The following is a 56,762-nucleotide window of genomic DNA, read 5'->3' as shown; positions in this document are numbered from 1 at the left end:
TTTAAGAAATGTTCTTTTAAGAGATGATGTGTTAGTAACAGCAATTTGTGATATTGATCAGACTCGGATAGATCTTTCTTTAGAAGCAATCAATAAAGCAGGGAAAACTAAACCAAAAGTATTTGGTAAAAATGAGTATGACTACAGAAATTTGCTAAACCTAGAGGATGTAGATGCTGTAATTATATCTACTCCCTGGTTATGGCATACCAGGATGGCCAAAGATTCAATGACAGCAGGTAAATACACGGGCCTAGAAGTCTCTGCAGCAAATACTCTTGAAGAATGTTGGGATTTGGTAAATACGCATGAAGCTACCGGTGCACATCTTATGATTTTAGAAAACGTTAATTATAGACGTGATGTTATGGCGGTTTTAAATATGGTTAGGCAAAATGTGTTTGGAGAATTAGTACATTTTAGATGTGGATATCAGCATGATTTGAGATTTGTGAAATTAAATGATGGAAAAACAGCATATGGAAAAGGAGTAGAGTTTGGTGAAAAAGGTATTTCTGAATCAAAATGGAGAACACAACATTCAGTGGCAAGAAACGCAGATGTATATCCTACTCATGGTGTTGGACCAATGGCTACAATGTGTAATATTAATAGAGGAAATCGTTTTTCATCAATTACATCTAATGCAACCAAAGGCATAGGTTTACACAATTATATTGTAAAAAATGGAGGAGAAAACCACCCAAATGCAAAAGTTAAGTTTAAACAAGGAGATGTTATTACTTCAACTATTGAGACTACAATGGGAGAAACCATTATAGTTACTCATGATTGTAATTTACCTCGCCCTTATTCATTAGGATTTAGAGTACAGGGAGCCAATGGACTATGGGAGGTTGATGGGAACAGAATATACATAGAAGGAAAATCTGAATCACATAAATGGGATCAGGCAGACGAATGGCTGGCGAAATATGACCACCCTTTATGGGAAAAATATGGAGAACATGCTATGGGTGCAGGTCATGGTGGGATGGATTTTTTTGTGATTAATGCCTTTGTGCAATCCGCAAAACAAAATATAGCACCGCCATTAGATGTTTATGATGCAGCTGCATGGAGTGCAATTACACCATTATCAGAAGTTTCTATAGAGAATAATGGAGAACCGCAGGATTTTCCGGATTTTACAAGAGGATTGTGGCTCAAAAGAAAACCTTACAACTGGATTAAAGACACCTATTAATTTTGGTAGAGATTATGGAGTTGATTTACTATAAAACATACAATATTTAAAAGCAATTTTGAAAAAAATAAATATAATATCTCCAGGAAGAACGTGCCTGTTTGGAGATCATCAGGATTATCTCGGATTACCTGTTATTGCATGTGCGATAGATAAATATATCAAATTAAATGCTATTGAAAACACAACTGCTCTTTTCAAGATAAAATTACCTGATATTGCAGAAGAAAGAGATATTCTAATACATGAAAAGTTTGAGCAGATTGAGCACAGGGATTATTTTGCTTCATCTCTTAGAGTACTTCGACGATACGGGTGTATTCCCAATAAAGGTTATGATGTAAAAATACAAGGAGATTTACCGCTTAATGCTGGAGTTTCTAGTTCTTCTGCACTAATCGTAGCATGGGTAAGGTTTTTGTTGGAAGCATTCGGTGCAAACCAGGAAGTAACCCCAATATTGGTTTCTAGAATAGCGTATGAGGCCGAAGTTCTGGAGCATAATGAACCCGGAGGATTAATGGATCAGTACTCGATTGGCTTGGGTGGAGTTTTGTTTATTGATACCAGTGAGAAAGCATCGTATGAAAGGATACAGAATACTGTACCGGGATTAATCGTGGGAGAATCCGGAGTAAAAAAAGAAACAATCGGGACACTGGGGGATCGGAAAGAAAAAGCATTAAAAGCAATAGAATATGTGACACTTAAAAAACCTGATTTCGGTATAAAATCTACTTTGCTGGAAGAGTATGATAAATATGAAAAATATATTCCATCTGATTTGAAGCCATATTTCTTTGCTGCACTAAAAAATCATTCTATAACGCTTGAAGCTTTAAAAGAATTTAAAAAGGAAGATCCTGATATGAAGTATTTAGGGAATTTGATGAATCAACATCATCTTATTCTAAAAGATATTCTTAAAATAACTGTTCCTGTAATAGATAAAATGGTAGATAGAGCAATCAAAGCTGGAGCTTATGGAGTTAAAATTGTTGGATCAGGAGGAGGAGGCAGTATTGTGGCTATAGCTCCAAAAGATAAGGAGCAGGAAGTTGTAGAAGCTATTAAACGAGAAGGTAAAGCAGCTTATATTGTAAATGTTGACTCTGGAGCAAGAGTTGTTTAAAGCAAGGAGAAATTATGCATGAAAATTTAATCATTTTGGCAGGAGGTGCATCTTCGCGAATGAAGAAAGCAATAAAAACAGGATTGAGTACCGACTTAACAGCGCAAGCTAATACGCGATCAAAATCTCTTATTAGTATAGGTGCAACAGGGAGACCTGTGATGGATTATCTTTTGTATAATGCTAAACAGGCAGGGTATAAATATATATTCATTGTTATTGGAGAAAAAGAAAACCTCATAAAAGAGTTTTATGGAGATAATTCTGGTGGAAATAATTTTCACGGCCTCACTATTAATTATGCAATACAATATATCCCAAAAGATAGAGAGAAACCTTTTGGAACAGCAGATGCTCTTCATCAGGCAATCACACAATATCCAGAACTAAATAGTGAAACTTATACCGTTTGTAATAGTGATAATTTGTATTCTGAAACTGCTTTAAAAGCTTTACGCACTACTGATCATGCAAATGCTTTTGTGAGTTATGATAGAGATGCGTTGCAGTTTAGTTTGCAACGGATAGCTCGATTTGCCCTGGTATCTTTGGATGAAGAAGGGTTTTTGAAAAATATAATAGAAAAACCATCAGTCGAAGATAGTGTACTCTATAAAGATAGATTTGGTAAACTTCGGGTTAGTATGAATATTTTCAAATTTGATGGAGCAACGTTTAAGGAGTATGTAGAGAATTGCCCTATTAATGAAAAACGAAAAGAAAAAGAACTCCCTACAGCTCTATTAAATATGGTAAAGGAACATCCAACATCAGTTATTGGGATACCAGTATCAGAACATGTGCCGGATCTAACATCAAAAGAGGATATTGCTATCCTTAAAGAGTATGTTGAGGAACACTATGTCAATATGGATTGGAACCGATAAGACGTTTCGTATAATCTTTAAAAAAAAGGTTGATCATAAAAGTTTACCTTATCTAGATGAATCTTTTGATGTTTAATATTCTTTGTATGTTTGTCTAAAATTTTGTTAAAATTGATTCTTATTCCTGATTAGAACACATATGAAAGCCATCTACTCGTTTGTTGTATTAGGATGTTTTATGTCTACTTTATATTCTATGCAAGAAATAAAAGCAGAACAGAATACCTTTAAAGATTCATTACAAAATAAAACATTAAGAGAATTGGCAACTGCATTTTGGAATGTGAAAGATCTTGATTCTATATATAAAATTAATCTTGCTAAAGTATACCTTTCTAAAGCTAAAAAACTTGACAATGAATTGAGGATTGCAGATGGATATCAAATGTTTATGTATCTGTGTAAAGGACAGTTCGAAACCTATTTAAAATATTCTGATTCTATCATTGATGTTACCAAAGATTTAAAGAAAAGTCATTATCCTGGAACCGGCTATATCTTCAAAGGAGGAGTGTTACGAGATATGGAAAGATATAATGAAGCATTAGAATCCTTGTTGAAAGCCAAAGAAATTGCTGAAAGTAACAATGATGAAATTCAAGTTATGATTGCAGAGAGGATAATAGCTGAATTAAAAACTATTTTAGGTAAAAACCAAGAGGCTTTAAAAATATATCAAAAACACTTTTCGGTGTTATCCAAAAAAGATAGCATCAAGAAAAACGGCCAGAATTATATCTCTACAGCTTATTTATTAGGGAGTTCATATAATAGAATTCAAGAATATGATTCTGCTCATTATTATATAAATATTGGTATCAAATATAGTCTTGCTAGTTATTATCATCATTTTTACCCTGAACTTGTATTTACTTCCGGGGTCAATAATTACCATAGAAAAAAATATAAATCGGCTATTGATAGTTTACAGAAAACATTGAGGTTGTTAGATAACAACGTAGATAATATTAATGTAAGAATGTCCTACCTGTATTTAGGAAAAAGCTATAGACAATTAAATGAAAATACTAAGGCAATACAATATTTAAAAAAACTAGATTCGGTAACGAATGATTCTAACTATAGATTGGAATTTAGAGAGGCGTTTGAATTACTAAAAGAATATTATACAGAAAAAGGAGATAAGGATGAATCGGTTAAACTTCTAGAAAAGTGGATTCACTATGAAAAAAAGAGACAGGAAAAATACAAAAAATTAGATCAGGAAATTGTTGAAAAGTTTGATGTCCCGGGATTGATCAAAGAAAAGGAGTTGCTGCTTAGTCAAACTATTGATAGTAATAAAGCTTCAATGTTCAGAATAATAATAATTGGATGTTTGGTCTTAGTTTTGATTAGTGTATTATATTTTTTTCTATACAAATCGAAAAAAAATAAATTAGAGGAGGAATTGGATGAGCAATTAGAAAAAGTAAAGGTGTTGGAAAGTAATACAAAGAAACCTTCCAGTTCTACAAGCCTTGAGCTTTCTGAAGAATTAAAACTCGATATTTTGCGAAAATTAAACAGTTTTGAAAAGGGTCTGCTATACTTAAAAAACGATATAACCTTGGTTAAGGCTTCTAAAAAACTTAAAACCAATTCTACCTATTTATCTAAAGTGATTAACTTGGAAAAACAAAAAAACTTCACCAATTATATCAATGATTTAAGAATAGGGTATTGTATAGAGCAAATTAAAGCCAACAAAAAATTTCGACAATATGCGATTAGTTCTATGGCAAAAGAAGTTGGTTTTAACAATATCCAATCCTTTGCAAAGGCTTTTTCTAAAGAAGTAGGCTGCAATCCGGCAGAATATATTAAAAAGTATGATAATGATATGGTTTGAACCAGTTTAAGAGAAGGAGCGATTGGTATAAATTTATAAATTCTTACCATTAAAGCCAGATAATTTTGAACAGTTAATAGTCTTTATTCCTAATTTTCTTATAATATTAAACTTATAAATTTAATTTTTAATGAAAACAAGAAAATGAAAAAAGTGAAATTAAAAAAAAAATTAGGGTGACAGCTTTCTAGTCTAGAAAACTATTAATTCAAGGTAGATACATGATAGAAGAGGAAATTCAATCAAAATTATCTCCCTGTAGTATTGTTAATATTAGTTGAAAAACGGGATTAGAATGTTAAAATTTGATTTTTGTAAACTTTAACGTAAAACTATAGAAATGAAAAAAGTGAAATTAAAAAAAATTAGGATTACAAAACTAACCAATGTAGAAAAACTATCAGTCAAAGGAGGATATAGTGGGGATTGTTTACCATCTCATTATCCTCCTTGTCACGTGGAAACTGGTGATGATGATTGTAGAGATTCGAAGGGATTAGACCTTTTAAGGTAGGTGGATTTTGAATTTTATCATAGATACTATTTTATTTGATGATAAAATATTGATAAACAAAAGCCCAAACTACAGATCATAGTTTGGGCTTTTTTATTAGAGAGTTTTAACTAATTAATCTCTAAGAATACTTCTTGAAATTACAATTTTTTGTATTTCGCTGGTACCTTCATATATCTGTGTGATTTTTGCATCTCTCATTAATCGCTCTACATGATATTCTTTAACAAAACCATTACCCCCATGAATTTGTACAGCTTCTATACTAACATCCATTGCAGCTTGAGACGCAGCTAGTTTTGCCATAGCTCCTGATAAGTCATAGTTTTCATGGTTGTCTTTGTCCATTGCTGCTTTATAAACTAACATACGGGCAGCTTCAATCTGTACATGCATGTCGGCAAGTTTAAAAGCAATTGCCTGATGATTCATGATTTCTGTACCAAAAGCTTTACGAACCTTAGCATATTCTTTTGCTAATTCATATGCTCCAGCTGCAATTCCTAGTGCTTGAGCAGCGATTCCTATACGACCTCCGGCCAATGTTTTCATAGCAAACTTAAACCCAAAACCATCTTCGCCAATTCGGTTTTCCTTAGGAACTTTTACGTCATTAAATATAAGAGAATGTGTGTCACTTCCTCGTATCCCTAATTTATCTTCTTTTGGTCCAACTTCAAACCCTTCCCATCCTTTTTCAACAATAAAAGCATTGATGCCTTTATGCTTTTTTTCTCTATCTGTTTGAGCAATAACCAAATAATAATCAGCAGAATTACCATTGGTAATCCAGTTTTTTGTTCCGTTTAGAATATAGTGATCTCCTTTATCAATGGCGGTTGTTTTTTGAGAAGTAGCATCACTACCAGCTTCAGGTTCAGAGAGACAAAAAGCGCCTATTGATTCTCCTGTAGTAAGCTTGGTTAAATATTTTTCTTTTTGCTCAGCATTTCCAAAAGTGTCAAGGCCCCAACATACCAAAGAATTGTTTACAGATACAATTACAGAACAAGAAGCATCTACTTTGGATAATTCTTCCATTGCCAAAACATAAGAAATAGTGTCCATTCCGCCGCCACCATACTCTGGAGAAGCCATCATTCCTAAAAATCCAAGTTCCCCCATTCTTCTTACTTGTTCTTTAGGGAATTCTTGTTTGTTATCACGTTCGATTACACCGGGTAATAGCTCTGTTTTAGCAAAATCACGAGCTGCGTCGCGTATCATTAACTGCTCTTCGGATAATTTGAAGTCCATAATTTTCTTTATAATTTACTGTGCGTGCATAACACGAAATTTTCACTTTCAATGAAAATAAATCGAGATAATCACGATTTTGTTATTAATACCACAAATATAAGCTATAATATGATAGTTTTACTGTTTTTTTGATTTTTTGAGATAATCATTTTTTAGGATAAAGTTTAAAAGATTTTTATAAGGGATGTAAAAATACCATGGATTATTTTTTTTGAAGTAAAAAAACTGCTGTTTAATTACCATAATTTTATTTTTATTTAAGCTTTTGCATGTTTAGTTTTTTATATTTGTGAAGTCGCATTTTGACTATAATTCGATTTATTGTAATATCTGGTAATATGGCTCAACTCTAACCTCCGTAATGGAGGATTATTTAATTAAAAAGATAGGATAAAATGAGTATGTTGTTTTTTAAAATGGTTTTTAAAAAAACAATTGGTTATTCAATAAATTGAAATTTTAAGAATGAAAGAGTTATTAAATAAATACGAGAATAAAACACCCGAGATAGTTTTTAATTGGAAAGATGCAGAAACTGAAGCAGAAGGGTGGACAGTTATAAATTCATTGAGAGGTGGTGCCGCCGGTGGAGGAACCAGAATGCGCAAAGGATTAGATATGAATGAGGTTCTTTCTTTGGCAAAAACAATGGAGGTCAAATTTACAGTGTCTGGCCCTGCAATTGGAGGAGCCAAGTCAGGTATTAATTTTGATCCAGATGATCCCCGCAAAAAAGGAGTTCTTAAACGATGGTATAAAGCTGTATCCCCTTTATTAAAGAGTTATTATGGTACAGGAGGAGATCTTAATGTGGATGAAATCCATGAAGTTATACCTATTACCGAAGAATGTGGAGTTTGGCACCCTCAAGAAGGAGTATTTAATGGTCATTTTCAGCCAACCGAAGCTGATAAAATAAATAGAATAGGACAACTGCGCCAGGGCGTTATTAAAGTATTAGAAAATACTATGTTTTCTCCCGATGTTACCAAAAAATATACTGTGGCAGATATGATTACAGGATATGGAGTTGCAGAAGCTGTACGACATTACTATACTATTTATGGCGGTGAAGTAAAAGGGAAAAAAGCAGTAGTACAAGGTTTTGGTAATGTAGGATCTGCAGCAGCATATTATCTTTCTGAGATGGGAGCAAAGATTGTAGGGATAATTGATCATGCCGGAGGACTCATAAACGAAGATGGTTTCTCATTTGAAGAAATAAAACAATTGTATTTAAATAAAAGAGGGAATAAACTGTATAGTGAACAACGTATTCCTTTTGATGAAATGAATGAGAAAATATGGTCTTTACAAACCGAAATATTTGCTCCTTGTGCAGCATCTAGATTGATTACTAAAGATCAAATTACCAAAATGATTGATTCTGGTTTAGAAGTTATTTCATGTGGAGCCAATGTACCTTTTGCAGATAGCGAAATATTTTTTGGCCCAATAATGGAATATACCGATGAACGAGTAAGTCTGATTCCGGATTTTATTTCTAATTGCGGAATGGCAAGAGTCTTTGCTTATTTTATGGAGCGAAAAGTACAGATGACTGATGAAGCTATTTTTAAAGATACTTCAGAAACCATAAAGAAAGCGATTCAGGATACTTATAACGAAAAACAAACAGAAACTAATATCAGTAAAACAGCGTTTGAGATAGCTCTCAGACAGCTGATATAATATTAATTGTATTAAGCGAGTAAAACTATGTTCAAGTATTTTTTAGGGAGCAGTCCGAAATGGTTTAAAACCGTAATGATCGGATTTTTGATTTTTAATGTATTTTCTTATTTCCTTTTAGGGCCAACGGTAACCGCGTGGTTGTTTATTGGGGAGTTTATTTTCACCCTTGCAATGGCACTTAAATGCTACCCGTTGCAATCAGGAGGTCTATTGGCGATAGAAATCTTGGCATTAAATCTCACAACACCAAAAAAAGCATATCATGAAGTGGATCAGAACTTGGAGGTAGTTTTACTATTAGTTTTTATGGTTGCAGGGATTTATTTTATGAAGCCCTTGCTAATGTATATTTTTAGTAAAGTATTTACTAAAATAAAATCTAAGATGGTATTGTCGCTATTGTTTGTATTTCTGGCGGCAATACTTTCTGCATTTTTGGATGCCTTAACAGTAACGGCTGTTTTAATAAGTGTTACTGTAGGGTTTTATGGAGTATATCACAAAATTCATTCTGGGTCAGGAGATTTTGATGAGAGTGGGGTTTTGGATAGAAAAGAATTAAGTGGAGAAACCTTAGAACAGTTTAGAAGTTTCTTAAGAAGTTTGGTGATGCACGGGGTAGTAGGAACAGCATTGGGAGGTGTATGTACCTTGGTGGGAGAACCACAAAACTTACTTATCGGAGAACGAATGGGATGGGATTTTATACAATTCTTTTTAAAAATGGCACCAATTACAATACCTGTTCTGGGAGCAGGGTTGCTTACAACAATAGTTTTAGAAAGTACAAAGTCATTCGGTTTTGGAGCAAAATTACCAGAAGTTGCCAGAAGGATTATAGAAAGCTATACAGAAGATGAAGATGCAAACAGATCTGATAAATCTAAATATGGATTAATCGTTCAAGCAGTATCCGCAGTACTTTTGATTATTGGTTTAGCATTGCATCTGGCACCAGTTGGTCTTATAGGATTAGCATTAATTATTGTTCAGACTGCTTTTATGGGAATTACAGAAGAACATCAATTAGGAAAAGCTTTTGAAGAAGCACTCCCGTTTACAGGTTTGATTGTGGTTTTCTTTGTTATAGTAGCAATGATCCATGATCAACATCTTTTTACACCAATTATTGATTGGGCATTATCCTTAGATCCGAGTCAACAACCTTCTATGTTTTATATGGCTAATGGAGTCTTATCAATGATTAGTGATAACGTTTTTGTCGCAACAGTATATATAGGAGAAGTAGAACAAGCGTTTAATAATGGAGCAATATCACGAGAACAGTTCGAAAAATTAGCAATTGCAATTAATACAGGAACAAATTTACCTAGTGTTGCAACACCTAATGGTCAAGCTGCGTTTTTATTTTTACTAACCTCTTCCTTAGCACCGTTAATTGGATTGTCATATACTAAAATGGTAAAGATGGCTTTTCCATATACAATAGTACTCGGAGGTATTGGTTTATTAGGAGTTATATATATATTATAAGAATAAAGAATATACTTAACCTACAGAAATAACGTTAGTATACTAACACTAAATTAACAAAATCAAAATGACGTATTTACCAATGTTTGGTGCTTTAGCCCAGAATACCCCAGAAATTGATCCGCAAGTAGAAGAGAGTACATTGTCCATTATGGACCTTTTACTTAGTGGTGGAACAGGAGCAATCGTAATCATATCGATTCTTTTTGTATTACTGTTTATCGCAGTTTATATTTATTTTGAAAGAATTTTTGCAATTAAAGCAGCTTCAAAATATGATGAAAGCTTTATGGATAAGATTAGAGATAGCGTAGTGAGTGGTAAAATTGAAGCCGCAAAAATTTTATGTGCACAGACGAATAATCCTATAGCAAGATTGACCGAAAAGGGAATTTCTAGAATAGGTCATTCATTAGAAGATATTAATAAAGCAATCGAAAACGCTGGTAGACTTGAAGTATATAAATTAGAAAAAAATGTTAGTATTCTTGCTACAGTGGCAGGAGCTGCTCCTATGATTGGTTTTCTAGGAACAGTAATAGGTATGATTATTGCATTCCATAATCTGGCATCAAGTTCAGGAACAGCAGATATGGGTGTTTTGGCCGAAGGTATTTATACGGCAATGACAACAACTGTTGGTGGATTAGTCGTTGGGATTGTAGCCTATATAGGATATAATCATTTGGTGGTTCGTACAGATAAAGTGATCCACAGTATGGAAGCTAATGCTGTAGATTTCTTAGACTTGTTAAACGAACCTGCGTAGTATGAATTTAAGAGGAAGAAATAAAGTTAGTCCGGAGTTTAGTATGTCTTCTATGACAGATATTGTGTTTCTGTTATTAGTTTTCTTTTTACTAACCTCTCCTGCGATAACTCCAGAAGCTTTGGATTTAATATTACCAAAAGCTAAAGGAAAGAGTTCTAATGTTCAGAATATATCGGTAAGTATTACTAATAAATTGCAATACTATATCGATGAAGAGCGTATTAGTCAAAGTAGTTTAGAATCTACATTATTATCGCGATTACAAGGAAAAAATGAACCTACTATTATTCTAAGAGCAGAAGAAGGAGTTCCTATAGAAAAGGCAGTTAGTGTAATGGATATTGCAAATAGAAATAAGTTTAAAGTAATATTAGCCGTTAGGCCCGAATAAAAATGATAAAGCTAGATACAAGACATAAAAAGAAATCCTTTGTGCTTACCATACTGGTACATATAGCGATTATCTTTTTATTGTTTTATCTAAGCTTAAATTATATGGAGCCTGAAGAAGAAAGTGGTATTGCTGTAAACTTTGGAACCACGGCAACCGGTTCGGGTAAAATTCAACCCAACGAACCTATTAAATCATCACCAAAGCAAACGACTCCCGAAACTACGTCGTCAACTCCAGAACTACAAGAGGAATCTCCTCAAATAAAAGATAAAGTGGTAACTCAGGAACTTGAAGATGCCCCGGTAATAGAAAAAAAACCAAAAAAGAAGCCCAAAAAGAAAACAGAGAAGCCTAAAGAAAAACCTAAACCTTCAGATCAGAAACCTTCAGAAAATACAACAAAAGAGAAACCGGTTAAAAAGGTAGAAGAAAAAAAACCAGATCCAAAACCGGATAAATCTACTCTTGATATCCTAAATAGTTTTTCTAATGGTCCTAAGAATGACGGTAAGGCAAAAGGAGGAGAAGGAGATGATAGATCACCAGGGGATAAAGGAAGCCCGGATGGAGATCCTAATGCGAAATCATACTACGGAACCGGAAAAGGATTAGATGGAGATGGTAACTATCGATTAGGCGGTAGAAAGGCTCTTAATAAAGAAAAATTTGTTCAAGATTGTAATGAGTCGGGTATTGTTGTGGTAAAAATAGAAGTTAACCAAAGCGGAAAAGTGATTAGAGCTACCCCAGGGATTAAAGGAACTACCAATAGTGCTTCATGTTTAATGGGGCCAGCAAAAAGAGCAGCTTTGGCTACACGATTTAATAGCGACTCTAAAGCTCCGGCAAAACAAGTAGGGACAATTATTTATCAGTTTAAACTTTCTGAATAATACAAAGAATGAACTATAGGGAAACCCTCGATTGGATGTTTACCCAATTACCAATGTATCAACGCCAGGGAGCTAGTGCATACAAAGTAGATCTTCATAATACGATACAATTAGCAACATATCTAGAAAATCCCGAAACCAAATTTAAGAGCATACATGTGGCCGGAACCAACGGTAAAGGTTCTACCAGTCATATGCTGGCTTCAATACTACAGGAAGCAGGATATAAAGTAGGATTATATACTTCACCACATCTAAAAGATTTTAGAGAACGTATCCGAATTAATGGAGCTACCATTTCTGAAGAATATGTGATTGATTTTATTTCAAAACATCAATCCTATCTAGAATCGAATCAACTTTCTTTTTTTGAAATGACCGTAGGAATGGCATTTCAGTATTTTGCAGAAAATCAGGTAGACATTGCTGTGATAGAAGTGGGACTTGGAGGGAGATTAGATTCTACGAATATTATTACTCCAGAAATTTCTGTAATTACAAATATTGGATTAGATCATACTCGTTTTCTGGGAGATACTTTAACTGCAATAGCTTCAGAAAAAGCAGGGATCATTAAAGAGGGTGTGCCAGTCGTTATTGGAAGAAATGAAGAAGAGACTTCAAAAGTTTTTATAGAGGTTGCTAAAGCATCCGGTAGTCCTCTGTATTTTGCTGAAGATTGTAACTGTATAGTATATCCATCTGATCTAAAAGGAAGTTATCAAAGAGAAAATATAAGGACCGTTTTGCAAACCATAGATTTGATCAAATCAAATGGATGGAATATATCTGAAAATGATATTAAAAAAGGGCTTCTGGATGTTGTAAAGAATACCCATTTGTTAGGGAGGTGGCAAATATTACAAAAAAAACCTAAAGTGATATGTGATACTGCGCATAACGAGGATGGGTTAAAAATGGTGATGAAGCAGTTGATTGAGGAAGAATGTGATCATCTTCATGTGGTATTAGGAGTGGTTGATGATAAAGATTTAGATACTATTTTACCGTTATTTCCTGTGCAGGCCAGATATTATTTTTCCCGACCTGATATTGTAAGAGGGCTTGATGAGAAAAAATTAAAAAAAGAAGCTTTAAAATTTAATTTAATAGGTGAAGATTATAACTCGGTGAAAGAAGCGTATGAAGCTGCTTTACAGAAGGCTACAGATAATGATGTTGTTTATGTAGGAGGAAGCACATTTGTTGTTGCAGAAATAATTTAAATTTTCTTTAAAATTCTTTTGGTAGACTATAAAACTGTCTTATATTTGCATCCGCAATCGCAAGATAGCGGGCGCTTAGCTCAGTTGGTTCAGAGCACTTGGTTTACACCCAAGGGGTCAGGGGTTCGAATCCCTTAGCGCCCACCAAAAAGGAATCTTCATTTTTATAATGTTGATTCCTTTTTTATTTCTTACAAATTATTTGATAAAAATAATCGTCTTAAATATTGTGTTTATGCAAATATTCTTGCTAATCTGAATAGGAAAAATTCTATATTTTGGATCCTTTAGAAGGAACTAAAAGTTTCTGCAGTACTGATTATTTATGATAACAATAGATGTGAAATAGTAATAGGAGGAGGTAGAAAAACGAGTTTGTATTTAGCTATTTAATCCAAATATTTTAATGAACGTTTTTTAAATATTGAAATAAATAAAATAATTTTCTCATTTTTAAAACTATCTCTAATTTTTTGAAAAGCTATTCGCATTTGAGATTCAACGGTCTTCACAGATACATCTAATTTTTCAGCAATTTCTTTATACTTCACCCCATCTCTTTTATTTAACAATAAAATCTGTTTGCAACGTGGAGGAAGCTCTTCAATAACTGCTAAAATCTTTTTTATCCTTAACTGCCGCTCAGTAGGATCACTGTGTTCGATTTGGTTTTTTAAAACACTTAGTTTTAATTCATCCATTACCTTATTTCTTATTTGATCTTTACGATGTTGATCAATATACAATCTGTAGCAAACTGTGAAAAGGTAATTTTTTAAAGAAGACTCTTCAGCTAAAATTTCTCGTTTATTCCATAAAATAATAAAAGAATTCTGAACAATATCCTTAGCTCTTTCTGTGTCGTATGTTAAAGTTGTTACATAAGCTAATAAAGGCTTATACAATTCATTGAAAATTAATTTAAATGCATCTTCATCATTTTTCTTAATTTTTAGAACCAAATTACTATCATTCATGCTAAATTCAACGTTATTCCTGAAATGTGAATTACAAATATGCAAAAAAAAAAAAGAATTTTCTTTTAAGGGTTTTTGGTAGACCATACGTTTAATCAATAAAGAATAGTAGTTAGTGTTGAAAAAAAAGCAGAAACTTGAAAAAATTAATTGAAAAATATTTGACCAATACAATTAGCTCATCCGAAATGATGGATTTATCCGATTGGTTAAGAAAAGATGAAAATAAAGAAACTTTTAAAGCACATATACTGCAATATTATGATTTAAATTATGCGTTACAAGATGTAGATGTTGAAAGTGAATATATGACATTGATGAAATCCATTAGTAAACAAAAGAATAGTTATAAAAAGTGGTATAAGTGGGCTGCTATTTTTGTTGGTGTGATTGGACTTAGTAGTTTGTATGTCTTAAGTACCCATAATAAGGTGGTTACTGAGGATAATGAGATTACTTTAAAATTAGAAAATGGGGATGTTAAAATTATTCGAGAGAATAACAATGAAAGAATAATAAATGAGGAAGGAACAATAGTAGGTGTATATCACGATGATAAACTCGAATATAAGAATACTAAAGTAAATGATAAAGAGCTTGTATATAATGAGCTATCTATCCCTTATGGTAAAAAACTGCAACTTGTTTTATCCGATGGGACCATGGTTCATTTAAATGCTGGCAGTACATTAAAATATCCAGTGAAGTTTTTAAAAGGCAAAGATCGAAAAGTATTTTTAAGCGGTGAAGCATATTTTGTAATAGCAACAGATAAACTACATCCCTTTATTGTAAATACCCAAGATGTAAATATTCAAGCTTTGGGGACTAAATTTAATGTTAATTCTTACAGAGAAGATAATGAAATGAATACTGTTTTGGTAGAAGGATCAGTTGGACTTTATAAAGTAGATGAGAAATTTGATACAAATACTTCTACTGTATTACAGCCAGGTTATAAATTTACTTGGGATAAATCTGAAGAGAGTATTAATGTAAAAGAGGTTGATGTTAGTGAGTACACAGCTTGGACTAAAGGAGAGTTGTTATTTAAAATGAAACCATTTTCTGAAATTATTAAAATATTAGAAAGAAATTATGATGTCGTTATTACAAATAATTATAGCTCCTTAAATGAAAAACGTTTTTTAGCAAAATTTGATACAGAAACTATAGAACAAATACTAATATCTTTTCAGAGTAGTGAAGATTTTTCTTTTACAATTGAAAAAAATAGAATAACAATAAATAGACGATAAATTTATTAACCAATAAACCAATAAACCAAATTAATGCCTATGATATAAACTTTTAATATAATTTATAGAATAAAAAACGTATTGCAAAAAAAATCGAGAAATAGTGAGATATTTCCCGATTCTAGAATACGATTTAATCGATATGAATCATTTCGACATGAATCTTTATTATTAACTAAATCATCACAAAAATATGAAAAAATTCTTTACCTCAGGGGCATGTTTATATACCCCCCCTAAATTGAATTTAAAAATGAAACTAACACTGTTATTAACATTCATTTCTCTCTTTAAAATTCAGGCAGAATCATATTCTCAAAATACTAAGATTACTATTAATTTAGAATCTGTAAAAGTTATACAGGTATTAGAGACTATAGAATCGTTATCTGAGTTTAAATTTTTGGCAAATGAAAATGTGATAGACCAAAATCGTTTGGTTTCAATAAAAATGAAAAATAAACGAATCTATAAAATATTGGATCAATTATTTGATAGCCAAGGAGTGACATATAAAGTTATAGATCGACAAATTATTTTAGTCAAAAATAAACTAAACAATAAGGCCGTTAAAAAGTTAATCCCAGAACCAGTTAAGGAAACAAAACAAGAAAAAGAAGTCAATGGTACTGTAAAAGACCAACTTGGAGTTCCATTAACGGGTGTAAATATAATTATATCAGGTACAACTAGAGGGGTACAAACAGATTTTGATGGAAGATATACTATAAAAGCTTCAATAGGAGATGTATTAGATTTTTCATTTATAGGAATGAAAACAGTTTCAATTGCAGTAGGAAACTCATCAACTATTGATGTCGTTATGGAAGATGACACTGCAAGTTTAGAAGAAGTAGTAGTAACTGCTTTAGGAATTAAAAGGGAGGCTAAAAAATTAGGATACTCAATACAAACGGTAGAAGGCGAAGAATTAACAAAAGTTAGAAATGTTAATGTAGTTAATAATCTTGCTGGTAGAGTAACTGGAGTTCAGGTTAATCAAAATGGAACAGGTATAGGAGGATCTGCGTCGGTTACCGTTAGAGGTGTTACTTCATTAGTGCCAGGGCAAAATTCGGCATTGATTGTTGTAGATGGTGTTATTTTGGATGGAGGTAGTTTAGGAGAAGGAAGTTTTTCTGGAGGCCTGGATTATGGAAACGCATTATCCGATATAAATTCTGATGATGTTGAAAGTATTAACATTTTGAAAGGAGGGAATGCCACTGCTCTTTATGGATACAGAGGTGCCGCAGGGGTTATTGTAATTACAACAAAGAAAGGTAAAGCAGGCAGAGTTAAAGTTGACTTATCTTCTTCGGTGACTTTTGATAATGTATTAGTTGCTCCTAAACTACAGAATAGCTATGGACAAGGTCGTTTTGATGCTGCTACAGGGCAGTTGGTTCATGATATTACCAGACCTGGTAGTTGGGGACCTGCACTAGATGGTAGTCAGCAAACACGATTTGATGGTGTAGGTACAGCTCCTTACAGTGGTAATCCTGGTGATTTTAAAGATTTTTATGGAACAGGTTTAACCATGATAAATTCTGTAGGCTTATCTGGAGGGTCTGAAATTATAGATTATAGATTGTCTTATTCTAATTTATTTAATAAGCCTGTTTTATCAGGTAGTGATTATAAACGTCAATCTTTGTCATTAAATACAAATACCAATGTGACAGATAAATTAAAAGTACAAGCTAAAATTGCGTATGTAAAAAATACAGCAATTAATAGAGCTGATATAACAGATGGACAGGCAAATACAGTTCGAAGCTTGATTTTAAAACCTAGAAACATTTCTAATGCAGATTTAGAAGCCAATTATGTTAATCCTGATGGTACACCAAATAATTTTGGAGGATCTTCATTTACAATGAATCCTTACTATGCAATCAACACTAAGTTGAATGAAGATACCAAAAACAGATATACAGGATTAATAAGTGCAACATATAAACTTACCGATGATTTATCTGCTACTGCTAGATATTCTCAGGATCAAAGTAATTATGCAGCTTCTATATTCAAAGGCCGAGGGGTTTTTGATAATGCACCTTCAGGGCAATTAGTAGAAATCACACAGCAAACTACCACATCAAATTATGATTTCTTATTATCATATAATGGTTATTTAACAGAAAAAATATCTGTAAGCTCAACTTTAGGATACAGTGGTTTTGAGAACAGAGCAAAATCTACAACTGTGCAAGCATCAGATTTATTAGATCCTTCACTTTTTTCAGTAAATAATTTTGGAACTAAAGGAGCTAGTACAAGATTAAGTAATCTTAAATCTCAATCTTTATTTGGTTCGGTCCAATTTGGATTTAATGATTTTGCATTTGTTGAAGTAACAGGAAGAAATGATTGGAGTTCTACATTACCAGTGGATAGTTTTTCATTTTTTTACCCCTCTGTAGGAACGAGTTTTCTATTGCATGATATTTTTGGTATTGATAGTGATAAAGTTAATCTTATAAAACTTAGAGCAAGTTGGGCAAAAACTGGAAATGCAACACTGCCTTACAGATTGGCTCCAGTGTACAATGTATCTTCTGCTCCGTATAATGGGCTTACATTATTCTATTTTGGAGACCCTAATTTAACACAGGGACAAGCAGAGGAAGGAGCTGCTCCAGGAACCGTAATACCTAATAAAGATCTAAAAGCCGAATTATCATCAGAATATGAGTTGGGTATGGATGTTAAACTATTTAATAATCGATTAGGATTAGATGTTACATACTATAATAAGGAGACAAAAAACCAGATATTATCAATCTCATTACCCTCTACTACAGGAGCGCAGAGCAAAATAATTAATGCAGGTTTGGTTTCTAATAAAGGAGTAGAGATCGCTTTAACAGCAACCCCTATAAAATTGACAAATTTTGAATGGAATACAGCTTTTAATTTTAGTAAAAATGAAAATAGAATAGAAAAGCTTGTAGATGAACTACCCACTGCTATTATAGCAAGACAATTTAATGATGTTATACAATTAACTGCCACCGAAGGGAATGTGTATGGAGATTTGGTTGGTCCATCATTTTCTCGGGATGATCAGGGACGTGTGATTTATGATAGTGATGGTTTGCCAGTTGTTGGAGAAAATAAAATCATAGGAAATGTTACTCCAGATTTCTTACTAGGAATTAATAATTCATTTTCATATAAAAACATAGAACTTGGATTTTTGATTGATATTAAATCAGGAGGAGATGTTTTCTCATTTACTGATTTTGTAGCCAGTACAAATGGTAACGATATTAGAACCTTAGAAGGAAGAGAATTTTATACAGGAGGTAATGGTATTATGGTACCAACTGATGCCGTTGTAGATGGCACATTATCTCCAAGTGTTGCTGCTAGGGGAGTTGATCCGGCAACATATTATCAAAGATTAGGTAATATCTCTGAAAACTGGATTTCTGATGGTAGTTATGTTAAACTAAGACAAGTATCGTTAACGTATAATTTCCCTTCTAGTATTTTAGACAGATTTTCGATTGCAAATATGTCTATAAGCTATATTGGTAGAAACTTAGCAATTCTTCATAAGAATACACAAAATTTTGATCCAGAAGTTGGTTTTAATACCTCTATCCAAGGAATTGAAATTTATGATTTCCCTTCTACTTCTAGCCATGGTGTAAAGTTAAACTTGTCATTTTAATACTAAATAATTTAAAATATTATGAAAAATATTAATAATAAAAATTATTCAAACATTAAAAGACAATTTTTCACTATTGTATTAATGTTTGGTTTCTTAACGTCTTCATGTACTAAAGACTTTGAAGAAATAAATATCAACCCTAATTTACCCGAAGAGAGTGGAGCAGATAACATTATGGGAGGAGTGCAATATTTTACTTTTGCAGAGCCTAGATTTGTAGCATGGAGAGGTAATTTATTATATTCATCACAATTTTCTCATCAATTCTCAACAAGTGTTGCAGGAAGCTGGTGGGCTGGTGGTGATATATATGATAATGATCAAGGTTGGACCAATGCTGTATTTGATAAATCATTTACAAAGAGTAGTTTGAATCTACGTAATTTATTAATCAAATTTGGCGAATTAGAGGATACCAATGGTCAAGCTGTGACTAAAATTATGATGTCTCTTTTTTATCAAAAAATGACTGATATATTTGGGAATGTCCCTTATGCCGAGGTTATACTACCAGAGTTCGAGGTAAAGCCACCAAAATATGACACACAAAAAGTTATTTATAGAAGCATTTTAGAAGATTTAAAGGCACAAATGGATGTTATAGGAAACTCAACAACAACTATTAGTGGCGATACAGGGGATTTTATATATGGAGGAGATCCTCAAAAGTGGAAAACTTTGGCAAATACAGTGCGATTGCGCATGGCATTACGAAGTAGAGATGCATTTACAGCAGATGGTGATGGTGCTTTTATTGATAGTGTCATAGCAGATTGTTTATTAAATCCTCTAATAAATGAAACTAATGAGGCTACACTAATTAGATCTCGTGACCCTTTGGTTAATGGTAATCTAGACGGTGGTTTTGAAGATGTTTTTTGGGGATTTGGAACTGGTGAAGGAGGTAATGGAGTTACAGGCTCTAAATGGATTTTAACAGATAGACTTGTAAATCTTATGCAAGATAATAATGATCCAAGATTACCAGAAATTGCAACAGAAGCAGAAAACGGAGGGTATGTCGGGGGTATGCCTAATGTAAGAGTTTCCCCAGCCTGGGAGGATATGTCTAAACCTGGACCAAAAATAGTAGGAACATCTTTTTCTGATATTAGTGATCAAGTACCTGTAATGGTATTAACAGCAGCGGAGTCCTATTTTTTACAAGCAGAAGCTGCATTGTTAGGGTATGGAGGAGATGCTAATAGTTTATACCAAAGCGGGATATTGGCTAATATTAATTTTTGGGGAGGTCAAAATGCTGGTGATTTTATAACAAATGAAGCCATTGCTACATTAAGCGGCCCTACTCAAGATCAGCTTAATCAGGTTTATAACCAAAGATGGTTAGCATCTTTAACAAACGGATATGAAAGTTGGGCATTGGTAAGAAGAGTAGATTTAATACCACAAATAACCGATAATGTTAATTTTTGGGTAAGCCAACCTAATAATGGTAGCGTTCCTAGAAGATTACGATACTCTAGTACAGAATCAACCTCTAATAGTGTTAATGTACAAGAAGCAATTAATGCTCAAGGTCCTGATGTAATGTCTACAGCTCTTTGGTGGGATGTAAATTAATTCACTATTTGTAATAGAGTATAAATGAATGCCAGATTAAGTTTTTAAGAATGGCTATTTTTCAGAATTAATTTCAGAAAATAGAAAAGTGTTTTTTGTAGCCATGATTATTGCAAATTTTGTATAAGAATAATGATATAAAAAATTACGATATACATGCAATAAACTTAGTCTGGTAATTCATGCTTTTAATGAATATAGAAAGGATTATCGTTTTCACTATTTAATCACCAAACCACAGAAATTTGAAGTAAAATGCAATACTAGTTATGAAAAATATTAAAAAAATTATATTAATTTTTGTTTTTATAGCATCATGTTTCCACACTAACGCTCAAGCTGAACTGTCAGAAAAATATGATTTAGTGCCTTGGCCAAAAACAATTAAAGAGAACGGTCAAAAATTTATCATTAAAGAAGATTTTACGATTGCAATAAATAAAGATGATATTAATTCTAAAATAGTTAACGCAACAACAAAGTTTCTAAGAAGATTATCTGGTAGAACAGGAGTATTCATTGAAGAAGGGTTTGCGACAACAACTTCTGAAATAAAGACTCCATCTTTATTTATAGATTATAAAAGAGAAGGTAAATTAGAATTAAATGAAGACGAATCGTATGAACTTTCAATATTAAATAACCAAGTAACCTTAACAGCTATAACAGATATAGGTGTAATAAGAGGATTGGAAACCTTATTACAGCTTAATGCTCACACTAAAACCAAATATTTTTTTCATGGAGTTGATATTAAAGATGCTCCCAGATTTCCCTGGAGAGGTTTAATGATAGATGTCGCTAGGCATTACGAACCACTAGAGGTGTTAAAAAATAATTTAGATGCCATGGCTGCTGTGAAAATGAATGTTTTTCATTGGCATTTAACCGAAGATCAAGGGTTTAGAGTAGAGGTGAAATCAAGGCCTAAATTTCATCAATTGGCATCAGATGGACAATACTATACTCATGAGCAAATAAAAGAATTAGTAGAATATGCATCCAATTTAGGAATTAGAGTTGTCCCCGAATTTGATATACCAGGCCATGCAACTTCTTGGTTAGTAGCATATCCAGAAATGGCAAGTAAGGATACCACCTATAAAATAGAAAGACATGCAGGTATTTTTAACCCTACTTTGGATCCTACAAAAGAAGTTACCTACGAAATTATTACTGACGTGTTTTCAGAAATTGCTCCACTTTTTCCTGATAAGTATTTTCATATTGGAGGTGATGAAAATGAAGGTAAACATTGGGATGAAAACGATAAAATTCAAGAATTTAAGAAGAAAAATAATATAAAAGATAACCATGAGTTACAAGCGTATTTTAATATTAAAATTCAAAAAATATTAAAAGAACAAGGAAAAATCATGATGGGATGGGATGAAATTTTGCAACCAACCTTACCTAAAGATGTTGTTATACATTCCTGGAGAGGCAAAGAAGCAATGTTAAAGGCAGCCAAACAAGGCTATAAAACGGTGTTATCCAAAGGGTATTATATAGATTTACTAAAATCTATTAGACATCATTATGCAAATGAACCAATTTCAAAAGATCATGGTTTAACAGAAGAACAACTAAAAAATATTTTGGGAGGAGAAGCAACAATGTGGGGAGAATTAGTTACCCCTGTTTCTATAGATTCTAGAATTTGGCCTAGAACAGCTGCAATTGCAGAAAAACTATGGTCATCTAGTGAGGTTAATGATGCGGATAATATGCTTAAAAGATTAGAGAATGTTAATTATAGATTAGAAGAATTAGGTATTTCTCATATCAGAAATAGAAATGTGATTTTAAGGAACATTAGTAATAATCAAGATTTAAAATCATTGATTAATCTCACAAAAATTTGTGAACCATTAAAAGCATACCAAAGAAATAAAGGAGGAATCCAGTATAAATCGTATTCACCATTTACGCAATTTGTCGATGCATGTAATACAGATGCTATTGATGCTATACTATTTAATAAAAGTGTAAAAAAATATTTAAAATCTAGCAGAGATGTTGATAAAAAGGAGGTTGTATCGATGCTTGACAAATGGATGACAAATCATATTGATTTCAGTGAAATAAATAATAATCCAACCTTAGCAAAATTAGAACCTCTATCTTCAAAATTAGCAGAACTATCATCTATTCTAAAAAAAGGAATAGCAAGAGGAAGTATAAACAAAACTGAGCATCAAAAATCAATAGGCATTATTGATTTTCTTAGTAAACCAATTGCTGACACAGAACTAGTAATAATACTAGCAATTAAAAAACTAATCTCAAGTTTAGAAATTAAAAATGTAAAACCTTAACATATTGAAAAATACTATAATTTTCGCGGTAATGTTTTTTGGAGTCATGGTTTTTTGCTCATGTAATAAAGAGAAACCTATTGATAATGGTAACGATTTTACTAAAGAATATGAGTTTACAAAAGGTATAGAAGGTCCGGCAGTAGATAGTAAAGGGAATCTATATGCAGTCAATTTTAAAGAAGAAGGCACAATAGGTATTGTTAATAGTAAAGGAGAAAGTTCCTTATTTGTAAAATTACCAACGGGTAGTGTTGGGAACGGAATTCGTTTTGATGCATCTGATAATATGTATATAGCAGATTATACAAATCATAACATACTGTTTTTGAAAAATGGATCAAAAGAAGTTGTTGTTTTTGCTCATGACTCTACAATGAACCAACCAAATGATATTGCTATTTCTTCTAATAGAACATTGTATGCAAGTGATCCTAACTGGAAAAATGGAACAGGTAATTTGTGGATGACTTCTAATCGAAAGCTTGTTTTGGTAGAAAAAAATATGGGAACAACTAATGGTATAGAAGTTAGTCCCGATGGGAAGAAATTGTATGTTAATGAATCTATACAACGAAACATTTGGGTTTATGATATAATGGATAACGGCCAACCCGTTAATAAAAGAATATTCAAAACATTCAAAGATTTTGGCTTAGATGGTATGAGATGTGACGCTAAAGGGAATTTATATGTGTGTAGATATGATAAAGGAACTGTATTAGTATTATCACCTGAAGGTAAAGAACTAAGAGAAGTACAGCTAAAAGGAAAAAAACCAACTAATATTGCTTTTGGAGGGAAAAATAATACTCAATGTTTTGTAACTATGGCAGATAGAGGATGTTTTGAGACATTCTTTTCTCAAAAATGATCATGGTTTTTTTATAATATAGATCAGTATGGCATATTCTATTATTAAAAAAAAGAGCTACTTGTTTTTCTTAACTATTCAATTACTTACCAATTGTAGCTCAAGTGATGGTGTTATAGGTATAAATGCAAATGATCTTGTTGAGTTAAATACAATCTCGTCAGGTGTGCAGATGGCGTATCCAAGAGGATCTACAAAATCTCAATATGGATTCTATGCATATGTTCCTTCTCAATATAATATCGCCAATACAGAAAAATACCCTTTATTGATCCACTTACATGGAGGTGGAGCAAGAGGAGATAGCTCTGTAAACCCAAATGATTTAAATTCTATTTTATTTGATGGCCTTCCGTCATTAATACATAAAAATCAATGGAATCCCAAACATCCTATGATTGTTGTATCGCCCCAATCTCCATCTATTTGGAATACGGAAAACTTGCACAATTTTATTACCTTTTTGATTGATAACCTAAAGATAGATACGCAACGAATATATATGACAGGGTTTAGTATGGGAGGGAAAGGTTGTTATGATTATGTTTCTTCAAAAGGCAATAAATCATATGTAGCGGCCATAATTCCTATCGCAGGATGGGGAGATGTGTCAACAGGAAATCAATTTACTAATATTCCTGTTTGGGCATTTCATGGGGATGCAGATAGGATTATTTCACATGATAAATCGATTTCAATGGTTAATGCAATTAATGCAGAAAACCCAACAACAAAAGCCAAGATAACCATATACTCTGGTATCGGTCATGACTCTTGGTCGAGAACTTATGATAATACAGGGAAAGGTAGTGGAAACAGCGCTTATGACCCCTTTGATATCAGTATTTATGAGTGGATGTATTTATACAAAAAGACTGATTTATAAATGACATTTCTAATAAAGAATTATAACCTATGCAGGGTTAGTTATTTATGGATTGCTTTTTTTGACACCAAGAAGAATTCTAAAGTGAATAAGCTAAAAATGATCAAGCCATAAAATAGTAATGAAGAGTTAAATAGATTTATTGACACGTTGATGATCAATAAGGATTTGTATATTGTTAGGTATAAAGAAAAATACCTACTACCTATACATAGAAATAGTTAGTCTATGATTCGAAAAGTATACAAGGATTATGCTTTTTATCATTTTAGTCAAAACAAATAGTATATTTTCAGATGGCAAAATCATTACTCTTTATACCAGATATTTCGGGTTTCACGCACTTTGTTCAGAATACCGAGGTAGAACATAGTCAACATGTGATTTCTGAGTTGTTAGAGGTTTTAATTAATGCCAATACACAAGATTTGAAATTAGCGGAAGTAGAAGGGGATGCATTGTTTTTTTATAAAGAAAATGAAATCCCATCACAAGAAAAGTTACTGGCGCAGGTTGAAACAATGTTTACAGCGTTTTATAGCCATCTTAAGCTTTTAGAGAAAAATCGTGTTTGTCCTTGTAATGCATGTGCTACAGCACCTAATTTACAATTAAAAATAGTAGTGCATTGTGGGGAATTACAATTTATTACGGTTCAAGAAAAGCGCAAGCCTTTTGGTCAGGTAGTTATTGAGGCTCATAGGTTACTTAAAAATTCTATTGTAAGTGATAACTATGCTTTATTAAGTGGTGAAGTATCAAAAACTATTGGACTTCCTGTTAATTATAAGAGTAAATTATATCATTTTAGAGAGAGTAAAGATACTTATGATACTAAGGAGATTATTTACTTGTTTTCTGAAATAAATAAAAATAAGTTAAAACTTACTCCTTTTGCTATTCCAGAAGTGGTAGATTTTCAATGTTCTCCATCCATAGTTTTAAAGAGAGAGTTTCAAATTCCTGCGGCACAATTATTAGAATATATTACTAATTATAGTTATAGGCATTATTGGGCAAAGGGAGTTGATAAATTCGAGTACAACCCAGGAGAAGTTACTCGATTAGGTACCGAACATGTCTGTGTAATTGATGGAAAACGACTCAATTTTACAACAGTGACCAAAAAAGCAAGCCTTGATGAGATTGTGTATGGAGAACGTACTACGGATGTTCCTTTACATGCATTGTATCAGTTTTTTATTATAAAACCATTACCCGATAATGAATGCTTGCTTACTGTAGAGATCTATCCTAAGGCGAAATCAATAGTACATAAGCTTATGTTGTTTCTTTTGATAAAAAAAGCCATTAAAAAGTCTATGAACGCATCTTTGGATAATCTTAAAGCATTTGTAAGAAACGATGCTATGGCTTAGTTAGAGAAGATCCAGAATTCGTTCTAGCTTCATGCCTCGTGATCCTTTGATCAGAATAACATCTTTTTGATTTTTTAGACTCCAACTAGTCTCAAGATCTTCATAAGATTTAAATTTTCGAACATTCGGGTTAGTGCATTTAGTGGCAAAAAAATGACTCCCGATTAAATATATTTCGTCTGTTTCTGTATCACTTATCTGATCAGCTATTTTTTGATGCTCTAGAGATGTATCATCACCCAGTTCAAACATATCTCCTAAAAAGACAATTTTTGTATCGTATTGCAATTGAACCAAATTATTGATGGCGGCTTCCATGCTCGTTGGATTTGCATTATAAGCGTCCAAGATAATTGTATGGTTTCCTTTTTTAATGATTTGCGAACGATTATTTGTAGGGGTGTAGGATTCTATTGCGCCTTTGATTTTATCTATGCTAATTTTGAAATAGGATCCAATAGCTATGGCCGCAGCAATATTTGTGAAGTTGTACTGACCTATTAGATTGCTGTGTATAGTATCGTCTAGAAAAGAGATAATTACATTAGGATTGGTATCTGTCAATTTAATAATAGCATCACTGGTATTGGATTGTGAAAAACTATATGTCTTTATTTTGGAAGAGGCATTTACTAGTTTTTTATCCTCAAGATTAAGAAAAACTAGTTTATCATGTTTTTTTAAGTAATCATAAAGTTCTGTTTTTCCTTTTAGAACACCTTCAATGCTTCCAAAACCTTCTAGGTGAGCTTTGCCAATATTTGTGATATAACCATAATCTGGAGTAGCAATAGAGCATAAAAATGCTATTTCTCCCAAGTGATTGGCTCCCATTTCTACAATTCCTATTTGAGTTTCCTTTGTCATTGATAAAAGCGTAAGAGGAACGCCTATATGATTATTTAGATTGCCTCTAGTGGCTGTTGTCTTAAAAGAAGACGAGAGAACACTGTTGATTAGTTCTTTTGTAGTAGTTTTTCCATTACTTCCTGTTAAAGCAATGATAGGAATATTTAGGTATTGGCGATGAAACGAAGCTAAGCCTTGTAGTGTTTTTAGAACATCATCTACAAGAATATGATTTTCTGTAGTTTTAAATGCTACTTCATCAATTATTGCGTACGCTGCTCCATGCTCCAGGGCTTTTTGCGCATATGTGTTTCCATTAAAATTCTCTCCTTTTAAAGCAAAAAAGATGACATTATGCTCAATTTTTCGAGTATCTGTACATACGCCACTGCTAGCTAAGAATAATTGATGTATTTGGGTGATGGTCATTAACTAAATGATATTAAAAAGCCCTGACAAATATGTACAGGGCTTTTGTATTTATAACGAACTTTAATTAAATTCTAAACTATTATCCTTTTGGCTTCTGGTGTCTTGGTGTTTTTTTCTTTCTGGCTTTAGTACCAACACGAGACATTGCATTTCTGAAACCAATATAATCTGTGGCCATATCTTGAGGCATAAATCTTCTTTGTGCCGGATCTAACCAATAAGCTCTATCTTTCCAAGAACCACCTTTGTATACACGTACTTCATCATCAACGATAGTAGTTCTCTTGCTAGATTCATCATATCTTCTGTCCATTTGTGTGCTATCTTCTGCATCAGGACCTACATAGTGAATAGGTGCGTTATACATTCTTCGGTTAGGAGTTGCTTGATCTTGAAACCCTTCATAGTATCTAGAAGAACTCTTATCACCATCTCTATAGTTCCTGTTGTCACTATCGGTAAAATTAGTTCTCATGTATGTTTCGTTTTCATCAATAGGAACTTGTAAAATTCCACCAGGTAATACTCGAGCTATAATTTTTCCATTACTAAGTGTATCATATACTATAGAATCTGTCATAACAATTTTTACAGTTCCATCAGGGTTGATAGCGTTTTTGGTATATACGTTCCCTCTATAGTAGTTAAAATCATTATATTCATCATCCACGATAGGTCTGTATACATCAGCTACCCATTCTGCAACATTTCCTGCCATATCATATAAACCATAATCGTTAGGGTTATAAGATTTCACAGGAGCAGTGATATCTGCGCCATCATCACTCCATCCAGCGATTCCACCATAGTCACCATCACCTTGTTTAAAGTTAGCTAATTGATCTCCACGAGTTCTTCTTTTTCCAGAACGTGTGTATTTTCCAGTCCATGGGTATTTTTTTCTACCTCTATAGATGTTATAACTTCTAATTTCTACTAAACCTAAAGCAGCATATTCCCATTCAGCTTCGGTCGGAAGTCTGTACTTGGGTAAAAGTAATCCGTCTTTACGTTGTATATATAGACCTGTAGAGTCATTTGTTTTTTCGTATTTTTCTGATGCTCTACCACCTCTGATGGCTTCATCATTACCTCCATAAGTTTGAGTAGGAGCGTTTAAGTATGTGTCTGTATCAAAAGTACTTTCTGCAGAAACATCTTCAAAAGGAGCATTCTTTTTAATTACATCTTCTTCTTCAAGAATTCTTTCATTAACGCGGTTAGTCCTCCAATTACTGAATTCTATTGCCTGAATCCAATTTACCCCTACAACAGGATAATTAGCATACGCAGGGTGGCGTAAGTAATTATTGGTCATCATTTCATTAAAACCAAGTCGATTTCTCCATACTAAAGTATCCGGAAGAGCTCCATAATAGATGTTTCTATATTTTGGTTCTGTTGGAGGATATACCCCTTTTAACCAATCAAGGTATTCCAAATACATCACATTAGTAACTTCGGTTTCATCCATGTAAAAGGACTGAACGTGTTGTTGAGTTGGAGTGTTGTTCCAGTCGTGCATTACATCATCTTGTACACGTCCCATAGTAAATGTACCTCCTTCAATAAATACTAGACCAGGACCAGTCTCTTGCTCTTTGTAATTTGTCTGTACCTGAAATCCACCATCTTTGGAATTGTATTTCCAACCTGTGGCTCTAGAACTGCTCCCATAATCGTTCTTAGAACAACTAAACAGTAAAACACTAATGGAAAGTGCCATTAGCGACTTAAAAATAAACGCGTTTTTCATAATCTTAAGTTCGTTTAAGTAGAAATTAGGGCTTGCAATATAAATAATAAACGTTAAAATTACCCTAATTTTTTCAAAATATTATCAATTCACATTTTTTTATGAATTTATAACGACTCTGGTTTAACGCAATATTCATGAGTTTATTATTTGTGATGTAATAAAAACAAGAATTTTAAAATATTAAAAAAACATTGCGCTCATTTTTTTTTGTAAAAAACATAATTCTTAACAAAACGTTAAATAATGTAATTATTTAACATTATTTTCACTTCTTGTGGTGAGCAAACTTATAAAGAGATAAAATTGCTAACCATTTGAAATTTAAAAACTTACAGGGAGTTCGAGAGCTTGTATTTGGGATGTTTTGATGAAAATTAATCACGGAAAATAAAATGAAATATAAGATATCCTTAAAATCAACGTTTATAAATCATCAACTTAAAAAAATTAAGAACTCACTATTCTTACTAACTAAATAACTATATATTTGTCAAACTCAATTTTTAAAGGATATGAAAAGATTATTAACCCTTAGCCTATTGTGTGTTACAGTTTTTACTTTTAAGACTCAGGCTCAGGAACAAAACAGAGCAATAACAACTGCTACTCCCTTTTTATTAATAGCTGCAGATGCAAGAGCTGCTGGTTTAGCAGATCAGGGGGTTGCTACATCTCCAGATGCATTTTCACAACAATGGAACCCGGCTAAATATGCATTTATAAAAAATAAGCAAGGAGTTGGGGTTAACTATACTCCTTACTTAAGTAATCTGGTTAATGACATATTCTTGGGGAATGTAAATTATTATAATCGTCTTACTGAAGGAAGTGCTGTAGCAGCGAGTTTTAGATATTTTAGCTTAGGGGATATAGAATTTAGACAAGGGCCTAATGATGAGCCGAATGTTCAAAAACCAAATGAATTAACGCTTGATGTTTCATATGCATTAAAACTTAGTGAAAGGTTCTCTATGGCGGTAGCAGGTCGTTACTTACGTTCAGATCTTAGATTACAAGGTCTGGGAGCAGATGCTAGTGCAGCAGGAAGTGTTGGTGTAGATATCGCTGGTTTTTATAGAAGTGATGAAATTGCTTTTAATTCTTTTAATGGTAGATGGAGAGCAGGAGCTACAATTTCTAATATAGGACCAAAAATAAAATATGATGATGCAGGTCAAGAAAACTTTATACCTACTAATTTTAGATTAGGAGCTGCATTTGATTTTATCCTTAATGAAGATAATCGAATTACACCCTCGATAGAGTTTAGTAAATTGCTTGTGCCTACTCCTTTAGATCCGGATGCTAATGGTGACGGTGATATTACAGCAGAGGAACAGCAGGCTGCAAACGACGAGTATAATGATAAAAGTGAATTTGGAGCTATCTTTTCTTCTTGGGGAGATGCACCAGATGGATTTAGTGAAGAATTAAAAGAAATTACCTGGTCACTGGGAGCAGAATATATGTATCGTGATGTATTTGCCTTTAGAGCTGGATACTTCAATGAATCTGAAGAAAAAGGAGCACGTAAATTCTTATCACTGGGTGCCGGTTTTAGATATAATATCGTAAACTTAGATATATCATATTTATTTTCTACTTCTTCTGTTAGAAGTCCACTTGAAGGAACATTACGTTTTGGTCTTTCCTTTAATTTTGGAGACGAATATTACGACTAGAAAATATCGTATAATAATATAAAAAAGTATCGAGCCGAAGGGTTTGATACTTTTTTTGTTTATAGTACATTGTAATGCTTCTATTTGTAGTTGAAATTAAATGAATACGATGTGCATTATGAAGTATTGAAGAAAATTGTATGGGTCTAAACAATACGATATGAAGAGGTGTTAGAAAATAATATAATATACACATGAAAGAAATAGAGATAAAATCTGTCTTACAGGTATATGATTCATTTGATGAATTGCCAGAAGATGTTCAGAGGTTGATGCAGCAATCGATTGCAATAAGAGATAAGGCATATGCCCCATATTCTGAGTTTTTGGTAGGTGCAGCACTTTTATTAGAGAATGGAGAGGTGGTTTTAGGAAATAACCAGGAAAATGCTTGTTATCCATCAGGATTGTGTGCAGAACGTACAGCCATATACTATGCTGGGGCTAATTTTCCAGGAGTTCCTGTTGTTACCATGGCGCTTTCTGCCAAATCTTTAAAATATCAGTTACTAACTCCAACACCTCCTTGCGGCGCCTGCAGACAAGCAATAGCAGAATATGAGGTAAAACAAAATATGCCAATAGCTATTTATTTTATGGGAGAAACAGGAAAAGTAGTTAAGTCATCTTCTTTATCTAATATATTGCCGCTTATTTTTGATAATTCATATTTATAACGTTTTCGTTGATTTTATCAGCAAACTCCTTTCCCCTTAATTTCGAATATGTTATTTTTGTTTTTCGTTCTCTTAAAAAATAAGAGAAAAAAATAAATAATGACTAGTTTTGTAGCTAGTTTTTTTAGACATACACATCAGTACAACTAAATGAAAAAGATAACCAAAGATGTTTACCTAAATTGGTACGAAGAAATGCTTTTCTGGAGAAAATTCGAGGATAAGTTAGCTCAAGTTTATATTCAACAAAAAGTAAGAGGTTTTTTACACTTATACAATGGTCAGGAAGCAATTTTGGCGGGAGCTTTACATGCGATGGATCTTACCAAAGATAAAATGATTACGGCATATCGTAATCACGTCCAGCCAATTGGTATGGGGGTTGATCCAAAACGAGTAATGGCAGAGTTGTATGGTAAAGCTACTGGTACTTCTCAAGGTTTAGGAGGATCGATGCATATTTTCTCAAAAGAGCATCGATTTTATGGAGGACACGGGATTGTTGGAGGACAAATACCTTTGGGAGCAGGTTTAGCATTTGCAGATAAATACCATAAAAGAGATGCAGTAACACTTACGTTTTTTGGTGATGGAGCTGCTCGTCAGGGATCATTACATGAAACGTTTAACCTGGCAATGTTATGGAAATTACCTGTAGTATTTTGTGTAGAGAATAATGGGTATGCTATGGGGACGTCTGTAGAAAGAACAGCAAATCATACAGATATTTGGAAATTAGGACAAGGATATGAAATGCCTTCTGGTCCGGTAGATGCGATGAATCCTATAAAAGTAGCAGAGGCTATGGATGAGGCTATTACCAGAGCAAGAACAGGTGGTGGGCCAACATTTTTGGAACTGAAAACATACCGATATAGAGGTCATTCTATGAGTGATGCTCAAAAATATCGTACCAAGGAAGAAGTAGCAGAATATCAAAAAATAGATCCAATAACTCAGATTTTGGATATTATAAAAGAGAAAAAGCATGCTACAGATGAAGAAATTGCAACAATAAACAAACGAGTAAAGGATAGAGTTGCAGAATGTCAAAAGTTTGCTGAAGAATCACCATTCCCTGAGAAGAATGTGATGTATGATGTTGTATACGAACAGGATAATTACCCATTTTTATCACACAAACCACAATAAATTATGGCTACAGTAATTAATATGCCGCGATTGAGCGACACCATGGAAGAAGGAGTGGTTGCGAAGTGGCTTGTTAAAAAAGGAGATAAAATTAGCGAAGGAGATATCCTTGCTGAAATAGAAACAGATAAAGCGACAATGGAGTTTGAATCTTTTTATGAAGGAACATTACTTCATGTAGGGATTGAAGAAGGAGAGACAGCTCCAGTAGATCAATTGCTTGCTATTATCGGAGAAGAAAATGAAGATATTTCTGATTTATTAAACGGAAATACTACACCAAATGCAGAACCGGTAAAAGAAGAAAAACCAGCTCCCGTATCTAATCAAACTACTACAATCCCAGATGGTGTAGAGATTATCACTATGCCTCGTCTTAGTGATACAATGGAAGAAGGAACCGTAGCTACCTGGTTGAAAAAAGTAGGAGATACTGTTGAAGAAGGAGATATCCTTGCCGAAATAGAGACGGATAAAGCTACTATGGAGTTTGAATCATTCTATAACGGAACCTTATTACATATTGGTATAGAAGAAGGACAAACTGCTCCGGTAGATGTTTTACTGGCAATAATTGGCCCTGCAGGAACAGATGTATCTGGACTTAAAGATGGTGTTCCAGCAACAGCTACTCCGGCAAAAGATACTACGCCCGCAAAAGAAGAGAAAATAGAAACAACAGTTGCAAATTCTGGAGGAAGTGGTTCATCAGGAGGACGAATATTTGCTTCTCCGTTGGCAAAGAAGATTGCAGCTGATAAAGGAATTGACCTTTCTTTGGTAAAAGGAACAGGTGAAAACGGACGTGTTGTTAAGAAAGATGTAGAATCATTTACACCTTCTTCAGCAGCTGGTACTAGTACTTCGCAACCAGTTAAAGAAACAACTTCTGCTCCCGTAGCACAAACGTTTACTCCAGCAGGAGAAGAAAGTTTCGAAGAAGTGAAAAATTCACAAATGCGTAAAGCTATTGCTAAAAGTCTTTCGGCTTCTAAATTTAACGCACCGCATTACTATCTTACTATCGAGGTAAACATGGAAAATGCAATGGCCTCACGTAAGAAGATTAATGAATTACCAGATATCAAAGTGTCTTTTAATGATATGGTGGTTAAGGCATGTGCAATGGCACTTCGTAAACACCCACAGGTTAATACACAGTGGACAGACGTAGCAACTAGATATGCTAAACATATTAGTGTAGGGGTCGCTGTAGCGGTACCAGATGGATTGGTAGTTCCTGTTTTGCCTTTTACAGATCATATGTCTCTTACTCAAATAGGAACGAAGGTTAAGGATTTAGCAGGTAGAGCCCGTAATAAAAAATTAACTCCGCAAGAAATGAGCGGTAGTACATTTACGGTATCTAATCTAGGTATGTTTGGAATTCAGGAATTTACCTCTATTATTAACCAACCTAATTCATCTATACTTTCGGTTGGTGCTATTGTAGAAAAACCAGTTGTTAAAGACGGTCAGATTGTAGTTGGTAATACAATGAAAGTGACCTTAGCTTGTGACCACAGAACTGTAGATGGAGCAACAGGAGCTCAGTTTTTACAAACATTAAAACAGTATCTAGAAAATCCGGTTACTATGCTTGCGTAGATGACCATCATTATAATATTCATATTCAATCCTGCTTCTAATGAAGCGGGATTTTTTATCTTTATCCAAAACATATTTTTATGACAAAGAACATATTGATCATCCTGATTTCGGTTTTATTTATCAATTGCAAGCAAGGAACAATTGCTCAACCTCAAGCTAAGACAACAGAAAATACTTCTGTAGAAAAGACTAAAGTTTCTGATGTTAAGAATATTGTGGATTTTTTAGCTAGCGATGAATTAGAAGGAAGAGATACTGGAAGCGAAGGCCTAGAAAAAGCTGCAAAATTTATTGAAGAAGAGTTTAAAAAAAATAAAATAGCACCTTATTTTGAAACCTATAGAGACGCTTTTGATGCAAAAGGAACAGCAACATATAATGTTGTTGGATTTCTTAAAGGTACAGATGATGAGCTATCAAAAGAATTTATCATATTAGGAGCGCATTTTGATCATATAGGTAAAGGAAAAGAAGTTAATGGAGATGTAATTGCTAATGGCGCTAATGATAATGCAGCAGGAAGCAGTGCGGTAATTTCTTTGTCTAAACAATTTGCTCAATTAAAAAATAACAAGCGTAGTATTCTTTTTGTGCTGTTTGGTGCAGAAGAAAGAGGATTACTAGGATCGGCGCATCTCGCAGAAGTATTAAAAGAAAAGAATATTAATGTGTATGCCATGGTTAATTTTGAAATGATAGGAGTGCCATTAAATGATAAACCCTATAAAGCCTATATTACAGGGTATGAAATATCCAATATGGCTCAAAAAATGAATGAATATGCAGGTTCGGAATTGATAGGATATTTACCAAAAGCCAAAGAATTTCAACTGTTTAGAAGAAGCGATAATTATCCGTTTTATGAACAATTTAAGGTGCCTTGCCAGACTATTTCTACTTTTGATTTTACAAACTATGACTATTACCATCATGTAGATGATGAAGCATCCGAAATGAATTTTGAATTTATGGCAGAACTCATTAACAGTTGTGTTCCTGTAATTACAAAGATGGCAAATACATCAGATAAAGAAATTAAGTTAAATTAATAAAAAGAGATTGTCTGAAAAGTAAAAAATCTTATGATTTTTTATAGGGCTTGATTTTACAGAAGAATGAAAAATATCATCATAACAGGTGCAAGTAGAGGGATAGGGTATGAAATGGCAAAGCTATTTGCTGATGAAGGTCATCAGGTTTTGGCATTATCAAGAAATGAAAAGCCTATCGATGCCCTACAACATAAAAATATACATACATTTTCTTTTGATATCTGTAATCCGCAGGATCTTAAAAAGATGAGTAACTACATCTCTTCTTCTTGGAAACAAGTAGATGTCTTGATCAATAACGCTGGTAAATTATTAAATAAACCTTTTAGCGAAATTTCTACTCAGGATTTTGAAGAAGTATATAAGGTAAATGTTTTTGGAGTAGCCGAAATTACGCGTTTGACTTTACCATATATGAAATCAGGAAGCCATGTGGTTACAGTAAGTAGCATGGGAGGTATACAGGGAAGTATGAAGTTTCCTGGATTGGCAGCGTATAGTTCTAGTAAAGGTGCGGTAATTACCTTAAGCGAGTTATTGGCAGAAGAATATAAAGAAAGTGGTATTGCTTTTAATGTTCTTGCTCTTGGAGCAGTGCAAACCGAAATGCTGGAAGAAGCATTCCCGGGATATCAAGCACCTTTGACTGCAATAGAAATGGCAAAATACATAAAAGAATTCTCCTTAAACGGAAATAAATTTTATAACGGAAAAGCTCTTCAGGTGTCTAGTAGTACACCATAACTTAATAAGGTCGTCTTACAGGTTTAAAAACCTGTAAGACCAGTTTTATTATGTAACAACAATCATTTAGAAGTATATTTGGGATCATTTCTATAAGGTGTCAAAGGAATCCTTATTCCTTTATTAATTTTTGAGACCCTTTGTCGTTTCGAACTCTATTTTATGTGTTTTAAAAACTTCGTTATCAATAGTAATGATAGACGTTTTAATCAATGTTATAATAGTATCAGTCTGGTGTTCAAGAACAACTCGTGTTATTACTTTTTTTACAGAATCTGAAACAGTTTCAAATGGAGTGATAAAATTAATATGTTTGAGCTGGGATCCTTTCTCTATAGAGAGTAATTCATTTTTATTTGTATCGACAGTAAAATCAGGATTGGTCTTGGCCAATGTTTTTTTGTCCAGATATTCCTGAAGTTTCTGGGAGATTATCAGGGAATAGGCATCATGCTCAGAAAGCTCAGATTGCTCTTCTACTTTCTCAAAGCTCTCTACAGCATCCATCTCCATTGATTTAGATGCGTTATTGGCACAACCTAATGAGAACAAAAACACTGTGATATATATCAATCTTTTCATGATTTTATCCTGAATTTTAGTTTAACAATCTGTCCATTTAATCTTCGGGATTCTATAATTTCAATATTTTTTAAGCTTTGTGTTGGCGTGGTTAGTTTATTTATAAATTCATCTTTGGCATATATTTCAATACCTAATCGCTGTGGAAGTACCTGAAAAATAGTTGCATCATTAGCAATTATTCTAGACAGCTCTTTTCGTCTGTTTTGCCAATCGTTAACTTTTCCGTTAGCATAATAATGAAGCATTAATGCATAGTCATCTGTTTTAATATGTAAATCCTCACGACGATCAGAAGAAGTCATTCGATATATGGTATCGGTTTTATGATAAGGAGACTGGACTACAAAACGAATATAATCATCTTTTGTTTTCCAGGTAAAGCAGCCTGTACTGTCACTTTTTGAGTAAAAAGGAGATTCTTCGTCGTTTAATATAATAATATCAATAGGAATCTTAGTAATAGGTTGATTTCTATCCTGATCAATAAAGCAAAAACTAAAAGTGTTTTCAGTAGGAATTAAGAAGTATATTACCGTCAATAAACTAAGACTTAATGGTACAATCCAAAACCATTTAGGAGTATCTATTGCCTTTGCAGAATTTGAAGAAACGGTGTGATTACTTTTAAAATCATTCCAGTTTCTATATTCACAGTATTGTGAGAGTAGGTTAAGGATATCAACACGAGGTAATTTTTCTGAAGAATTTTTAAAATAACTATAGAAAGATTTTTCGCTAATCGAAGCTTTGACCCGTTTTTGTAAATCTTCCTGAAACAATATGATATCCTGTCCTTTCCAATCAGAAATATCATAACTCGAAGCAGTGTTTTCCTTTAAAAACCGTTGTGCAACTGCTTTTTTAATGAGATCGAATAGTATTTTTTCTTCAGAAGTTATGATTGTAATGTTTTGATAATGAATTATTTGTGTTTTGTAAAATGTTTTACAATTCCTTTACAAGTATTCTACAATAGATAGATGAGGTTAACTTTTAAGTTTGTTTTCAGTTTAACAAGATAAAAAATATAAAAATGAAAACGAACAAATTTAAAATAAGCAGAATAATAATTTTAGTAGGAATTACATTATTGGGATATTCTTGTTCTAATAGTGAAAGCAAATACGCTTTAGATTCAGAGAATATTATGCTTGAAGATACTGGAGAAACTCCTGTGTTAGCAAGTATTGAATCTGAAGAAAAAACAGAAGAAGTAACATTGCTGGACAGTGATAGAGTGAAAACTAAAAAAAGTAATGTTGATACCAAGCTAAAGATTATTAAGAATGCTAATTGTCGAATTAAAGTGAAAGATGTTGAAGAAGCAACGATATTGGCTAAAAAAATTGCTTTAAAATATCAAGGGTATATTTCTGACGAGCGATTTACAAATACAAATTATACTAAAGAAAATCGTTTTACGATCAGAATTCCTCAAGACCAGTTTGATACTGTTTTGGATAGTGTGTGTGGATTGGCAGAATTCGTGGATTATAAAAATATATCTACAATAGATGTGACTGAAGAGTATATTGATATTACATCACGATTAAAAACAAAATTGGATGTAAAAGAACGTTATGAAACCATTTTAAGAACAAGGGCTAAAACGGTAGAGGATATTTTAATGGCCGAAGAAAAACTTAGTTTACTCCAGGAAGAAATCGAATCTGCTCAGGGAAGATTAAAATATTTAAGTAATAAGGTGTCTTATAGCACAGTTCAGGTCGATGTATACCAAACTATAGTTCCAAAAGAAGAACCTATGGCATACCAACCTCACTTTTTAGACAAAGCAAAACAAGGGTTGTCTTTTGGTTGGTCGATTATAGAAAACCTAACATTACTATTGTTTTATATCTGGCCATTACTAGTATTAGGAGGTGTGATCTTTGTGTATTTTAAATGGGTGAAAAAGTAAAAAAAATATTAAATTAAGCGTGCTATTCCGGTGCGCTTAATTTTGTATTTTGCGCAAGTAAAAGGAAGATTAATAATTTTGTGCATTTGAAAGAAATATTAAGGAAATATATTCCAGAACGATCTGTAGATAAGGTATTTGACCTCGTTATAAAATGTAATGTACATCTTAAAATCGTCAATGAGAGAGTTACTCGACATGGAGATTATCGCAAAATGCCGGATGGGAGACACCAGATTACCGTAAATGCATCTCTTAATAAATACCGTTTCCTTATTACATTGATTCATGAAGTAGCACATCTTGTTGCTTTTGAGAAGTATGGACGTTATATAAAACCGCATGGGATAGAATGGAAAAGAACCTTTCAGCAATTAATGTTACCCTATATTAATCCCGAAGTATTTCCAGCCAGATTATTACCTGTTATAGCGCACCATTTTAAAAATCCTAGAGCTAGTAGCGATACCGATGAAAAATTGTCATTGGCATTAAAACAATATGACCCTGCTAATGATAAAAATTATATCTTTGAGTTACCCCTCGGAAGTGTCTTCCGTTTATACAATGGAAAAGTCTTTAAGAAAGGTAATAAGAAAGTAAAACGCTATGAATGCGTAGAACTTAATACTGGCAGAATTTACCTTTTTAACCCAAACGCAGAAGTTGAACTATTAAATTGATTATGAACAAAAATTTTTATGCAATATTGATGGCAGGTGGTGTAGGATCAAGGTTTTGGCCTGTGAGCACATCAGAATTCCCAAAACAGTTCCACGATATGTTAGGAACAGGAGAGACGTTGATCCAGCGTACATTTTCACGTTTGGCTAAGATCGTTCCCAAAGAAAATATATTTATTCTTACTAACGAACGATATAATGACCTGGTTTTAGAACAGTTGTCAGAAGCAGAACAACGACAGGTAGTAACCGAGCCTGCAATGCGTAATACCGCACCATGTATCTTGTATGCAGCATTAAAGATCCAGAAAGATAACCCAGATGCAGTAATGGTAGTCGCTCCTAGTGATCATTGGATCGAGGATGAAAATGCGTTTATAGCAAATTTAGAATATAGCTTTAAAGCATGTTTAGAAAATGATATTTTGATGACTTTGGGGATTCAACCCACGTTTCCTAATACGGGATATGGTTATATTCAATATAATAAAGAAAGCGAAGACGCTAAGAAAAAAGTAGTTCAGTTTACAGAGAAACCAGATTATGATACTGCCAAAAAGTTTTTAAGTGAAGGAAACTATCTATGGAATGCCGGGATTTTTATCTGGAGCGTACAAAGTATTATAACTGCTTTTGCAAAATTTCAGCAACAGATGACTGCTTTATTCGAAAAAGGGTCCGTCGTCTATAATACGATGCAGGAGAACGATTTTATACAAGAAAATTATCCGCTGGCAGAGAATATATCTATCGATTATGCTATTTTGGAGAAAGCAGATAATGTACACGTGCTTCCGGCAACTTTTGATTGGAATGACTTAGGGACCTGGGGATCGTTATATGATAAATTAGATAAAACAGAAGCTAATAATGCTGTAGTTAATGCCAGAGTATTACCAGAAGATGCATCTGGCAATATGATTAGAACGTCTGATGATAAAATAGTAGTAGTCGATGGATTAAAGGATTATATCATTATAGATAAAGAAGAAGTGCTTTTAATCTATCCCAAAAAGAAAGAACAGGATATTAAAAAAGTGCTTAAAAAAGTAAAAGAAACATACGGAGAACAATACGGATAAAGTACAATGACAGAAAATACAAATCAACCCGTTCCTGATCAGGACGAGATGGCAGAAACGGTAAAGAGAGATGCCAAAGGTCTTTTTGCCAGCGCTAATACATTTGTTAGAGAGCTATTAGATATAAGATCAGAAACAGATAAAGATCAAACGATAGAGGATGTTAAAAATGATATCCCTTTTAAAGGGCATAATGCTTGGATTCTTATTTTTTCGGTATTTGTCGCATCTATTGGTCTTAATGTAAGTTCTACAGCGGTAGTGATAGGAGCGATGTTAATTTCTCCATTAATGGGGCCGATTGTTGGAGTTGGGTTATCCATTGCTATTAATGACATTGATACTTTAAGACGATCTCTGGTTAATCTGGGTGTAATGGTAGGTCTAAGTGTTCTTGCTGCCACTTTATATTTCTGGGCTTCTCCGTTAACAGAATTGACTCCCGAGTTAGAATCCAGGACGGCACCTACTATACTCGATGTATTAGTTGCAGTTTTTGGAGGTTTGGCATTGATTGTCGCCAAGTCGAAAAAAGGAACAATGCCTAATGCTATAGCAGGAGTAGCTATTGCCACCGCGTTAATGCCGCCTCTGTGTACTGTAGGATACGGTATTGCAGAATGGAAATTGGAGTATGCTTTGGGAGCACTGTATTTGTTTTCTATTAATGCCACATTTATTGCATTATCTACTTTTATTGTTTCCAAATTATTGCGTTTCCCGATGTTACGGTACGCTAACTCTGCTAAAAGAAAACGTATTGCACAGTTAGCCTCTTTATTGGCAATATTGGTAATGATACCTGCGAGTTATACATTCTATGTCACTCTTAATGAGAGTAATGCAGATCGGGATTATAAAGCGTTTAAAGCTAATGAAATTGATGCTAATGAAAATTTGTACCTCAGAAAGGATTTTTACGACTATAATAACGAGTCTATAAAATTATATTTTGATGGAGAAATTAATGAGGCAACAGTGAGTGATTTGCAAAATGAAATTAAAAAATATACGAGTATTAGTGATTTTGCATTAGCAATAAATGGTAATAAGTCAAGAGGCATTGATCAGATATCCAAAGCATATGACAGATCTATTGTGCAGTTAAATCGTGTAGAAAAAGAAAACGATAAGCTTCTGGATGAGATTGAAGATCTTAAGATCAAGATGGCAGGTCTAGAAACCCAGCTTAGAGAAGCGAATAAAGTGATTCCAGTAGCTGTGATGCCATATGCCAGTATAGCAAAAGATGCAAAAATACGATTCCCTGATTTGGCAGAACTAGGATATGGCGAGGTGCAAAAGTCAAACTTCTTAAAAGTAGATACTGTGCAAGTTATCTTCCCAAGATGGAAATTTCAGGTATCCGATAGCCTTAATACCATTAGGGTAAACAAACTACAAGAATGGATAACCAAAGAAATGAAAGCAGATACATTGTATGTGGAGTAAATTAGTAATGAGAATTTTTATACTCTTATAGTGCCTGTAATTCCTTGGGATTCATAATAATCAATTAAAATGTTTTTAAATTTCAATCTTAGTAAAGTGGGTTGAAATATTAAGTAATGTTAAAAATATTTTACATTAAGTAAAAAATTATTACCTTTGTGTCGTACTTTGTTAACTTAATATAAAAAGATATGACAACACAAGAAAAACGACCAATTGTATTTTTGATCATTGATATCATCACATTTCTAAGTTATTATATCATTCTATTAAATGTTTATAATAGCAAGGTCATATCTATGGGAGAATTGCCTTTTTGGGGAGCTTCAATACTACTGTTTATTCCTATAATGATTATTTCACGAATTGTTTTGTATGTGCTATACAGCATAATGAATTCTGTCATGACAAAAAAAGAAGAGGATAAATTTCTTACCGATGAGTTTGGTCAACTGATCAAACTTAGAGCCACTCGAAATTTCAACAACACATTTATGATTGGTTTTGTGACAACAATGGGACTTCTCGTTCTGGGAATATCAATTACGACTATGTTCAAACTTCTATTCCTTTCGATATTTGCTGCTTTTGTAGTCCAGAACATATCTGAATTTTATTACGCAAAAAAAAGTATTTGAAATGAAAGACATCAAAATTACTAATACTATTAGGACATTGCGTTTTCTTGCCAAAGAAATGACACAACAAGAGTTGGCAGAAAAAGTAGGAGTTACAAGGCATACAATAATGGCAATCGAAAAAGGAAAATATTCTCCTACACTAGAGTTAGCTTTCAAGATCGCCGAAGTTTTTAATAAATCTCTTGAAGAAGTGTTCACTTATGAAAAATAAATAAAATGGATAATAGCGAAAACATCAAACCGACGAAAAATGCATTAATGGCAGGTTTTTTTTATTTAGTACTTATTATAATAGGTATGTATGGTTTTGTTTATGCTCTGCCTCAAATAGAAATAAAAGGGGATATTGCAAAAACCGTAGAAAACATTAAAAACAACTCATTTATGTTTCGAGTAGGGATATTTAGCATTCTTGTTATGAATGTAATTAGTATCCTGCTTGTAATTTACCTCTATAGACTATTATCATCCATTAATAAAACAATGGGATTATCTATGCTAATCTTAATGTTATTTGGAGCAGCCATTTCTTTAGTTAACGAGGTTAATCATTTTGCCATGATAGTAATTAATGGTATGAGTGATCTCTCTGCAACAGAAAGCCAAAATCTAACGGATTTCTTTTCAACCATTCACAACCATGGTGCACATATTGCTGTAATTTTTTGGGGACTTTGGCTTTTTCCACTTGGTATTTTGATCTTTAAATTAGATACTCGAATCTCTGAATTTATCGGAGTGATGTTAGTGATTGCAGGTATTGGTTATACCCTAGATTCAATATTCTTGTTTCTCTATCCAAACCTGCAAATACCTACTCTTTCTGACTATACTTTTTTAGGTGAATTTCTATTGACAATATGGCTTTTAATTAAAAGTAGAACCATAGAAAGGTTAGCTCTGAGTAAAATATAAATAAACAGCTAAATGTTAGGCAACATTGTTTTTATTCTCGATGTTTGGTAATGGTACACAAGTGTTATTATTTTGTGTGCTCTCTAAAGATATACTCTAATGTTTAAAAAAATAGATAAAAAACTTCATACCTTTCTTCTTTTGATTATGGTAATCACGATTTCATATGGACAAGAAGGAAAAGATGGTAAGGTTGTGAAAGATCAGAATTATACTACTTGTGATAATTTTAAATGCCTTGAAGAAAATAAAAATAAGCGAACGATTATTAAAGGAATATTTAGAGCATATACGCCTAATAAAACAGGAAAAGGAGCAGGTCATATGTTTTGGGATTGGGAAATACTACTAGGAGATGAAATAGCAATACCAGTAATGAGTAAAGATCAAAGATTAGATCTATCTATGTACAATAAAAAGAACATATTGATTGATGGTAATGTGTTTTACGGTATAATAATAGGGAGCCCAGATGGGCAAAATGCTACTGGATATAGAATAGATATTAGTACAATACAAGAGCAAACTATATACAGCAAAGAATAAATAGTATGTAAACCAATATATTGAAACCAGAATACCTGATTTTTACAAATTCAAATCTTGAATTTGGAAGTAAAGTTAAATCCGTCAAAAGAGAAGCAGGGTAATAATTTGTTTTTCTGAAGAACAAAAAACATATCAGAATCTTTATAAGGTGAATTGCTGATACCATTATTTCACTGAAAACAGGGAGATGAAAAAATGAAGCCTTCTTTATATTTAAAAATAAACAAGATCAGAATGGATATACAAACAAATTGGAACGCAGTACGACAGCATTTTAATAAAAGTTTTAAATCTAATTTTTATGTATCAATTGCATCTGTTGATGCCGATAATAACCCAACCGTTACCCCAATAGGATCATTATTTCTGAATGATAATCAAACAGGTTTTTATTTTGAAAAATTCCCTTCAAAATTGCCAGAACATGCCAAAGCAAATAAAAAGATATGTGCCTTGGGAGTAAATAGTAATCGTTTTTTTTGGATCAAATCATTGTTTAAAGGAAAATTCCCTAATTACCCAGCGGTTAAACTCTATGGGGAGTTAGGAGAAAGGAGAAAAGCAACTGATAAAGAAACAGGACGATTAAACAGAAGAATGAAAACTACAAAAGGACTAAAAGGTAATACTTACCTGTGGGGAAAAATGGAGTTTGTAAGGGAAATACATTTTACGAAAGCCGAAAAAATAAATCTTGGTAAAATGACGAACGAATTATAAAAGACAGAATGCATTTATTGCATAACAATGATTATGTTATTATCTCATAAAAAAACAGACAGATTTTCTGAACACAAATGATAATTTCTACATTTTAAAAAATAAGATATATGAAAATAAAAGTCGTTGATGGTGTATTTATACGATATAATATTGTAGATAAGACTAAACAATCGATTTGGTTTTTACATGGATTTGCTGATTCTGGCTTGGCATATAAAGAGGTTTTTAACTCTGATCTTGTGTCAGAATTTAATCTTTATGTTGTAGATCTTCCTGGATTTGGAGTTAGTCCTGTGAATTCTGATTATATATCGATTAGAGAGCAAGCAGATTTGCTTTTCAAAGTAATAGAAAAAGAAACAGAGAACAATGTAAAAGTAAATATTGTAGCACATTCGATAGGTGCGTTAATAGGGACCTGGATCTGCCAACAATTAGCAAGTAAGATTAATTATTATATCAATATAGAGGGAAATCTAACAGAAGCAGATAGTTATTTTTCAAGCAAACCTTTGCAGTATACTACAGCAGAAGAATTTACGCAATCCTTTGAAAAGGAGGTTTTTGAAAATGCAATAAAAGAAGAACGATATAAAAGATATTATAGCAGCCTTAGGTTTGCCGATCCGCAGGGGATGCGTAACTGGGGGATTACAAGTCAGGAATATATTAAGGACAATCAATGTGGGTTTGAGTTCAAGAAATTAACTTGTAATAAAGTATATATTTGGGGTGATTTGGATACCCCAAAAGAAACTCAGGAATTTATAAACGAGCAACATATTCCAAATAAACTCTATAAAGGTGTTGGGCATTGGCACATGATAGAAAATTCAAAGAATTTCTATGCCGATGTAAGTGCAATTATAAAATAGTATATAACATATAATTAATCCCATCTACCGAGGATACTATGAATCAAATATGATGTCAGAAAAAGAAATCGAGAAATATCATTTTTAAAAGAATATATAATAGAGGAGGTAGAGTTGATATTTTATTTAAGTATTATTTTTGTTGTTTGATTGCTACACTTTATGTAGCTTTGCTATCAAATATGTAGCAAGATTTATTATGGCAACACCAAAACCAGGAAAACCAGTTAGAGGATCAAAAACCGGTCAACCTATTATGGCTCTTTTTGATCTATTAGGAAGAAGTTGGACTATGGGAGTAATATGGCATTTATACAAAGGTCCAAGTACGTTTAGAAAGTTACAAGAATATTGCGAATCAATTTCTCCTACTACGTTAAATAAGAGATTAAAAGAATTAACTGAATCTCACCTTATTGAACGTTCTATTGATGGATACATCTTAACTCAGCAGGGAAAAGAGTTATTCGAATTATTATCTCCTCTGGGCAAATGGGCAAAAACCTGGGCAAATAATTATACCTCGAAATGAAAAAACAATATTATAGCAATCCCTTTTTTGATAGAGATATTGAAAACAGAAGAGTTTCTTCAACCATTTCTGCAAATGATGTTTTAATTATTTCGTTTCAGCATAAATTTTACTTCTTTCAAGAGAGAAAAAGAAAAGAGTTGGCGTTATTTCCATTAGAACTCTTCAATCAGATTTCACTTAACAGCTCTTTTTTGGGAGTACAGAAAGACAAAAAAATATGGACAGCCGAGCTAACAGAAGCAAATGTAAAAAGTGTTTCAGAAATTTTAAAAGGAGGTTGGTTTTATGATATTAGAGATTTGGGAGGTCAATTAGAAAACGAAGAGGCAGCACTTTTGGCCTATGCTTTGGGGATTAATAAGTGGCATCAGATAACCAGGTTTTGTGGTGCTTGTGGATCAGATACTAAAAGTTGGGAAAACGGGCATAGCAAAAAATGTAAAAACCCGAAATGCGCTACTATTTTCTATCCACAAATCTCACCAGCTATCATTGTACTTATTGAATATAAACCAAAAGAGGGGCAGTCATTATGTTTATTGAGTAAAAGAAAAATTGATAATGGATATATGTGTTCGACATTTGCAGGATTTGTCGAGATTGGCGAAACCCTTGAAGATGCTGTGGTAAGAGAAATGAAAGAAGAAGTAAATGTAGATGTAACCAATTTACGCTATGTTGATTCGCAACCATGGTCGTTTTCATCTTCTTTAATGATGGGGTTTGTAGCTGAGGTAGAGCATACGGCATTTCAGGTAGATGGCGAAGAAATTAAAGATGCGGGTTGGTTTTCGGCAGAACAACTATATGAGAGTGTTTCAAAAGAGGAACTCACGCTTTCAAGACCAGATTCTATCGCCAGATTTTTAATAGAAACCTGGGCGAATAACAATATAAACAAAGTGCTATGAGAATAATTGATAAACCTGTACCAGGTGAGTTTCCTGCTTATTCTCACATATACATAGACTTGTTGAAGGATGACGGCAAGATTTTGAATCATTTGTGGAATAACTTCATAGCAATCAAAAACTTTATATACAATCTGCCGGAAGAAAAATTGTACCATAGGTATGCTAAGAATAAGTGGACTATTAAAGAAATTCTGGTACATATTATTGATGATGAACGTATTTTTTCTTACCGGGCATTGCGGTATGCAAGAAATGACAAAACGTCTTTACCGGGATTCGAAGAAAATGAGTATGCAATTTATTCTAAAGCTAACGATCGAAGTTTAGAAAGTATATTTGATGAATATGAGATGGTAAGAAAATCGACCATAGCCCTTTTTAAATATTTACCAGATGATTGTTTTATGAGAAGTGGTGTATCTGACGGAAATATTAATAAAAGAACCGTCAGGGGATTAGCATATCATATAGCGGGACATGAATTAAGACATTTTAATATCATAAAAGAACGGTATTTAGATATAAAACCGGAATAGTTTAGATGTCAAAATTGTAACTAAGAACTAAAAAAATATACGATGTTTATTATCAATTTTAATTTTGTTAAACCAATAGAAGAAGTTAATCGTTTTACTGAAGCCCATCGTAGTTATATTTCAAAACAATACAGGACAGGGAAATTTATAATAGGAGGGCCTAAATCACCTCGAAATGGAGGAATTGTAATTGCAAATTGTGAGTCTGAAGAAGAAGTTTATAGAATCTTAGATAAAGATCCGCTAATACAAAAAGAAGTAGCAGAATATAGTATAATAGAGTTCACTCCTGTAATGAGTACAACAGGTTTAGATCATTATCATAAATAAGAACATAACGATGAGATTTGTGTGGTATATCGTTATAATAACTTAGAAAGTGCAATAACTCCTTTTTTTAAATGCTCTTCAGATAATGACGCATACCCTAAACGGAAACCATGTATGGGGTTGATAAAACTAAATTTATTAGGTGTAATAATATCTATACCTTGCATGTTTAGTTTTTTGGCAATCTGAAAAACATCTACCTCTTTTTTAGGCACCAACCAAAAAGCAAGCCCTCCATCTGGTTTACTAAAAGATACTTTTTCTTTTAGATATGTATGAAGTAAGGTTTCGAAATAGTCTCTTTTGGCTTTGTATATTGTCGAGGTTTTTTTTAGATGACGTTTTACTTCTCCGTCTTTTATTAGTTGTAAAATAGCTTGCTCCATGATATTATCACCTTGTACATCAATAATTTTACGAAGATCTCCTGCCTTTTTTATAAAACTTTGGCTTCCCACCAAATAACCAATACGCAGAGCAGGTGCAATGATCTTACTTAATGTTCCTATGTAAATAAAATGTTGAACGTTATCAAAACTAGAAATCGGTAAAACAGGCCTGTATCCAAAATGGAATTCATTATCATAATCATCCTCAATGATGGTAAACCCATATTGATTAGATAATGAGATTAACTCTAAGCGTCTTTGCAGGCTCATTGTTACAGTTGTAGGAAACTGATGATGAGGAGTTGTGTATATTGCTTTTATCTTTTTATGCTTTTTTAAATAATACTTTACATCATCGATACTTAGCCCTTGATCATCTATCGAAACAGGAAGAAGATTGGCTCCAATACTTTCAAAAGCTCGCCATGCTGGTTTATAACCTGGATTTTCTATTAGTACAAAATCATCTTTTTCTAATAAACAATGACTTGTTAAATACATTGCCATTTGGCTACCTCTTGTGATGCAAATTTCATGAATTGAAATATTCATCCCACGCTTAAAATTTAGCATTTGTACCATTGCATTTCTAAACTCAGAATCCCCTAGTTCACTACTGTACCCCATCATTTGCCAACGAGCTTTGCGATTAAAAATTTGCCTGTATGCTCTTGCTAATGCTATGGTAGGAGCAAGTCTACTATCCGGAAACCCATCATCAAAAACAATTAATGGTTTTGATGAATGCTCATCATCAATAGTATTTTGCCTATATACGCTTTTATGTTGGTTCTGTTTAGGAAAAACATTAGCCACAAATGTTCCTTTTCTTTCTTTAGAAACAAGCCACCCTTCTGCGATTAAGACATTTAAACCTTCAACAACCGTATTTCTGTTTACTTTTATTAATTCTGCTAATTGTCTGCTTCCTGGCAAGGCCTGGTTTTTATGTAATTGCTCATTTTTAATTGCATTAATAATAGCATCTGCAATTTGTAGATATATAGCTTTCTTACTAGTAAGATCGATTTTAATTTGAAGTTCCCAAGGTCTAAGCATCTGGACTATCTATTTATGTATTTTCTGTACCATAAAGATAGTCCAAATATGAAATACTTTTACATTGTAATAATACAATGAACAAAAAATTAGAAAACAATGGAAACTAAAGAAAAAAAATTCAGTTCAAAAGATTTTCATGAAACTTTTGCAAGACCAAAATTTGTAATGCCCGATACATTAATACATAAAAATGTAGAAAATGCAGGGGTACACGATCAGTTCTCTACAGAAAGAAAACATCCTGTTTTTTTTATAGATCTACCTAGTAAAAATGTAAGTATGACGATTGGAGGTTTGTTACCAGATCAAATGACAAATAAACATAGGCATACGTATGAAACATTATTGTATGTAATCGAAGGAGAAGGGTATACCGAAATAGAAGGTGTGAGAGTGGATTGGAAAGCAGGAGATGCTGTTTATATTCCCAGTTGGACCTGGCATCGTCATAAAAATTTGAGTAGTACAAAAAATGCAAAATACATTGCCAGCGAAAATGCGCCACAACTTCAAAACTTAGGTGTAGCACTTCGTGAAGAAGAAGGTAGAGATTTATAATCATCAAAAAAAATATATATTATGAAAAATGTACCATTTAAGGGTGTGATTGCTTATCCAATAACACCATTTGATACTAATGAAAAGGTAGATATTGATTTGTTTAGAAAACTTTTAGAACGATTAATAAGAAATGGATCTCACGGTATTGCTCCTTTAGGAAGTACAGGTGTACTTCCTTATCTTACGGATCAGGAAAAAGAGGCAATAACCGAAGCAACAATTCAGCAAGTGAATAAACGGCTTCCTGTTTTAGTTGGAGTTTCGAATCTAACAACAGAAAGAACAGTGCATCATGCTAAGTTTGCAGAAAAAGCTGGTGCTACAGCAGTTATGATCATCCCAATGAGTTACTGGAAATTGACAGATGATGAGATCGTTCGGCACTACGACACGGTAGCAAAACAGATTTCTATTCCAATTATGGCCTATAATAATCCAGCTACAAGTGGAGTAGACATGTCACCTGCATTACTAAAACGTTTGCTAGAAATCCCTAATGTTACCATGATTAAAGAAAGCACAGGTGATGTGCAACGTATGCACTATTTAAGAAAAGAATTGGGGGAAGATGTAGCTTTTTATAATGGTTCGAATCCTTTAGCATTAGCCGCTCTTTCTGCAGGAGCAACGGGTTGGTGTACTGCAGCTCCAAACCTTATTCCCGAACTTAATATTGCGTTGTATGATGCCATTCGGGAAAATGATTTACAACATGCGCAGAACATGTTTTATAAACAGATCAATCTTCTGAAATTTATAGTTAACAAAGGACTACCAAGAGCGGTTCAGGCAGGTTTAACTATGTTAGGAGAAGAGGGAGGAAATTTGAGAAGCCCATTAAAGCCTTTGACTGATATAGAAAAGAGGGAACTAAAAATCATTTTAGAAAAATCGAAGCATGGTATTGAAAAAGTAATGGGGTGAAGTAAAAGAAAAATAGAATAACTTTAAACAAAATAAACTAAGAACGAACAATATTGCTTAGACTAAATTAATAATACTAGTCTTGGATTTGCAAGCGTTATTTTACTATTTTTAGAATAATTATAAAAAACAATCGATATGAATCTTACGCTTTGGATTTCATTTATAGGAACAGTTTTCATTATTGGGGTAACTCCTGGGCCAAGTGTACTACTTGCTTCTGCTAATAGTATGAATTACGGAACAAAAAAAACAGTTGGAACTATATTAGGGGACTTATCTGCAAACACTATACAGATACTTTTGTCTTCGCTGGGGTTAGCATCTATTGTTATTTCTTCGGGAGAAATTTTTAGCCTGATAAAATGGATTGGTGTTGGGTATTTGATATATATGGGAGTGACAAAAATTATTTCAAAACCAAATGTCGAACAATTCAAAAAGAAGAATAGGGAAAAAAGTTTTTTAAAATTATATAGTGAAGGTTTTTTTATGTCGGCATCAAACCCAAAAGCAATTGTTTTTTTTGCTGCATTGTTTCCTTTGTTTATTGATGAAAGTCTTGCTTTTGCACCTCAAGTACTCTTGTTGGGAATAACTTATCTAGTAATTGATGGAATTAGCCTTTTTATGTATGTTAGATTTGCATCCAGACTAAAAAAATACCTTGAAAATAAAGAAAAGGTTCACTTGCAAAATAAAATTATAGGGACTCTATTAATTTTTAGTGGAGTACTATTATCTATGGTAAGGCGAACTAATACTTAATAGATAGCTTTTATTTAAACAGCTAGACTAATGTTATAATCCTTTTAACTGAGCGTCTCGAACTTTTTTAAACAAATTAGAAGAGTACACAAAATCAGTTACTGCCTTATTATCGGTTTTAAATATTTGGGTCTTGTCACCTTCCCATTCTAAATTCCCATTTTTAAGAAAAACGATTTTTTCTCCGATCTCCATTACCGAGTTCATATCATGGGTGTTAATTACAGTAGTGATATTGTATTCTTCGGTAATTTCTTTAATAAGATTATCTATCACAATAGCCGTTCTAGGGTCAAGCCCAGAGTTAGGTTCATCACAGAATAAATATTTTGGTCGTGTTACTATAGCACGTGCAATAGCAACACGTTTTTGCATTCCACCACTAATTTCTGAAGGTAGTTTTTTCTCAGCATTTTCAAGATGTACACGATCTAAAACCTCATGAACTCTTTCTAACATTTCTTCTTTTTTCTGTTTGGTAAACATCATTAGAGGAAACATTACATTTTCTTCTACTGTCATAGAATCAAATAGAGCGCTGCCTTGAAAAACCATTCCCATTTGTTCTCTTAGGTCTCTTTGTTGTTCTTCATTGAGTTCAGAATAAGTACTGCCATCATAGCAAATAGAACCTTTTTCTGGAGTAAAAAGCCCAAGTAGACATTTCAAAAACACAGTTTTACCACTACCACTGGTACCGATAATAAGATTGGTCTTGCCTCTATCAAAGGTTGTAGTGATTCCTTTTAAAATCTCTTCTCCATTAAAACCTTTATGCAGATTAGTAACTTCTATCATTAGCTTAGTAATAATTGGGTGAGAATATAATTAGATATAACAATGGACACCGTAGTCCATACAAAAGCAGAAGTACTGGCTTTACCAACCTCTAGTGCGCCACCTTTCATATAATATCCATGAAATGATGGAATGGTTGCTAATAAAAAAGAATATAAAAAAGTCTTTATAAAAGCATACACCAGATGATAGGGAATAAACTCTTCTCGTAGTCCAGTCAAAAATTCTGCGCTAGAAATAAATCCTCCATAAACTCCAGCAACGTATCCTCCAAATACACCTACAAACATAGCTATTGCAATAATAAAGGGGTAAGTGAGCATTGCAATGATTTTAGGGAAAACTAAATAATTAAGTGAATTAATACCCATTACTTCTAATGCATCAATCTGTTCGGTTACCCTCATTGTACCAATACTTGAAGTAATAAAAGAACCTACTTTACCCGCCATGATAACTGAAATAAATGTTGGTGCAAATTCAAGTATTACAGATTGTCTTGAAGCAAAAGCAATAAGTTTTTTTGGAATTAAGGGGTTAGTAAGATTGAGCGCAGTTTGAATAGCTACAACAGCACCAATAAAAAAGGCTAGAAATATGGTTATTCCTAAAGAACCAATAATTAAATCATCTATCTCTTTAAATATCAGGTTCCGTATTACAGAACCTTTAGTCATTCGACTAAAAACGCCTTTTAACATTAAAAAATAGCGACCAATATCGTCTAAGTAAAACATGCATTATAATTAGAAAGGCTAAAATAGAAAAAAAAATATCCATAGCATTTAACCTTCTATTAAAGTTTTACATTTGTACTAATAGTATTTTAGCTATTTAAATTCAAAATATAATGACAAAAAGAATATTTCTAATCTTATTAGTTGCATTGTGCTGCATGCCTTGTAAAGCGCAAGAAGCCGTTGAGATCAGTAACTCACCTAAGCTGGTAGTTGGTATTGTTGTAGACCAAATGCGATATGATTATTTAACCCGTTTCTATAATCGATTCGGAGATAAGGGTTTTAAACGTATGATAAATGAAGGTTTTAATTGCAAAAACAATCATTTTAATTATGTGCCCACTTATACAGGCCCTGGTCATGCTTCTGTATATACAGGAACTACACCAAAAAATCATGGAATTATCTCTAATCACTGGTATGATAAATTTGGCAAAGCAATGGTATATTGCGCAAGCGATTCATTAGTTAAAGCAGTAGGATCTGATAGCGAAATGGAACGAATGTCTCCTCATCGCATGAAAACGTCTACTATAAGCGATCAAAATAGATTGCATACACAATTAAAAGGAAAAACAATAGGTATTGCAATAAAGGACCGAGGTGCTATTCTACCAGCAGGTCATTCTGCGAATGGTGCATATTGGTTTAGAGGTAAAGATGAAGGGAAATGGATAACAAGTACCTATTATCGTAATGAATTGCCAGATTGGGTTAAAAAATTTAATACCTCTAACCAGGCAGAATCTTACTTAAAAGTATGGAATACTCTTTATGATATTAATACATATGCAGAAAGTGGTCCGGATCAGAATGAGTTCGAGGGCGGATATAAAGGTAAAGAAACAGCTACGTTTCCTTATGATTTAGGAAAGCTAAAAGATCAAAATTCTGGATATGATATTATTAAATCATCAGCTTATGGAAACAGCTTAACCACCGACTTTGCAATTGCTGCAATTGAAGGAGAGCAACTGGGAGCAGATAAGACTACTGATTTTCTTACAGTGAGTTTTTCTAGTACAGATTATGTCGGACATAATTTTGGAGTGAATTCTAAAGAAATTCAAGATACATATTTACGATTAGATAAAGATTTAGAACGTTTTTTTGATGCTTTGGACACTAAAGTGGGTAAAGGGCAATATACTGTTTTTCTTACAGCAGATCATGGAGCTGTACATGTACCGTCATATTTGAAATCGGTTAAAATTCCTGCAGGTTACTTTGATAGAGATGCATTTACAACCAAAGTTAAAGCATTTGTAAAAGCACAATTTAAGGTAGATGGATTGATCGAAAATATATCAAATAACCAAGTGTTCTTTAAATATAATGTATTGAAAAAGAATGCAATATCTGCTGAGAAGCTAGAGAAAGCACTCGCTCATTATATACTTCAGGAAAATCAAATTGATAAAGTGTTTACAAGAAACCAGTTAGAAACAGGTGAATATGTTACGGGTATAGCAGCATTGATTCAAAAAGGGTATAATCAAAAAAGAAGTGGTGATGTGGTATATGTAATGGATCCTGCTACGATATCTTATTCTAAAACAGGTTCAACTCATGGGAGTGGTTTAACCTATGATACTCATGCTCCTTTATTGTTTTTTGGACAAGGAATACAAAAAGGAAGTACAACTCAAGAAACATATATCCCGGATATTGCACCTACTATCTCGGCTTTATTAGGAATTGCTTTTCCTAACGGAGCCACAGGAAAAGTGCTATCCTTTGTGTTAGAGTAGGGATTATCCTTTTAATTTTTGATATATGGATTGTGCACTTTTAACTGCACCTTCCATATATCCTCCAAATTGGATTGCGGTTTCAGCCCCAGCAATAAATAAGTTATCGTCAAAAAATTCATTTTGGTAAACAGAATGGCCATTATTTTGATGAGGAAAGATAAAATGTTGAGAATCCTTAAAGGTATTGGAGTCTTTTCTCCAGATTTTTTCCTTATACTGGGTGTATTCTAAAGCATCATTACCAAAGAGTTTTTGGAGTTGATGTATTACTTTGGATTTTCTGTTCTTTTCGGTCTCCAGATGCATTTCGTTTTGTAAAAAGCCTTTTAGAGCATATTTGGTGTTTCTATTATCTGAATGATCATATAATTCTGTTATGGGGCCTACATTACTAAATACAGTTCCTGAATATTTGTTTTCCTTCCAAAATGGTCTTTTGTATGAAATCCCGAATTTTATAGCATCTCCCATCCAGGTATGGGTATTGTTAGCTATTTCGATAATATTATCAGGTAGAGAAGGATTAAATTGTATAGTGTTTACAAGAAGCATAGGTGGTACTGTAGATACTACTTTATGCGCATGATAGTTGTGGTTTGCAGTATTAATTTCAAATTCATTTTTAGAATAACTAATGCCCGTTATTTTTTCATTTAAAATAAGTTCTTTTTTAGTTAGAGAAGAGGCCAAAGTGTTAATCAAAGCAATAGTTCCTCCTTGTATTCGATAACTTGGTTGCTGATCGGATGGCAATTGTATTTGTTGAGGTGGGGTAGTAGATAGAGATTCAAACAGGGCAGTCCCTTTCATAAATTGTTCAAAAACAGGAAGTTTTAATTCTTCTAATACTTTTAACAACTCTTGATGCTGGATCCCTATCCAGGTAGCTCCCATTTCGATTGGGGTTTCATCATTAGTAAGAATTGTATGTATTCTACCTCCAATTCTACTTCTGGCTTCGATGATTTTAAAAGAAATAGATGACTTCTTTAATTTATAGGCTAGTAATAACCCCGTTAGTCCGGCGCCAATTATAAGTACTTCTGATTTCATTATGGTTAAATATGAAGAGTAAAGCCTCTTTTTTGAGACTTTACTCGGGTATTATTTTATGAATTTACAATTCTTGTTTTTTAGTAAGGCAAGTGATAGTAGTAATACTATATGGAGCTAGCCTTATGCGATTGGTTAATTACGTCCAGCTATTACACCACCATCGGTATCCCATATTGCACCGGTTACCCAGGAAGCTTTATCTGATAATAGAAAAGTTATGCTATTTGCAATATCTTGCGGAGTTCCATTTCTTCCTATAGGATGAAAATTATTAAACCCTACCAATGCTTTTTTTGCTTCTTCGGCACTTCCAAAGACACTATCATAAACTGGGGTTTCGACTACAGCAGGTGATACTGCATTTACTCTAATCCCGTGATCTGCCAACTCCATAGCCAGATGTTGAGTAAGAGTGTGTAGCCCTGCTTTCTGCATAGAATAGGCAGAAGAAGGAGTCGCTTTTACAGCTTGTTTTGCCCACATCGAACCGACATTTACAATGGCCCCGCTATTATTTTCTTTCATTTTTTTAGCGGCAGATTGAGTAATAAAAAAGAAACCTCTATTAAGATCTTGGTAAGAATCATAATCCTCTACTGTATGATCCAAAAATGCTTTTGGTCCAAAGATTCCGGATGCGTTTACGAGATAATCTAAACGATCCAATCCAGAAATGGTATCGGTTAATTCATTTACACTAGCGGCATTTGTAATATCCAC

General features: G+C 33.1%; 53 protein-coding genes and 1 tRNA gene (2 of these 54 running past the window's edge). 43 read left to right on the top strand and 11 right to left on the bottom strand.

From position 1 onward, the window contains the following. From AAFU52_RS03100 to AAFU52_RS03080, 5 genes are all read left to right on the top strand, one after another. Positions 1 to 1,207: the 3' portion of a Gfo/Idh/MocA family protein gene (locus AAFU52_RS03100; RefSeq protein WP_024772009.1), read on the top strand. Its footprint begins 161 nt before the window's first position; 1,207 of the gene's 1,368 nt are visible here — the last part of the coding sequence; its start codon lies off the left edge, out of view; its stop codon occupies positions 1,205 to 1,207. Between the two features lie 58 nt (positions 1,208 to 1,265). Beyond that, positions 1,266 to 2,339 (top strand): mevalonate kinase family protein, encoded by a 1,074-nt coding sequence (locus AAFU52_RS03095; RefSeq protein WP_024772010.1) that lies wholly within the window; start codon positions 1,266 to 1,268, stop codon positions 2,337 to 2,339. A gap of 14 nt (positions 2,340 to 2,353) precedes the next feature. Further along, entirely contained in the window at positions 2,354 to 3,226 is an 873-nt protein-coding gene (locus tag AAFU52_RS03090; RefSeq protein ID WP_438425354.1) for a sugar phosphate nucleotidyltransferase, read from the top strand. 139 nt (positions 3,227 to 3,365) lie between these two features. Beyond that, positions 3,366 to 5,078, top strand: a complete 1,713-nt coding sequence (locus AAFU52_RS03085) for a helix-turn-helix domain-containing protein (protein ID WP_438425352.1) — start codon at positions 3,366 to 3,368, stop codon at positions 5,076 to 5,078. A gap of 340 nt (positions 5,079 to 5,418) precedes the next feature. Beyond that, positions 5,419 to 5,592: a hypothetical protein gene (locus tag AAFU52_RS03080; RefSeq protein ID WP_438425350.1), complete on the top strand. Its 174-nt coding sequence runs from the start codon at positions 5,419 to 5,421 to the stop codon at positions 5,590 to 5,592. Between the two features lie 114 nt (positions 5,593 to 5,706). Here the strand turns inward: AAFU52_RS03080 and AAFU52_RS03075 are convergent, their stop codons facing one another. Continuing rightward, the gene (locus AAFU52_RS03075) at positions 5,707 to 6,849 is read right to left on the bottom strand and encodes an acyl-CoA dehydrogenase (protein ID WP_024772014.1); all 1,143 of its coding nucleotides are present in this window, start codon (positions 6,847 to 6,849) and stop codon (positions 5,707 to 5,709) included. 468 nt (positions 6,850 to 7,317) lie between these two features. Here AAFU52_RS03075 and AAFU52_RS03070 point away from each other — a divergent pair, with 468 nt between their 5' ends. The 7 genes from AAFU52_RS03070 (at position 7,318) to AAFU52_RS03040 (ending at position 13,473) form a co-directional block, all read left to right on the top strand. After that, entirely contained in the window at positions 7,318 to 8,544 is a 1,227-nt protein-coding gene (locus AAFU52_RS03070; RefSeq protein WP_024772015.1) for a Glu/Leu/Phe/Val dehydrogenase dimerization domain-containing protein, read from the top strand. Positions 8,545 to 8,571: 27 nt separating this feature from the next. Further along, positions 8,572 to 10,041, top strand: coding sequence for a sodium/proton antiporter NhaB (nhaB, locus tag AAFU52_RS03065; RefSeq protein WP_438425347.1), 1,470 nt, complete (start codon positions 8,572 to 8,574; stop codon positions 10,039 to 10,041). A gap of 82 nt (positions 10,042 to 10,123) precedes the next feature. Further along, positions 10,124 to 10,810: a MotA/TolQ/ExbB proton channel family protein gene (locus tag AAFU52_RS03060; protein WP_035092993.1), complete on the top strand. Its 687-nt coding sequence runs from the start codon at positions 10,124 to 10,126 to the stop codon at positions 10,808 to 10,810. Position 10,811: 1 nt separating this feature from the next. After that, positions 10,812 to 11,204: an ExbD/TolR family protein gene (locus tag AAFU52_RS03055; protein ID WP_024772018.1), complete on the top strand. Its 393-nt coding sequence runs from the start codon at positions 10,812 to 10,814 to the stop codon at positions 11,202 to 11,204. A 2-nt stretch (positions 11,205 to 11,206) separates the two neighbouring features. Continuing rightward, entirely contained in the window at positions 11,207 to 12,100 is an 894-nt protein-coding gene (locus AAFU52_RS03050) for an energy transducer TonB (RefSeq protein ID WP_438425344.1), read from the top strand. 8 nt (positions 12,101 to 12,108) lie between these two features. Beyond that, a complete protein-coding gene (locus tag AAFU52_RS03045; protein ID WP_438425342.1) occupies positions 12,109 to 13,326 on the top strand; it encodes a bifunctional folylpolyglutamate synthase/dihydrofolate synthase in 1,218 nt (405 codons plus the stop codon). Between the two features lie 69 nt (positions 13,327 to 13,395). Beyond that, positions 13,396 to 13,473, top strand: a tRNA-Val gene (locus tag AAFU52_RS03040). Between the two features lie 242 nt (positions 13,474 to 13,715). Here the strand turns inward: AAFU52_RS03040 and AAFU52_RS03035 are convergent. Continuing rightward, positions 13,716 to 14,303 (bottom strand): RNA polymerase sigma factor, encoded by a 588-nt coding sequence (locus AAFU52_RS03035; protein WP_438425340.1) that lies wholly within the window; start codon positions 14,301 to 14,303, stop codon positions 13,716 to 13,718. Between the two features lie 137 nt (positions 14,304 to 14,440). On the opposite strand from AAFU52_RS03035, the gene AAFU52_RS03030 reads away from it, so the two are divergent. The 7 genes from AAFU52_RS03030 to AAFU52_RS03000 all read left to right on the top strand — a co-directional run bounded on the left by AAFU52_RS03030 (position 14,441) and on the right by AAFU52_RS03000 (position 26,291). Next, positions 14,441 to 15,562 (top strand): FecR family protein, encoded by a 1,122-nt coding sequence (locus AAFU52_RS03030; RefSeq protein ID WP_438425339.1) that lies wholly within the window; start codon positions 14,441 to 14,443, stop codon positions 15,560 to 15,562. A 253-nt stretch (positions 15,563 to 15,815) separates the two neighbouring features. Next, positions 15,816 to 19,247 (top strand): SusC/RagA family TonB-linked outer membrane protein, encoded by a 3,432-nt coding sequence (locus AAFU52_RS03025; protein ID WP_438425337.1) that lies wholly within the window; start codon positions 15,816 to 15,818, stop codon positions 19,245 to 19,247. A 21-nt stretch (positions 19,248 to 19,268) separates the two neighbouring features. Then, a complete protein-coding gene (locus AAFU52_RS03020) occupies positions 19,269 to 20,834 on the top strand; it encodes a SusD/RagB family nutrient-binding outer membrane lipoprotein (protein ID WP_438425335.1) in 1,566 nt (521 codons plus the stop codon). A 269-nt stretch (positions 20,835 to 21,103) separates the two neighbouring features. Beyond that, positions 21,104 to 23,152, top strand: coding sequence for a beta-N-acetylhexosaminidase (locus AAFU52_RS03015; protein WP_438425332.1), 2,049 nt, complete (start codon positions 21,104 to 21,106; stop codon positions 23,150 to 23,152). 4 nt (positions 23,153 to 23,156) lie between these two features. Then, complete coding sequence (locus AAFU52_RS03010; RefSeq protein WP_438425329.1) at positions 23,157 to 24,026, top strand: SMP-30/gluconolactonase/LRE family protein; 870 nt, start codon at positions 23,157 to 23,159, stop codon at positions 24,024 to 24,026. Positions 24,027 to 24,054: 28 nt separating this feature from the next. After that, positions 24,055 to 24,912 (top strand): dienelactone hydrolase family protein, encoded by an 858-nt coding sequence (locus tag AAFU52_RS03005; RefSeq protein ID WP_024772027.1) that lies wholly within the window; start codon positions 24,055 to 24,057, stop codon positions 24,910 to 24,912. A gap of 296 nt (positions 24,913 to 25,208) precedes the next feature. Then, on the top strand, positions 25,209 to 26,291 hold the full coding sequence (locus AAFU52_RS03000; protein ID WP_438425327.1) for a DUF2652 domain-containing protein: 1,083 nt from the start codon (positions 25,209 to 25,211) through the stop codon (positions 26,289 to 26,291). On the opposite strand, the gene AAFU52_RS02995 is transcribed toward AAFU52_RS03000, so the two are convergent. Beyond that, complete coding sequence (locus AAFU52_RS02995; RefSeq protein WP_438425325.1) at positions 26,292 to 27,569, bottom strand: UDP-N-acetylmuramoyl-tripeptide--D-alanyl-D-alanine ligase; 1,278 nt, start codon at positions 27,567 to 27,569, stop codon at positions 26,292 to 26,294. Between the two features lie 82 nt (positions 27,570 to 27,651). Then, positions 27,652 to 29,328 carry a gliding motility lipoprotein GldJ gene (gene gldJ, locus AAFU52_RS02990; protein WP_438425324.1) on the bottom strand — a complete coding sequence of 559 codons (1,677 nt, stop codon included), beginning with the start codon at positions 29,326 to 29,328 and terminating at the stop codon, positions 27,652 to 27,654. A 515-nt stretch (positions 29,329 to 29,843) separates the two neighbouring features. Here gldJ and porV point away from each other — a divergent pair. From porV to AAFU52_RS02960, 6 genes are all read left to right on the top strand, one after another. Next, positions 29,844 to 31,013 (top strand): type IX secretion system outer membrane channel protein PorV, encoded by a 1,170-nt coding sequence (porV, locus tag AAFU52_RS02985; RefSeq protein WP_438425322.1) that lies wholly within the window; start codon positions 29,844 to 29,846, stop codon positions 31,011 to 31,013. Positions 31,014 to 31,207: 194 nt separating this feature from the next. Further along, complete coding sequence (locus tag AAFU52_RS02980; protein ID WP_438425320.1) at positions 31,208 to 31,690, top strand: cytidine deaminase; 483 nt, start codon at positions 31,208 to 31,210, stop codon at positions 31,688 to 31,690. 150 nt (positions 31,691 to 31,840) lie between these two features. After that, positions 31,841 to 32,842: a pyruvate dehydrogenase (acetyl-transferring) E1 component subunit alpha gene (gene pdhA, locus AAFU52_RS02975; RefSeq protein ID WP_438425317.1), complete on the top strand. Its 1,002-nt coding sequence runs from the start codon at positions 31,841 to 31,843 to the stop codon at positions 32,840 to 32,842. A gap of 3 nt (positions 32,843 to 32,845) precedes the next feature. Beyond that, positions 32,846 to 34,450: a 2-oxo acid dehydrogenase subunit E2 gene (locus tag AAFU52_RS02970; protein WP_438425314.1), complete on the top strand. Its 1,605-nt coding sequence runs from the start codon at positions 32,846 to 32,848 to the stop codon at positions 34,448 to 34,450. Between the two features lie 80 nt (positions 34,451 to 34,530). Continuing rightward, positions 34,531 to 35,502: a M28 family metallopeptidase gene (locus AAFU52_RS02965; protein ID WP_438425312.1), complete on the top strand. Its 972-nt coding sequence runs from the start codon at positions 34,531 to 34,533 to the stop codon at positions 35,500 to 35,502. Between the two features lie 66 nt (positions 35,503 to 35,568). Continuing rightward, entirely contained in the window at positions 35,569 to 36,249 is a 681-nt protein-coding gene (locus AAFU52_RS02960; RefSeq protein ID WP_438425310.1) for an SDR family NAD(P)-dependent oxidoreductase, read from the top strand. Between the two features lie 123 nt (positions 36,250 to 36,372). Here AAFU52_RS02960 and AAFU52_RS02955 read toward each other — a convergent pair whose 3' ends face one another. Further along, entirely contained in the window at positions 36,373 to 36,831 is a 459-nt protein-coding gene (locus tag AAFU52_RS02955) for a hypothetical protein (protein ID WP_438425308.1), read from the bottom strand. Continuing rightward, positions 36,828 to 37,613, bottom strand: coding sequence for a hypothetical protein (locus AAFU52_RS02950; RefSeq protein ID WP_438425307.1), 786 nt, complete (start codon positions 37,611 to 37,613; stop codon positions 36,828 to 36,830). Before AAFU52_RS02950 ends, AAFU52_RS02955 begins: the two co-directional genes overlap by 4 nt. Before the next feature lie 254 nt (positions 37,614 to 37,867). On the opposite strand from AAFU52_RS02950, the gene AAFU52_RS02945 reads away from it, so the two are divergent. The 14 genes from AAFU52_RS02945 (at position 37,868) to AAFU52_RS02880 (ending at position 47,990) form a co-directional block, all read left to right on the top strand. Next, positions 37,868 to 38,755: a DUF4349 domain-containing protein gene (locus AAFU52_RS02945; protein WP_438425305.1), complete on the top strand. Its 888-nt coding sequence runs from the start codon at positions 37,868 to 37,870 to the stop codon at positions 38,753 to 38,755. Positions 38,756 to 38,841: 86 nt separating this feature from the next. Continuing rightward, positions 38,842 to 39,438: a SprT-like domain-containing protein gene (locus AAFU52_RS02940; protein ID WP_438425303.1), complete on the top strand. Its 597-nt coding sequence runs from the start codon at positions 38,842 to 38,844 to the stop codon at positions 39,436 to 39,438. Positions 39,439 to 39,440: 2 nt separating this feature from the next. After that, entirely contained in the window at positions 39,441 to 40,520 is a 1,080-nt protein-coding gene (locus tag AAFU52_RS02935) for a mannose-1-phosphate guanylyltransferase (RefSeq protein WP_438425300.1), read from the top strand. 6 nt (positions 40,521 to 40,526) lie between these two features. Then, on the top strand, positions 40,527 to 41,972 hold the full coding sequence (locus AAFU52_RS02930; protein ID WP_438425298.1) for a DUF389 domain-containing protein: 1,446 nt from the start codon (positions 40,527 to 40,529) through the stop codon (positions 41,970 to 41,972). Positions 41,973 to 42,163: 191 nt separating this feature from the next. Continuing rightward, positions 42,164 to 42,610, top strand: coding sequence for a hypothetical protein (locus tag AAFU52_RS02925; RefSeq protein WP_438425296.1), 447 nt, complete (start codon positions 42,164 to 42,166; stop codon positions 42,608 to 42,610). Between the two features lies 1 nt (position 42,611). Beyond that, positions 42,612 to 42,824 (top strand): helix-turn-helix transcriptional regulator, encoded by a 213-nt coding sequence (locus AAFU52_RS02920; RefSeq protein WP_438425295.1) that lies wholly within the window; start codon positions 42,612 to 42,614, stop codon positions 42,822 to 42,824. Between the two features lie 5 nt (positions 42,825 to 42,829). Then, positions 42,830 to 43,528, top strand: a complete 699-nt coding sequence (locus tag AAFU52_RS02915) for a DUF4386 domain-containing protein (RefSeq protein ID WP_438425293.1) — start codon at positions 42,830 to 42,832, stop codon at positions 43,526 to 43,528. 99 nt (positions 43,529 to 43,627) lie between these two features. Further along, positions 43,628 to 44,074, top strand: a complete 447-nt coding sequence (locus tag AAFU52_RS02910; RefSeq protein ID WP_438425290.1) for a hypothetical protein — start codon at positions 43,628 to 43,630, stop codon at positions 44,072 to 44,074. Positions 44,075 to 44,311: 237 nt separating this feature from the next. Continuing rightward, entirely contained in the window at positions 44,312 to 44,797 is a 486-nt protein-coding gene (locus AAFU52_RS02905; protein ID WP_438425288.1) for a hypothetical protein, read from the top strand. Between the two features lie 110 nt (positions 44,798 to 44,907). Next, positions 44,908 to 45,675, top strand: a complete 768-nt coding sequence (locus AAFU52_RS02900) for an alpha/beta fold hydrolase (RefSeq protein ID WP_438425286.1) — start codon at positions 44,908 to 44,910, stop codon at positions 45,673 to 45,675. A 199-nt stretch (positions 45,676 to 45,874) separates the two neighbouring features. Next, complete coding sequence (locus AAFU52_RS02895; RefSeq protein ID WP_438425285.1) at positions 45,875 to 46,207, top strand: winged helix-turn-helix transcriptional regulator; 333 nt, start codon at positions 45,875 to 45,877, stop codon at positions 46,205 to 46,207. Continuing rightward, positions 46,204 to 47,121, top strand: coding sequence for an NAD(+) diphosphatase (gene nudC / locus AAFU52_RS02890; protein WP_438425283.1), 918 nt, complete (start codon positions 46,204 to 46,206; stop codon positions 47,119 to 47,121). The genes AAFU52_RS02895 and nudC overlap by 4 nt, the downstream gene beginning before the upstream one ends. Continuing rightward, on the top strand, positions 47,118 to 47,660 hold the full coding sequence (locus AAFU52_RS02885) for a DinB family protein (protein ID WP_438425281.1): 543 nt from the start codon (positions 47,118 to 47,120) through the stop codon (positions 47,658 to 47,660). Before nudC ends, AAFU52_RS02885 begins: the two co-directional genes overlap by 4 nt. Before the next feature lie 42 nt (positions 47,661 to 47,702). After that, positions 47,703 to 47,990, top strand: coding sequence for a YciI family protein (locus AAFU52_RS02880; RefSeq protein ID WP_024772053.1), 288 nt, complete (start codon positions 47,703 to 47,705; stop codon positions 47,988 to 47,990). A gap of 32 nt (positions 47,991 to 48,022) precedes the next feature. Here AAFU52_RS02880 and AAFU52_RS02875 read toward each other — a convergent pair whose 3' ends face one another. After that, the gene (locus tag AAFU52_RS02875; RefSeq protein WP_024772054.1) at positions 48,023 to 49,438 is read right to left on the bottom strand and encodes a PLP-dependent aminotransferase family protein; all 1,416 of its coding nucleotides are present in this window, start codon (positions 49,436 to 49,438) and stop codon (positions 48,023 to 48,025) included. A gap of 99 nt (positions 49,439 to 49,537) precedes the next feature. Here AAFU52_RS02875 and AAFU52_RS02870 point away from each other — a divergent pair, with 99 nt between their 5' ends. From AAFU52_RS02870 to AAFU52_RS02860, 3 genes are all read left to right on the top strand, one after another. Then, complete coding sequence (locus AAFU52_RS02870; RefSeq protein WP_024772055.1) at positions 49,538 to 49,999, top strand: cupin domain-containing protein; 462 nt, start codon at positions 49,538 to 49,540, stop codon at positions 49,997 to 49,999. A 21-nt stretch (positions 50,000 to 50,020) separates the two neighbouring features. Beyond that, positions 50,021 to 50,926 carry a dihydrodipicolinate synthase family protein gene (locus AAFU52_RS02865; protein WP_438425279.1) on the top strand — a complete coding sequence of 302 codons (906 nt, stop codon included), beginning with the start codon at positions 50,021 to 50,023 and terminating at the stop codon, positions 50,924 to 50,926. Positions 50,927 to 51,064: 138 nt separating this feature from the next. Next, positions 51,065 to 51,694, top strand: coding sequence for a LysE family translocator (locus tag AAFU52_RS02860; RefSeq protein ID WP_438425277.1), 630 nt, complete (start codon positions 51,065 to 51,067; stop codon positions 51,692 to 51,694). A 33-nt stretch (positions 51,695 to 51,727) separates the two neighbouring features. Here AAFU52_RS02860 and AAFU52_RS02855 read toward each other — a convergent pair whose 3' ends face one another. Continuing rightward, entirely contained in the window at positions 51,728 to 52,492 is a 765-nt protein-coding gene (locus AAFU52_RS02855) for an ABC transporter ATP-binding protein (protein WP_438425275.1), read from the bottom strand. Next, positions 52,492 to 53,229 carry an MlaE family ABC transporter permease gene (locus tag AAFU52_RS02850; RefSeq protein ID WP_024772059.1) on the bottom strand — a complete coding sequence of 246 codons (738 nt, stop codon included), beginning with the start codon at positions 53,227 to 53,229 and terminating at the stop codon, positions 52,492 to 52,494. The genes AAFU52_RS02855 and AAFU52_RS02850 overlap by 1 nt, the downstream gene beginning before the upstream one ends. Positions 53,230 to 53,342: 113 nt before the next feature. Between AAFU52_RS02850 and pafA the strand changes: the two genes are divergently transcribed. Beyond that, positions 53,343 to 54,983 (top strand): alkaline phosphatase PafA, encoded by a 1,641-nt coding sequence (gene pafA, locus AAFU52_RS02845; protein WP_438425273.1) that lies wholly within the window; start codon positions 53,343 to 53,345, stop codon positions 54,981 to 54,983. A gap of 3 nt (positions 54,984 to 54,986) precedes the next feature. Here pafA and AAFU52_RS02840 read toward each other — a convergent pair whose 3' ends face one another. Together AAFU52_RS02840 and AAFU52_RS02835 are read right to left on the bottom strand one after the other, a co-directional pair. Beyond that, complete coding sequence (locus AAFU52_RS02840; protein ID WP_438425271.1) at positions 54,987 to 56,039, bottom strand: flavin monoamine oxidase family protein; 1,053 nt, start codon at positions 56,037 to 56,039, stop codon at positions 54,987 to 54,989. A 135-nt stretch (positions 56,040 to 56,174) separates the two neighbouring features. Beyond that, positions 56,175 to 56,762: the 3' portion of an SDR family NAD(P)-dependent oxidoreductase gene (locus AAFU52_RS02835; RefSeq protein ID WP_024772062.1), read on the bottom strand. The gene runs 159 nt beyond the window's last position; the window shows 588 of its 747 coding nt (coding positions 160-747); its start codon lies off the right edge, out of view; the stop codon is at positions 56,175 to 56,177.

The organism is Aquimarina macrocephali (genome assembly GCF_051627225.1).
GTDB classification, from domain to species: domain Bacteria; phylum Bacteroidota; class Bacteroidia; order Flavobacteriales; family Flavobacteriaceae; genus Aquimarina; species Aquimarina macrocephali.
This window is presented reverse-complemented; position numbering and strand designations above follow the sequence as displayed.

Bases quoted from the DNA above. Each gene is read 5' to 3' on its own strand.
- AAFU52_RS03005 (WP_024772027.1), top strand. From the start codon at position 24,055: ATGGCATATTCTATTATTAAAAAAAAGAGCTACTTGTTTTTCTTAACT.
- AAFU52_RS02960 (WP_438425310.1), top strand. From the start codon at position 35,569: ATGAAAAATATCATCATAACAGGTGCAAGTAGAGGGATAGGGTATGAA.
- pafA (WP_438425273.1), top strand. From the start codon at position 53,343: ATGACAAAAAGAATATTTCTAATCTTATTAGTTGCATTGTGCTGCATG.
- AAFU52_RS02930 (WP_438425298.1), top strand. From the start codon at position 40,527: ATGACAGAAAATACAAATCAACCCGTTCCTGATCAGGACGAGATGGCA.
- AAFU52_RS02880 (WP_024772053.1), top strand. From the start codon at position 47,703: ATGTTTATTATCAATTTTAATTTTGTTAAACCAATAGAAGAAGTTAAT.
- AAFU52_RS03045 (WP_438425342.1), top strand. From the start codon at position 12,109: ATGAACTATAGGGAAACCCTCGATTGGATGTTTACCCAATTACCAATG.
- AAFU52_RS02885 (WP_438425281.1), top strand. From the start codon at position 47,118: ATGAGAATAATTGATAAACCTGTACCAGGTGAGTTTCCTGCTTATTCT.
- AAFU52_RS03025 (WP_438425337.1), top strand. From the start codon at position 15,816: ATGAAACTAACACTGTTATTAACATTCATTTCTCTCTTTAAAATTCAG.
- AAFU52_RS02855 (WP_438425275.1), bottom strand. From the start codon at position 52,492: ATGATAGAAGTTACTAATCTGCATAAAGGTTTTAATGGAGAAGAGATT.
- porV (WP_438425322.1), top strand. From the start codon at position 29,844: ATGAAAAGATTATTAACCCTTAGCCTATTGTGTGTTACAGTTTTTACT.
- AAFU52_RS02840 (WP_438425271.1), bottom strand. From the start codon at position 56,039: ATGAAATCAGAAGTACTTATAATTGGCGCCGGACTAACGGGGTTATTA.
- AAFU52_RS03020 (WP_438425335.1), top strand. From the start codon at position 19,269: ATGAAAAATATTAATAATAAAAATTATTCAAACATTAAAAGACAATTT.
- AAFU52_RS02905 (WP_438425288.1), top strand. From the start codon at position 44,312: ATGGATATACAAACAAATTGGAACGCAGTACGACAGCATTTTAATAAA.
- AAFU52_RS03015 (WP_438425332.1), top strand. From the start codon at position 21,104: ATGAAAAATATTAAAAAAATTATATTAATTTTTGTTTTTATAGCATCA.
- AAFU52_RS03055 (WP_024772018.1), top strand. From the start codon at position 10,812: ATGAATTTAAGAGGAAGAAATAAAGTTAGTCCGGAGTTTAGTATGTCT.
- AAFU52_RS02850 (WP_024772059.1), bottom strand. From the start codon at position 53,229: ATGTTTTACTTAGACGATATTGGTCGCTATTTTTTAATGTTAAAAGGC.
- AAFU52_RS02915 (WP_438425293.1), top strand. From the start codon at position 42,830: ATGGATAATAGCGAAAACATCAAACCGACGAAAAATGCATTAATGGCA.
- AAFU52_RS02980 (WP_438425320.1), top strand. From the start codon at position 31,208: ATGAAAGAAATAGAGATAAAATCTGTCTTACAGGTATATGATTCATTT.
- AAFU52_RS02935 (WP_438425300.1), top strand. From the start codon at position 39,441: ATGAACAAAAATTTTTATGCAATATTGATGGCAGGTGGTGTAGGATCA.
- AAFU52_RS02860 (WP_438425277.1), top strand. From the start codon at position 51,065: ATGAATCTTACGCTTTGGATTTCATTTATAGGAACAGTTTTCATTATT.
- AAFU52_RS02895 (WP_438425285.1), top strand. From the start codon at position 45,875: ATGGCAACACCAAAACCAGGAAAACCAGTTAGAGGATCAAAAACCGGT.
- AAFU52_RS03035 (WP_438425340.1), bottom strand. From the start codon at position 14,303: ATGAATGATAGTAATTTGGTTCTAAAAATTAAGAAAAATGATGAAGAT.
- AAFU52_RS02925 (WP_438425296.1), top strand. From the start codon at position 42,164: ATGACAACACAAGAAAAACGACCAATTGTATTTTTGATCATTGATATC.
- AAFU52_RS02900 (WP_438425286.1), top strand. From the start codon at position 44,908: ATGAAAATAAAAGTCGTTGATGGTGTATTTATACGATATAATATTGTA.
- AAFU52_RS03070 (WP_024772015.1), top strand. From the start codon at position 7,318: ATGAAAGAGTTATTAAATAAATACGAGAATAAAACACCCGAGATAGTT.
- nudC (WP_438425283.1), top strand. From the start codon at position 46,204: ATGAAAAAACAATATTATAGCAATCCCTTTTTTGATAGAGATATTGAA.
- AAFU52_RS02945 (WP_438425305.1), top strand. From the start codon at position 37,868: ATGAAAACGAACAAATTTAAAATAAGCAGAATAATAATTTTAGTAGGA.
- nhaB (WP_438425347.1), top strand. From the start codon at position 8,572: ATGTTCAAGTATTTTTTAGGGAGCAGTCCGAAATGGTTTAAAACCGTA.
- AAFU52_RS02965 (WP_438425312.1), top strand. From the start codon at position 34,531: ATGACAAAGAACATATTGATCATCCTGATTTCGGTTTTATTTATCAAT.
- gldJ (WP_438425324.1), bottom strand. From the start codon at position 29,328: ATGAAAAACGCGTTTATTTTTAAGTCGCTAATGGCACTTTCCATTAGT.
- AAFU52_RS03000 (WP_438425327.1), top strand. From the start codon at position 25,209: ATGGCAAAATCATTACTCTTTATACCAGATATTTCGGGTTTCACGCAC.
- AAFU52_RS02870 (WP_024772055.1), top strand. From the start codon at position 49,538: ATGGAAACTAAAGAAAAAAAATTCAGTTCAAAAGATTTTCATGAAACT.
- AAFU52_RS03090 (WP_438425354.1), top strand. From the start codon at position 2,354: ATGCATGAAAATTTAATCATTTTGGCAGGAGGTGCATCTTCGCGAATG.
- AAFU52_RS02875 (WP_024772054.1), bottom strand. From the start codon at position 49,438: ATGCTTAGACCTTGGGAACTTCAAATTAAAATCGATCTTACTAGTAAG.
- AAFU52_RS02910 (WP_438425290.1), top strand. From the start codon at position 43,628: ATGTTTAAAAAAATAGATAAAAAACTTCATACCTTTCTTCTTTTGATT.
- AAFU52_RS02955 (WP_438425308.1), bottom strand. From the start codon at position 36,831: ATGAAAAGATTGATATATATCACAGTGTTTTTGTTCTCATTAGGTTGT.
- AAFU52_RS02920 (WP_438425295.1), top strand. From the start codon at position 42,612: ATGAAAGACATCAAAATTACTAATACTATTAGGACATTGCGTTTTCTT.
- AAFU52_RS03060 (WP_035092993.1), top strand. From the start codon at position 10,124: ATGTTTGGTGCTTTAGCCCAGAATACCCCAGAAATTGATCCGCAAGTA.
- pdhA (WP_438425317.1), top strand. From the start codon at position 31,841: ATGAAAAAGATAACCAAAGATGTTTACCTAAATTGGTACGAAGAAATG.
- AAFU52_RS02995 (WP_438425325.1), bottom strand. From the start codon at position 27,569: ATGACCATCACCCAAATACATCAATTATTCTTAGCTAGCAGTGGCGTA.
- AAFU52_RS03050 (WP_438425344.1), top strand. From the start codon at position 11,207: ATGATAAAGCTAGATACAAGACATAAAAAGAAATCCTTTGTGCTTACC.
- AAFU52_RS02970 (WP_438425314.1), top strand. From the start codon at position 32,846: ATGGCTACAGTAATTAATATGCCGCGATTGAGCGACACCATGGAAGAA.
- AAFU52_RS03080 (WP_438425350.1), top strand. From the start codon at position 5,419: ATGAAAAAAGTGAAATTAAAAAAAATTAGGATTACAAAACTAACCAAT.
- AAFU52_RS02865 (WP_438425279.1), top strand. From the start codon at position 50,021: ATGAAAAATGTACCATTTAAGGGTGTGATTGCTTATCCAATAACACCA.
- AAFU52_RS03085 (WP_438425352.1), top strand. From the start codon at position 3,366: ATGAAAGCCATCTACTCGTTTGTTGTATTAGGATGTTTTATGTCTACT.
- AAFU52_RS03075 (WP_024772014.1), bottom strand. From the start codon at position 6,849: ATGGACTTCAAATTATCCGAAGAGCAGTTAATGATACGCGACGCAGCT.